Source organism: Pseudomonas sp. DF5 (assembly GCF_058148225.1).
Map to the genome: position 1 here is coordinate 169031 of NZ_JBYVYM010000008.1, position 41024 is coordinate 210054.

The 41024-nt window shown below is 59.4% G+C and carries 44 protein-coding genes (1 of these 44 cut by a window edge); 32 read left to right on the forward strand and 12 right to left on the reverse strand.

From position 1 onward, the window contains the following. Both purL and AC30D7_RS10160 read left to right on the forward strand, forming a co-directional pair. Window positions 1–1034 carry the final stretch of a phosphoribosylformylglycinamidine synthase gene (gene purL, locus AC30D7_RS10155; RefSeq protein ID WP_490133951.1) on the forward strand. The gene continues 2863 nt to the left of window position 1, outside the view, so 1034 of the gene's 3897 nt are visible here — the last part of the coding sequence; its start codon lies off the left edge, out of view; it ends in the stop codon at window positions 1032–1034. 19 nt (window positions 1035–1053) lie between these two features. Continuing rightward, window positions 1054–1365: a YqfO family protein gene (locus AC30D7_RS10160; RefSeq protein WP_018927084.1), complete on the forward strand. Its 312-nt coding sequence runs from the start codon at window positions 1054–1056 to the stop codon at window positions 1363–1365. A 518-nt stretch (window positions 1366–1883) separates the two neighbouring features. Here the strand turns inward: AC30D7_RS10160 and AC30D7_RS10165 are convergent. Further along, on the reverse strand, window positions 1884–2087 hold the full coding sequence (locus tag AC30D7_RS10165) for an EF-hand domain-containing protein (RefSeq protein ID WP_490133952.1): 204 nt from the start codon (window positions 2085–2087) through the stop codon (window positions 1884–1886). Between the two features lie 359 nt (window positions 2088–2446). Here AC30D7_RS10165 and AC30D7_RS10170 point away from each other — a divergent pair, with 359 nt between their 5' ends. After that, entirely contained in the window at window positions 2447–2845 is a 399-nt protein-coding gene (locus AC30D7_RS10170; RefSeq protein ID WP_490133953.1) for a DUF6124 family protein, read from the forward strand. Between the two features lie 187 nt (window positions 2846–3032). On the opposite strand, the gene nagE is transcribed toward AC30D7_RS10170, so the two are convergent. From nagE to AC30D7_RS10205, 7 genes are all read right to left on the reverse strand, one after another. Continuing rightward, window positions 3033–4748, reverse strand: coding sequence for an N-acetylglucosamine-specific PTS transporter subunit IIBC (nagE, locus tag AC30D7_RS10175; RefSeq protein WP_490133954.1), 1716 nt, complete (start codon window positions 4746–4748; stop codon window positions 3033–3035). Between the two features lie 32 nt (window positions 4749–4780). Next, a complete protein-coding gene (ptsP, locus tag AC30D7_RS10180) occupies window positions 4781–7297 on the reverse strand; it encodes a phosphoenolpyruvate--protein phosphotransferase (RefSeq protein WP_490133955.1) in 2517 nt (838 codons plus the stop codon). 34 nt (window positions 7298–7331) lie between these two features. After that, window positions 7332–8354 carry an SIS domain-containing protein gene (locus tag AC30D7_RS10185; RefSeq protein ID WP_490133956.1) on the reverse strand — a complete coding sequence of 341 codons (1023 nt, stop codon included), beginning with the start codon at window positions 8352–8354 and terminating at the stop codon, window positions 7332–7334. After that, a complete protein-coding gene (gene nagA, locus AC30D7_RS10190) occupies window positions 8335–9441 on the reverse strand; it encodes an N-acetylglucosamine-6-phosphate deacetylase (protein ID WP_490133957.1) in 1107 nt (368 codons plus the stop codon). The genes AC30D7_RS10185 and nagA overlap by 20 nt, the downstream gene beginning before the upstream one ends. Before the next feature lie 15 nt (window positions 9442–9456). After that, the gene (locus AC30D7_RS10195) at window positions 9457–10188 is read right to left on the reverse strand and encodes a GntR family transcriptional regulator (protein ID WP_019581070.1); all 732 of its coding nucleotides are present in this window, start codon (window positions 10186–10188) and stop codon (window positions 9457–9459) included. Between the two features lie 487 nt (window positions 10189–10675). Continuing rightward, a complete protein-coding gene (locus AC30D7_RS10200) occupies window positions 10676–11179 on the reverse strand; it encodes a L,D-transpeptidase family protein (protein ID WP_204125632.1) in 504 nt (167 codons plus the stop codon). 66 nt (window positions 11180–11245) lie between these two features. Beyond that, window positions 11246–11797 (reverse strand): NUDIX hydrolase, encoded by a 552-nt coding sequence (locus AC30D7_RS10205; RefSeq protein ID WP_204125631.1) that lies wholly within the window; start codon window positions 11795–11797, stop codon window positions 11246–11248. Between the two features lie 146 nt (window positions 11798–11943). On the opposite strand from AC30D7_RS10205, the gene AC30D7_RS10210 reads away from it, so the two are divergent. The 5 genes from AC30D7_RS10210 (at window position 11944) to purT (ending at window position 15307) form a co-directional block, all read left to right on the forward strand. Then, a complete protein-coding gene (locus AC30D7_RS10210) occupies window positions 11944–12543 on the forward strand; it encodes a CoA pyrophosphatase (protein ID WP_018927081.1) in 600 nt (199 codons plus the stop codon). Window positions 12544–12611: 68 nt separating this feature from the next. Beyond that, entirely contained in the window at window positions 12612–13136 is a 525-nt protein-coding gene (locus AC30D7_RS10215; protein ID WP_007954617.1) for a gamma carbonic anhydrase family protein, read from the forward strand. Beyond that, entirely contained in the window at window positions 13133–13348 is a 216-nt protein-coding gene (locus AC30D7_RS10220; protein ID WP_490133958.1) for a DUF1289 domain-containing protein, read from the forward strand. The genes AC30D7_RS10215 and AC30D7_RS10220 overlap by 4 nt, the downstream gene beginning before the upstream one ends. A gap of 219 nt (window positions 13349–13567) precedes the next feature. Then, window positions 13568–14035 carry a preQ0 transporter gene (locus AC30D7_RS10225; protein WP_490133959.1) on the forward strand — a complete coding sequence of 156 codons (468 nt, stop codon included), beginning with the start codon at window positions 13568–13570 and terminating at the stop codon, window positions 14033–14035. Window positions 14036–14125: 90 nt separating this feature from the next. Further along, window positions 14126–15307: a formate-dependent phosphoribosylglycinamide formyltransferase gene (gene purT / locus AC30D7_RS10230; protein ID WP_019581066.1), complete on the forward strand. Its 1182-nt coding sequence runs from the start codon at window positions 14126–14128 to the stop codon at window positions 15305–15307. Window positions 15308–15419: 112 nt separating this feature from the next. Here purT and AC30D7_RS10235 read toward each other — a convergent pair whose 3' ends face one another. The 3 genes from AC30D7_RS10235 to AC30D7_RS10245 all read right to left on the reverse strand — a co-directional run bounded on the left by AC30D7_RS10235 (window position 15420) and on the right by AC30D7_RS10245 (window position 19046). Beyond that, window positions 15420–16736 (reverse strand): MFS transporter, encoded by a 1317-nt coding sequence (locus AC30D7_RS10235; RefSeq protein WP_019581065.1) that lies wholly within the window; start codon window positions 16734–16736, stop codon window positions 15420–15422. Between the two features lie 252 nt (window positions 16737–16988). Beyond that, window positions 16989–18221 (reverse strand): transporter associated domain-containing protein, encoded by a 1233-nt coding sequence (locus AC30D7_RS10240; RefSeq protein ID WP_305410065.1) that lies wholly within the window; start codon window positions 18219–18221, stop codon window positions 16989–16991. A gap of 12 nt (window positions 18222–18233) precedes the next feature. Further along, complete coding sequence (locus AC30D7_RS10245) at window positions 18234–19046, reverse strand: cytochrome C assembly family protein (RefSeq protein WP_490133960.1); 813 nt, start codon at window positions 19044–19046, stop codon at window positions 18234–18236. A gap of 210 nt (window positions 19047–19256) precedes the next feature. Here AC30D7_RS10245 and ffh point away from each other — a divergent pair, with 210 nt between their 5' ends. The 5 genes from ffh to rplS all read left to right on the forward strand — a co-directional run bounded on the left by ffh (window position 19257) and on the right by rplS (window position 22828). Further along, a complete protein-coding gene (gene ffh / locus AC30D7_RS10250) occupies window positions 19257–20633 on the forward strand; it encodes a signal recognition particle protein (RefSeq protein ID WP_007941401.1) in 1377 nt (458 codons plus the stop codon). A gap of 250 nt (window positions 20634–20883) precedes the next feature. Then, window positions 20884–21135, forward strand: a complete 252-nt coding sequence (gene rpsP, locus AC30D7_RS10255) for a 30S ribosomal protein S16 (RefSeq protein WP_003198088.1) — start codon at window positions 20884–20886, stop codon at window positions 21133–21135. Window positions 21136–21140: 5 nt separating this feature from the next. After that, window positions 21141–21677 carry a ribosome maturation factor RimM gene (gene rimM / locus AC30D7_RS10260; RefSeq protein WP_019581061.1) on the forward strand — a complete coding sequence of 179 codons (537 nt, stop codon included), beginning with the start codon at window positions 21141–21143 and terminating at the stop codon, window positions 21675–21677. Beyond that, window positions 21659–22432 carry a tRNA (guanosine(37)-N1)-methyltransferase TrmD gene (gene trmD / locus AC30D7_RS10265; protein WP_172901170.1) on the forward strand — a complete coding sequence of 258 codons (774 nt, stop codon included), beginning with the start codon at window positions 21659–21661 and terminating at the stop codon, window positions 22430–22432. The genes rimM and trmD overlap by 19 nt, the downstream gene beginning before the upstream one ends. Window positions 22433–22477: 45 nt before the next feature. Then, window positions 22478–22828: a 50S ribosomal protein L19 gene (gene rplS / locus AC30D7_RS10270; RefSeq protein ID WP_003175895.1), complete on the forward strand. Its 351-nt coding sequence runs from the start codon at window positions 22478–22480 to the stop codon at window positions 22826–22828. 398 nt (window positions 22829–23226) lie between these two features. On the opposite strand, the gene suhB is transcribed toward rplS, so the two are convergent. After that, a complete protein-coding gene (gene suhB, locus AC30D7_RS10275; protein ID WP_007941397.1) occupies window positions 23227–24045 on the reverse strand; it encodes a type III secretion system regulator SuhB in 819 nt (272 codons plus the stop codon). A gap of 146 nt (window positions 24046–24191) precedes the next feature. Here suhB and trmJ point away from each other — a divergent pair, with 146 nt between their 5' ends. The 19 genes from trmJ to der all read left to right on the forward strand — a co-directional run bounded on the left by trmJ (window position 24192) and on the right by der (window position 40875). Then, on the forward strand, window positions 24192–24962 hold the full coding sequence (gene trmJ / locus AC30D7_RS10280; RefSeq protein ID WP_018927071.1) for a tRNA (cytosine(32)/uridine(32)-2'-O)-methyltransferase TrmJ: 771 nt from the start codon (window positions 24192–24194) through the stop codon (window positions 24960–24962). A gap of 2 nt (window positions 24963–24964) precedes the next feature. Beyond that, window positions 24965–25741: a serine O-acetyltransferase gene (cysE, locus tag AC30D7_RS10285; RefSeq protein ID WP_490133961.1), complete on the forward strand. Its 777-nt coding sequence runs from the start codon at window positions 24965–24967 to the stop codon at window positions 25739–25741. A 184-nt stretch (window positions 25742–25925) separates the two neighbouring features. Beyond that, window positions 25926–26417 carry a Fe-S cluster assembly transcriptional regulator IscR gene (gene iscR / locus AC30D7_RS10290; protein ID WP_003227911.1) on the forward strand — a complete coding sequence of 164 codons (492 nt, stop codon included), beginning with the start codon at window positions 25926–25928 and terminating at the stop codon, window positions 26415–26417. A 50-nt stretch (window positions 26418–26467) separates the two neighbouring features. Beyond that, entirely contained in the window at window positions 26468–27682 is a 1215-nt protein-coding gene (locus tag AC30D7_RS10295; RefSeq protein ID WP_490133962.1) for an IscS subfamily cysteine desulfurase, read from the forward strand. Window positions 27683–27767: 85 nt separating this feature from the next. Continuing rightward, complete coding sequence (iscU, locus tag AC30D7_RS10300; RefSeq protein WP_003443374.1) at window positions 27768–28154, forward strand: Fe-S cluster assembly scaffold IscU; 387 nt, start codon at window positions 27768–27770, stop codon at window positions 28152–28154. A 34-nt stretch (window positions 28155–28188) separates the two neighbouring features. Further along, window positions 28189–28512, forward strand: coding sequence for an iron-sulfur cluster assembly protein IscA (iscA, locus tag AC30D7_RS10305; protein WP_007903589.1), 324 nt, complete (start codon window positions 28189–28191; stop codon window positions 28510–28512). Between the two features lie 8 nt (window positions 28513–28520). Beyond that, the gene (gene hscB, locus AC30D7_RS10310) at window positions 28521–29042 is read left to right on the forward strand and encodes a co-chaperone HscB (RefSeq protein WP_490133971.1); all 522 of its coding nucleotides are present in this window, start codon (window positions 28521–28523) and stop codon (window positions 29040–29042) included. A gap of 51 nt (window positions 29043–29093) precedes the next feature. After that, window positions 29094–30956: a Fe-S protein assembly chaperone HscA gene (gene hscA / locus AC30D7_RS10315; RefSeq protein ID WP_490133963.1), complete on the forward strand. Its 1863-nt coding sequence runs from the start codon at window positions 29094–29096 to the stop codon at window positions 30954–30956. Between the two features lie 3 nt (window positions 30957–30959). Then, a complete protein-coding gene (gene fdx, locus AC30D7_RS10320) occupies window positions 30960–31301 on the forward strand; it encodes an ISC system 2Fe-2S type ferredoxin (protein ID WP_018927066.1) in 342 nt (113 codons plus the stop codon). Window positions 31302–31315: 14 nt separating this feature from the next. After that, window positions 31316–31516 carry a Fe-S cluster assembly protein IscX gene (gene iscX, locus AC30D7_RS10325; protein ID WP_490133964.1) on the forward strand — a complete coding sequence of 67 codons (201 nt, stop codon included), beginning with the start codon at window positions 31316–31318 and terminating at the stop codon, window positions 31514–31516. Between the two features lie 92 nt (window positions 31517–31608). Beyond that, a complete protein-coding gene (gene ndk, locus AC30D7_RS10330) occupies window positions 31609–32034 on the forward strand; it encodes a nucleoside-diphosphate kinase (protein ID WP_305425344.1) in 426 nt (141 codons plus the stop codon). A gap of 28 nt (window positions 32035–32062) precedes the next feature. Continuing rightward, window positions 32063–33211, forward strand: a complete 1149-nt coding sequence (gene rlmN / locus AC30D7_RS10335; RefSeq protein ID WP_007941385.1) for a dual-specificity RNA methyltransferase RlmN — start codon at window positions 32063–32065, stop codon at window positions 33209–33211. 12 nt (window positions 33212–33223) lie between these two features. After that, window positions 33224–33982 (forward strand): type IV pilus biogenesis/stability protein PilW, encoded by a 759-nt coding sequence (gene pilW / locus AC30D7_RS10340; RefSeq protein WP_305410062.1) that lies wholly within the window; start codon window positions 33224–33226, stop codon window positions 33980–33982. Continuing rightward, window positions 33982–35001 carry a RodZ domain-containing protein gene (locus tag AC30D7_RS10345; RefSeq protein ID WP_490133965.1) on the forward strand — a complete coding sequence of 340 codons (1020 nt, stop codon included), beginning with the start codon at window positions 33982–33984 and terminating at the stop codon, window positions 34999–35001. Before pilW ends, AC30D7_RS10345 begins: the two co-directional genes overlap by 1 nt. A gap of 3 nt (window positions 35002–35004) precedes the next feature. After that, window positions 35005–36114, forward strand: a complete 1110-nt coding sequence (gene ispG / locus AC30D7_RS10350) for a flavodoxin-dependent (E)-4-hydroxy-3-methylbut-2-enyl-diphosphate synthase (RefSeq protein ID WP_003185136.1) — start codon at window positions 35005–35007, stop codon at window positions 36112–36114. A gap of 37 nt (window positions 36115–36151) precedes the next feature. Next, complete coding sequence (hisS, locus tag AC30D7_RS10355; protein WP_490133966.1) at window positions 36152–37441, forward strand: histidine--tRNA ligase; 1290 nt, start codon at window positions 36152–36154, stop codon at window positions 37439–37441. A 40-nt stretch (window positions 37442–37481) separates the two neighbouring features. Next, window positions 37482–38123: a tetratricopeptide repeat protein gene (locus AC30D7_RS10360; RefSeq protein WP_018927061.1), complete on the forward strand. Its 642-nt coding sequence runs from the start codon at window positions 37482–37484 to the stop codon at window positions 38121–38123. Then, complete coding sequence (bamB, locus tag AC30D7_RS10365) at window positions 38116–39267, forward strand: outer membrane protein assembly factor BamB (RefSeq protein WP_019581056.1); 1152 nt, start codon at window positions 38116–38118, stop codon at window positions 39265–39267. Before AC30D7_RS10360 ends, bamB begins: the two co-directional genes overlap by 8 nt. A gap of 135 nt (window positions 39268–39402) precedes the next feature. Next, a complete protein-coding gene (gene der, locus AC30D7_RS10370; RefSeq protein WP_018927059.1) occupies window positions 39403–40875 on the forward strand; it encodes a ribosome biogenesis GTPase Der in 1473 nt (490 codons plus the stop codon). The last annotated feature ends 149 nt before the right edge of the window (window positions 40876–41024 follow it).

The window sequence follows — 41024 nt, forward strand, 5'->3', positions numbered from 1 at the left end:
TATCGGTGATCGGTCAGCCGATGAACAACGGCGAGATCAGCATCACGTTCAACGGCGATACCGTGTTCGAAGGGCAGCGTCGTCTGCTGCAACGTCAGTGGGCTGAAACCAGCTACCAGATCCAGCGTCTGCGTGATAACGCTGATTGCGCCGAGCAAGAGTTCGACGTGCTGCTGGAAGAAGACAACCCGGGCCTGAGCGTCAAGCTCAGCTACGACGTTAACCAGGATGTCGCCGCGCCTTACATCAAGAAAGGCATTCGCCCACAGGTTGCCGTGCTGCGTGAGCAGGGCGTCAACGGTCAGGTGGAAATGGCGGCCGCGTTCGACCGTGCCGGTTTCAACGCGATCGACGTGCACATGAGCGACATTCTGGCCGGCCGTGTCGACCTGAACGACTTCAAGGGCATGGTTGCTTGCGGCGGTTTCTCCTACGGCGACGTACTGGGTGCCGGTGAAGGCTGGGCCAAGTCCGCGCTGTTCAACAGCCGCGCTCGCGATGCCTTCCAGGGCTTCTTCGAACGTACCGACAGCTTCACCCTCGGCGTGTGCAACGGTTGCCAGATGATGTCCAACCTGCACGAGCTGATCCCGGGCAGCGAGTTCTGGCCGCACTTCGTGCGCAACCGTTCCGAGCAGTTCGAAGCCCGCGTGGCCATGGTTCAGATCCAGGAATCGAACTCGATCTTCCTGCAGGGCATGGCCGGTTCGCGCATGCCGATCGCCATCGCCCACGGTGAAGGCCATGCCGAATTCGCCAGCGAAGAAGCCTTGCTGCAAGCCGATCTGTCGGGTTGCGTGGCGATGCGTTTCGTCGACAACCACGGCAAGGTCACCGAGAAATACCCGGCAAACCCGAACGGCTCGCCGCGCGGTATCACCGGTTTGACCAGCCGCGACGGTCGCGTGACCATCATGATGCCGCACCCGGAGCGTGTGTTCCGCGCGGTGCAGAACTCGTGGCGTTCGGAAGACTGGAACGAAGACGCACCTTGGATGCGTATGTTCCGTAACGCTCGCGTCTGGGTGAACTAAGAGCGGGGAGCTGATTGCCGTGTACAAGCTCTGCTTTTTTGTTCCGGCCAGTCATGTCGAAGTGGTCAAAAGCGCTGTATTCGCCGCCGGTGGCGGGCGGATCGGGGCTTATGACCACTGTGCATGGCAAGTGTTTGGCCTGGGTCAGTTTCGTCCACTGGAGGGCAGTCAGCCGTTCATTGGCGAAGCGGGCCAGGTCGAGCAGGTTGAGGAGTGGAAGGTTGAGCTGGTGGTCAGCGATGAGTTGATTCGGGCGGTGGTGGTGGCTCTGAAAGAGAGTCATCCCTATGAGACGCCGGCTTATGAGGTATGGCGGTTGGAGGATTTCTGATCTTCCTGGCCGCTGAAATGAGAAACCCGCTGAAGTGATTTCAGCGGGTTTTTTATTGGCTGCGATTTAGGGCGTGGCGGCCTTAGGGCCGACCAGGTTCTTGTTGATTGAGTACATATCCATTGCTGCGGTAACGGCGGCTTATGGTTTCGCCCTTGCGGCGACTCCCTTTGGCAAACGCCCCAAAGGAAGCAAAGGTCTTCGCCCCAAGCGTCCGGCCCCTCGCTGAGGCTCGGCGTTCCTTCGCTCCGGTATCCATCTGGGGGCATCGCCCTACGGTCTGCTTCGCTACGACCTACATGCGATGGGTTCGACTGCGTCGAACGGCGCTGCGCGCCAATCCCCAGATGAACACCTGCGCTCAGCCTCCCGAAGGGGCGGGTGGGTCAAGATCAAAAGCGGCAGGCGAGCTAACGCTCGGCCTGTAGTTTGGTGGGTGTACGCCGCTCCACTGTGGGAGCGGGCTTGCCCGCGATGGCGGTCTTACAGGCAATGATGTTTATTGATCTGTAAAAACTTCAGAACCTTCCAAGAAATTCATCAAGGCTGATTTCATTGTCATCGTTGCGGTTCACAACGTCCAACAACTGTTTGAGGTGTTCCGGCGAAAGATAACTGAAAGCCTCTTTAAATTCATCAACGGTGACAAGGCCATCTTTATTGAGGTCTTTTCCTTCAAAAGCCTTCTTGGCGCGCAGCTGCGCCGCTGTCAGTTCGCTCATACCGATTTCCTCCTTAAAAGTTACTGCTTGATGGGATCAACGTAGTGATGAGTATTGTGATGGTCAACTGTCATATATGACAGTTGACAGTGCTGCGAATCAAGCGGTTGCGCCGTTCAACGGTGGGAGTGTGTTTGCTCGCGATGGCAACTTGATAGGCGTGGCGTTTAACGGCCAATCATCTATACGGAACCTTCCCACAAGATTTTCAGGTTGTCCGTCGGAAGTGTGCTTTCTAACCTCCCCGTGTCGCTGCCAATTCAGCGACCGGGACTGCAAGCCCGAAGAATTGTTAGGCGCTTATAGGCGCCGCATCAATAAGTGATGTCGGTCGCTCCAACTGTTTTAGGAGCTCCACCATGATCAAAGACAATCCCGATCTCCCAGAAACCGACGTAGAAGATGTGGAAACAAACATGGAAAACGAATCCGTTTCCCCCTACACCTGCCTCAATTCCAAAACACTCCACGATGCCGCAATCCGTGCACTCGATCACTATCTCGCGCCACCTTCCCAGAAGAAGGTCAAAGCCGAGCAGCGTCCAAGTACGATCTTCGTCGTCGCGCCCAACGTAGATTCAGAAACCCTACTGGCCCATGCCTGTGAAACCCTGGCTTCGGCGAATGTCATGGCCAGTGAGTTGGCGTTCGATCTCACCGGCCCAGCGTGCAATCTGGCCTTGGGCATTCAGCAGATGATTTCGTTGGCGGAGTTGTCGGTGAACCGGGTGCTGGATCAGGTCGATCCGCAGGGGTAGCACAATGAAAAAGCCCGCTGGACCAGTGACGGTCAGCGGGCTTTGAGATTTTCATTGGGAGTGCGGGCCTCTTCGCGGGCAAGCCTCGCTCCTACAGGGGAATGGTGTCGGACATCGACGTGCAAACAACACATACCTCGTAGGAGCGAGGCTTGCCCGCGAAGACTGACTGTCCCGCGCCTATGATCTAAACCCTGGCACTCACCTCACTGCGATTAACCAACGCTTCCAACGCACCACTCAAACTTGGCGCCTTTTCACCAATCAACAGATGCCAAATCCCACCGTCCAACTGGCTGACACCCTGGCAACCAAGCGCTTTCAACTGGCCTTCCGACAACCCCGTGCCATCCGCCAGCTGCAACCGAATCCGGGTCATGGCGATGCAATCCATCTGCAGCACATTCTCGCCGCCACCCAACGCCTTCAGCCATTGCTGTGCTTCAGCGTTCGCTACGGCAGCAGGTTTTGGCTCATCAACCACAGTGGCAGGGGAGGCGATAACCGCACGGCCCAAAGCCGGCATCGCCAATCGAATCTCATCGGCAATGCTGTCTGCCATCGGCCCGACCACCACCTGCAAACTGCCGCCCTTGCCCGGGCGCACTACAGCCATTGCACCCAACGCTTTCAAGTCCGCATCCGAGGCTTTGTTGCGATCAACCATGTCCAACCGCAGTCGCGTGGTGCAAGCGCCGACCGTGATCAAATTCTCCGCACCGCCCAGCGCCTTGATATATGCCCCGGCGCGTTCATTCTCGGTGACCACAACTTTGTCGCCAGCCTGTACATCCTCACGCCCCGGCGTCTTGAGGTTGAAGCGGCGGATACAGAAATCAAACACCACGTAGTAGATCACTGCATACGCAAGACCCACGGGAAGCACGCGCCAGCCGTTGGTGGATTCACCCCAGCCCAGAATCATGTCGATGAAACCGCCGGAAAAGGTAAACCCCAGGTGAATGTTCAGCAGGTTGGTGACGGCCATCGACAGTCCCGTTAGCAGCGCATGAAGCAAAAACAGTAGCGGTGCGAGGAACATGAAGGCGAATTCGATCGGCTCGGTGACGCCGGTCAAAAACGAGGTCAGGGCCATGGACAGGAAGATCCCGCCCATGACTTTGCGCCGTTCCGGCAGGGCGTTGCGGTACATCGCCAGGCACGCGGCGGGCAGGCCGAAGATCATCATCGGGAACATGCCGGTCATGAACTGGCCGCCTTTCGGGTCGCCGGCAAAGTAACGTGACAGGTCGCCGGTCACCAGTGCGCCCGTGGTCGGGTCGGTGAAGTTGCCGAACACGAACCACGCCATGTTGTTGAGGATGTGGTGCAGGCCGGTGACGATCAGCAAGCGGTTGAACACGCCGAAGATGAACGCACCAAAGCTGCCGCTCTCCATCATCAAGGTGCCGAAGCCGTTGATGCCATGCTGGATCGGCGGCCAGATGAAACCGAAGATGACGCCCAGGCCGACGGCAGCGAACCCGGTGACTATCGGCACGAAACGCCGACCGCCGAAGAACGCCAGGTATTCCGGCAGCTTGATGTCTTTGAAGCGGTTGTACAGCGCGCCGGCCATCAAGCCGCTGACGATCCCGGCCAGCATGCCCATGTTGATGCTCGAGTCGAGCACCTTGAGGGTGGAGATCATCACCAGATAACCAATCACCCCGGCCAGGCCTGCGGTGCCGTTGTTGTCCTTGGCAAAACCGACCGCGATGCCGATGGCGAAGATCAGCGCCAGGTTGGCGAAAATCACCTGGCCGGCGTCGTGGATGATCGCGATGTCCAGCAGGTCGGTGTCGCCCAGACGCAGCAGTAACCCGGCAATCGGCAGGATCGCGATCGGCAGCATCAGCGCGCGACCGAGGCGCTGCAGGCCTTCGATGAAGTATTGGTACATGGCGGATCTCCCTGGATTCTTATCGTTGTTGTTCAGCTCAGAGGCCATTGCTGGTGACAGGCGTGACGCACCGCGCCGGCGCTGCTCAGCTTGAGCAGGTCCTGGCTGATGCGTCGGCATTCGGTGGCGTCGAGGTGACGCACGCGGTCCTTGATTTCACCGATTTGCACCGGGCTGACCGACAACTCGCTGACGCCCAGGCCAATCAGTACCGGCGTGGCCAACGGATCGGAGGCGAGGGCGCCGCAGACCCCGACCCACCGGTTATGCACCGCTGCACCGGCGCAGGTCTGGGCGATCAGCCGCAGCAGCGCCGGGTGCATCGCATCGACGCGGGAGGCGAGGCCGGCGTGGTCGCGGTCCATGGCCAGGGTGTATTGCGACAAGTCGTTGGTGCCGATGGACAGGAAGTCCGCGTGCTCGGCCAGTTGCTCGGCCAGCAGTGCGGCGGCCGGAACCTCGATCATCACGCCCAATTCCGGGCGCTCACTCACATTGAGTTCAATGCACAACGCGTCGAGACGCTGGCGGATGTGCAGCAACTCATCGACTTCGGTGACCATCGGTAACAGGATCCGGCAACGCGACAGCGGGCTGACCTGCAGCAGGGCGCGCAGTTGCTGATCCAGCAGTTCCGGGCGCACCTGAGCCAGACGAATGCCGCGCAAACCAAGCACCGGGTTCGCTTCGACAGGGAGCGGTAAATAGTCGAGCTGTTTATCACCACCGACATCGATGGTGCGGATGATCACCGACTTGTCGCCCATGGCGTCGAGCACGGCTTGATAGGCAACGTGCTGCTCCTGTTCGTCCGGTGCGGTTTGGCGGTCGACGAAGAGGAATTCGGTACGCAGCAGACCGACGCCATCGGCACCGTTGGCCAGGGCATCAGCTGCCTCGGCACTGGAAGCGACATTGGCGGCGACTTCGATTGGCAAACCATCAAGTGTCAGTGCCGGGACGTGAGCCTGAGACTGTTGAAGCGCGCGACGTTGCTGATGATCGAGTTGCGCCTGATGCACCTCGGCCAGGCGCTCGGCAGTCGGCATCAGTTCGAGGCGACCGCCGTCGGCATCCAGCACCACCGCTTGACCTTGCTCCTGATCGAGCAGCGTCGAGCCCAGTGCAACCATGCACGGCAAGCCTTTGCCGCGAGCGAGAATCGCCACATGGGACGTCGCGCCACCTTCGGCCATGCACAACCCGGCCACCCCTTGCTGGCTCAGTTGCAGCAAATCGGACGGCGTCAGTTCATGGGCCGCGACGATGGCGCCGGCCGGCACGTCGTAATGCCAGGCTTCGCCGAGCAGGGCTCGCAGCACCCGTTGCTTGAGGTCGCGCAGGTCGTTGGCGCGTTCGGCCAGCAACGGGCTGCCGAGTTGCAGCAGCACCTCGCATTGCACGTCGATGGATTGACTCCAGGCGTGAGTCGCGGCGATGCCTTGGTCGATGGATTGATGAGCCGCATCGAGCAGCGCCGGGTCTTCGAGCAATGCCAGGTGCGCGGCGAAGATCGCTTCTTCATCGGTGTTCTTGTGCTTCTTCGCTTGGGCCCGTGTGCCGTCGATTTCGCTGCGTACTTGAGTCAGCGCGGTGTCCAACGCGTAACGTTGTTGCTTCGGCTCATGATTACCAGCATCTACTGGAAGACTGATCGAGTTCAGACGAAACAACGGCCCGCCCACCAGGCCTGGAGCTGCGCACACACCGTGCAGCACACCCGCTTCGGCGGGGCGATTGCGTTGGGCTATTGGCGTTGGTGCGGCAGCGTGGTTGTCTTCGGCCAGGGCTGTGGATAACGCGGCCAACAGGGCTTGCAGCGCCGCTTCGGCATCCGGCCCCTGGCAACTGACCCGGATTTCATCCCGCTCACCGACAGCCAGCCCCATCAGGCCGATCAAACTGTCGCAGGCCGCCGATTTACCGGCGAAGTGCAGCCAGGATTTGCTCTTGAACTGTTGGGCGGTTTGGCGGATCAGCGCCGCAGGCCGGGCGTGCAAGCCACCGCGATGGGCGACATGAACATGCCCTTGAACCTCGATGCCGAGCACTTCAATGTCGATCTGCGCGCCGTTCGTTACTTTCGGCACGATGTGCAGCAGCGGATCGCCCACCTTCACTGATTTCAGCGTAATCGGACGTGCTTGGAAGTCCTGACTGTTGGTCAGAATCATCAGGCTGACCAGGCTTTTGCACTGCTGCGCGACCTGGTCCAGGTCATAGCGCAGCAGCGGCTGGCCATTGCTGACCCGCGCACCTTCCTTGACCAGCATCGAGAAACCGACACCCTGCAACTCGACCGTATCAAGGCCCAGATGAAGCAGTAACTCGGCGCCGTTATCGGCGCGCAAGGTGATGGCGTGACCGGTGCGGGCGATGTGGATCACGACCGCTTCACAGGGCGAGTACAGAGTGTCGTTCAATGGATCGATGGCGATCCCGTCGCCCATGGCGCCACTGGCGAACACCGGGTCCGGGACTTTGGCGAGTGTGAGCACCGGGCCGCTGAGCGGGGCGCTGAGGGTCAGCTCTTTATTGTTGTTGTGCATGGCTCGGTCTCATCAGGAAAGCTACAAATCGGACTCAGTGCGTGCGCGTCACTTTGCTCAAGTGACGCGGCTGGTCCGGGTCCATGCCACGGGCGACGGCCAGACCGGCGGCCATGACGTAGAAACTCTGGATCGCCAGAATCGGGTCCAGGGCCGGGTGTTCGGCGCGGGTCAGGGTCAGGTCGCGTTCGGCGACGTCATCTGGCGCGGCCAGCAGCACGCGGGCGCCGCGTTGACGCATGTCGGCGGCCAGGCTCAGCAACCCGGCCTGCTCGGCACCGCGCGGGGCGAAGATCAGCAGGTGGTAGTTCTCGTCGATCAACGCCATCGGGCCGTGCCGGACTTCGGCGCTGCTGAAGGCTTCGGCCTGGATCGCCGAGGTTTCCTTGAACTTGAGTGCCGCTTCCTGGGCGATGGCGAAGCCGGCGCCACGGCCGATCACCATCAAGCGCTGGCAATCGCGCAACGCATCGATGGCCAGGCTCCAGTCCTGTTGCGCCGCTTCGCGCAAACCATCCGGCAGGGCAAGGCCGGCTTCCAGCAATTCCACGTCTTCTTTCCAATGGGCGATCAGGCGGGCGCTGACGGTGAGGGTGGCGATAAAGCTCTTGGTCGCGGCGACGCTGCTTTCGGTGCCGGCGCACAGCGGCAGGTTGAATTCGCAGGCCGCTTCCAAAGGCGAGTTCTCGGCGTTGACCATGGAAATGCTCAGCGCGCCGCGCTTGCGCAGCAAACGCAGGCTGTTCACCAAATCCGGGCTCTGCCCCGATTGCGAGAAAGCGAACGCGACCTGGCCGCTGACCTTCAACGGCGCCTGTTGCATGGTCACCACCGACATGGGCAACGACGCCACCGGAATGCCCAATTGCTGCATGGTCAGGTAGGCGAAATAGCTCGCCGCGTGGTCGGAACTGCCGCGAGCCACGGTCATTGCCACTTGTGGCGGCTGACGGCGCAGGCGCGCGGCAATCTCGATCATCTGCGGGTCGAGTTGTTGCAATTGGGCTTGCACGGCCTCGAACGAGGACAGCGCCTCTTCAAGCATTTTTGAAGTCAATGTCTTCTCCTTCGACCATGACGGCGGTCAGTGTGAGTGAGCGATCCAGCCGCACGCAGTCGGCCCAGGCGCCGGGTTGCAGGCGCCCGCGTTCTTGAAGGCCGAGGTAGTCGGCGGGGAATTGCGAAAGACGTTGCGAAGCTTCGCTGATCGGCAGACCGATCTTCACCAGGTTGCGCAGAGCCTGATCCATGGTCAGGGTGCTGCCGGCCAGCGTGCCGTCGGGCAGGCGCACACCGCCCAGGCATTTGGTCACGGTGTGGCTGCCGAGTTTGTATTCGCCGTCGGGCATGCCGGCGGCAGCGGTGGAATCGGTGACGCAATACAGGCACGGGATCGAGCGCAAGGCCACGCGGATCGCACCGGGGTGTACGTGGAGCAAGTCCGGAATCAGCTCGGCGTACTTGGCGTGGGCCAGCGCGGCGCCGACGATGCCGGGCTCGCGGTGATGCAGCGGGCTCATGGCGTTGTAGAGGTGGGTGAAACTGCTGGCGCCGGCGGCCAACGCGGCGACGCCTTCCTCGTAACTGCCCAGCGTGTGGCCGATTTGCATGCGCACGCCGCGAGCGCTGAGGGCGCGGATCAAACCGTCGTGGCCGGCGATTTCCGGGGCGATGGTGATCACTCGGATCGGCGCCAGCGCCAGGTATTCCTCGACTTCGGCCATCAACGCGGTGTGGGCGAAATTCGGTTGGGCGCCGAGTTTTCCGGGGTTGATGTAGGGGCCTTCCAGATGCACGCCGAGTACCCGGGCGCTGCCTTTGGGTCGCTGCTCGCAGAACTCGCCGACGGCTTTGAGCACGCTGGAAATCTCTTCGCTCGGCGCGGTCATGGTGGTCGCCAGCAGTGAGGTGGTGCCGAAGCGCACGTGGGTTCTGGTGATGGTTTCGAAGGCTGGCGCGCCTTCCATGATGTCTTTGCCACCCCCGCCGTGAACATGCAGGTCGATGAAGCCCGGGAGCAGATACGGCAGGTCGTTGTCCGCCGGATCGCAAGGTTCGCCTTCGATGGACACGACCTTGCCGTGCTCATGGGTCAGCCGGCCACGAACCCAGCCGTGGGCGGTGAGGATGTTGTCTTCGGACATGATCGGCTCTCTGATTTAGCGGCGCAGCTCTGCGACAAAGTCGTAGTAGTCATTGCGGCAATAGGTGTCGGTGACTTCGATCGGCGTGTTGTCTTCCAGGTAACCGACCCGGGTCATCAGCAGCATGGCGGTGCCGGGGGCGATGCCCACCAGTGCGGCGAATTCGTCGGACGCGTTGATCGCCTGAATGTGTTGCAGGGCGCGGACCACTGGTTTGCCGATGCCGTCGAGGTATTCGTAGAGGGAATCGCCCACCGCTTGCGGCTTGGGAATGATCGAGGCGGGCAGGGTGCTCATTTCGATCGCCATCACTGTGTCGTCGGCTTTGCGCAAGCGTTTGAGTCGCGCGACCTTGTCATTGGGCGAGAGGCCGAGGCGGATCAGTTCTTCGTGGGTCGGCGGGGTGATTTCTCGTTCCAGCCATTGCGAGCCGGGGACGAAACCCTTGAGCCGAAGCATTTCGCTGAAGCCCGAGAGGCGCGACAAAGGCTGTTCCAGGCGCGGGGTGATGAACGTGCCGGAGCCTTGGTTACGGCGGATCAGGCCTTGCTCGAACAGCACTTCCAGCGCTTTGCGTGCGGTGACGCGGGAGATGCCCAGTATTTCGCTGAGGTTGCGTTCCGACGGCATGGCCTGCTCGGCTTTCCACTGGCCGGCGTGGATCGCCGCTTCCAGATTGCGCGCCAGTTGCAGGTACAGCGGCGTGGGCTGGGTGTCGTCAGGGCGTAGTGCCTGTAGATCGTTCATGTGCGTTGGTCCGATGCGGATATTGGAGTGTTGTCGCCCGGTAATGCGGCGAAACTAATACCACTTAAATACCATGTCAATGCCGATACTTTTCGGTAGGCGCAGAAAAACAGGCCATGTCTGATGGTGTTAAGGAGGATGGATTCAAAGTGGTATTAGAGGTTGGGGTTTTGAAAGCAAAGATCGCAGCCTGCGGCAGTTCCTGCTGGGAGAATTGGTATCTACCCGGCAGGCGCTGCCGAAGGCTGCGATGTTTTTTATTTATTTTTTTGAAGCCGACAGAAGGTAGCGGCCGGAACACAAGCGGAAGGTAACGCGATGCTTTTGTGGCGAGGGAGCTTGCTCCCGCTGGGCCGGGCTGGCGCTCCAGCGCGAAGCGGCCCTCGAATCAGTAAATGCGGTTTGAGATAGATCGTTGGGGCTGCTTCGCAGCCCAGCGGGAGCAAGCTCCCTCGCCACAGGCAAGCCCCTTTGCCACAAGGGGAGGTTACGGGCGGATTTCGATCATCGTGCCGTCCGGTACCAGACCCCAGACTTCGCGCATGTCCATGTTGCGCATGGCGATGCAGCCGTCGGTCCAGTCCAGAGTATGGAACAGGTTTTCCGGGTTCTCTTCGGTGTCCGGGGTACCGTGGATCATGATCATGCCGCCAGGCTCGACGCCTTCGCGCCGGGCGCGGGCGGAGTCGCTGATGTTGGGGTAGGAGATGTGCATCGCCAGGTTGAAACGGTCGCTGGTCTTGCGCCAGTCCAGCCAGTAAAGGCCTTCGGGGGTGCGTTTATCACCTTCCATCAGTTTTGGGCCAATGGGGCGTTTGCCCAATGAAATGCGATAGGTCTTGAACGGCTTGCCGTCGTTGATCAACTGCAACTGGTGGGCAGACTTGAGGACCAGAACTTTTTCGATGACTTTGCCGTCCGGGGCGGTCGCGACGGAAGCCTGGGAGACTGCAACGAACGATAAGCAAAACAGGGCAAGCAACCAGCGCATTGAAACGATATCCCTAAGAGGTGTCGCGACTATTTTATTTATAGATGGTTTTTTATTAACAAGTGCTCAGATGATGGCAGGCTGAGCGAGCGGCGGGATCGACTCTGAGCGCACGGGGTAGACCTCGGCCCGCCGGTCAGCGAAGTAGCATTCTAATGTACGGCCTACCGTGCGGAAAGCCAGTTCGCCCCAAGGAATGTCGGCTTCTTCGAACAGCTGCACTTCCAGGCTCTCGGGACCTGCGGAAAAATCCAGATCCACCAGCTCAGCGCGAAAGAATACATGCACCTGACTGATGTGCGGCACATCGATCAGCGTATAGATGCTCAGGTTGCGTACCCGGGCGCAAGCTTCTTCGGCGGTCTCGCGAATGGCGGCCTGTTCGATGGTCTCACCGTTTTCCATGAAACCGGCGGGCAAGGTCCAGTAACCGAGCCTTGGCTCGATGGCGCGACGACACAGCAATACCTTCGAACCCCAGACCGGCACGCAACCGGCGACGATATTGGGGTTCTGGTAATGAATGGTATGACAGCTGTCGCAGACAAAACGCAGGCGCGAATCGCCTTCGGGAATGCGCTGGGTCACCGGGTTGCCGCATTGACTGCAAAATTTCATGCTTGGGTTCCTGAATGCTGCGCCTATCTTGGCGTGCAGCGGTGTCGGTCGGCAAGTTGTCGTTTCGCGACATGAGGCTGTTCGGGGGTTGGGCGGCCGGTGCGATTGGTGCATGATGCAGGGTAAGGCACAGATCGAGAAGACTCATGCTGGACGAGCTACTGCACCGGGTAAGCAATCACACACCGCGAACGCTGGAAACCGACCGACGTTTCCCCGAAGCCGCGGTATTGGTGCCCATCACGCGCAGTGACGAACCGGAACTGGTCCTGACCCTTCGCGCGAGCGGGCTCTCGACCCATGGCGGTGAAGTCGCTTTTCCCGGCGGTCGACGCGACCCTGAAGACCCTGATCTGATCTTTACCGCTCTGCGTGAGGCCGAAGAGGAAATCGGCCTGCCGCCGGGGCTGGTCGAAGTGATCGGCCCACTGAGCCCGCTGATCTCCCTGCACGGCATCAAGGTCACGCCCTATGTCGGCGTGATTCCGGATTTCGTCGAATACCTGGCCAACGATGCCGAGATCGCCGCAGTGTTCAGCGTGCCTCTGGAATTCTTCCGCAAGGACCCGCGCGAGCACACCCACCGCATCGACTATCAAGGCCACAGTTGGTACGTGCCGAGCTATCGTTATGGCGAGTACAAAATTTGGGGGTTGACGGCGATCATGATCGTCGAGTTGATCAACCTGCTCTATGACGCGAAAATCAGCCTGCATCAACCGCCCAAGAGTTTTATCAACACCTGAAGCCATCGCTCGTATGGCGTGAATCCCGCTTTTCGCTAGTGAGCCAGCCTGGCCTTGAGGACAACACGATGAAATACCGCCTGGGCGACGCCCGCGTCGAGACCCATCCGCAGAGCTGGGTCGCACCCAATGCCGTGCTGGTGGGCAAGGTCAAACTGGAAGAGGGCGCCAACGTCTGGTTCAACGCCGTGTTGCGTGGCGACAACGAATTGATCCTGATCGGCAAGAACAGCAACGTGCAGGACGGCACCGTGATGCACACCGACATGGGCTATCCGCTGACCATCGGTACCGGCGTGACCATCGGTCACAACGCGATGCTCCACGGCTGCACGGTGGGCGATTACAGCCTGATCGGCATCAATGCGGTAATCCTCAACGGCGCGAAAATCGGCAAGAACTGCATCATCGGCGCCAACTCGCTGATCGGTGAAGGCAAGGAAATTCCGGACGGTTCGCTGGTCATGGGCTCGCCGGGCAAGGTGGTGCGAGAGCTGACCGAGCCGCAGAAGAAAATGCTCGAAGCCAGCGCCGCGCACTATGTGCACAACTCGCAGCGTTATGCCCGCGATCTGGTCGAGCAGGAAGAATGAGCACTACTGAAAGACCGGTCCCATCGCCGTGCGTGAGCATTTGTGCGCTGGATGAGGATGACATTTGCACCGGGTGTCAGCGTACGGTGGAAGAGATCACCCGCTGGAGCCGGATGGACAATGAGGAACGGCGCAAAGTGTTGGGGTTGTGTCATGAGCGGGCGAAATCGAGTGGGCTGATCTGGATGTTGGGCAAAAAAAACGACCTGTAGCAGCTGCCGAGCCTGCGAGGCTGCGTTCGGCTGCGAAGCAGTCGTGAAATCAGGCGATCGGTTCTCTCAGGCAAACCATGCACTCTGGATCTACGACTGCTGCGCAGCCGAACGCAGCCTCGCAGGCTCGGCAGCTGCTACAAGGCTGCGATCTTTTGATTTAAGCCTTTGAGTGACTAAAGTACCCTGTGCACAAAATTGACAGGTATCCCCCGTCCCATGCTCTTTCTGATCGCCTATATCAGCAGCGTCGTGCTGATCAATTACGCCTTTTCCACCGCCCCGCACCTGGACATCATCTGGTCGGCCTGGGGTGGCCTGGTGTTCGTGCTGCGCGATATGGTGCAAACCCGCTTCGGCCATGGCGCGATCGCGGCGATGCTGGTGGCGCTGATGTTGTCCTACATCACCTCCGATCCCTCAATTGCCCTCGCCAGCGCCACGGCGTTCGCCGTGTCCGAGTGCATCGACTGGCTGGTGTTCAGCCTCACCAAGCGCCCGTTGCACGATCGCCTGTGGATAAGTTCGGCCCTGAGCATCCCGCTGGACACCTTCATCTTCTTCGGCATGATTGATGCGCTCACACCGGGCGTGATCTTCACTGCGCTGGGTTCGAAGTTCGCGGGCGTCACCGTGGTCTGGTTGGCCATGGCATGGCGCCTGCGCAAACAGGCTGTCGTCAGCTGAAGCCAAACCCTCAGGTTCATGTAAAATGCCGCGCTTTCTCCCCATGGGAAGCGCGCTTCCCTCGATGATCCGCTCCTTTGAGGACCTGAGATGACCCGTATCGGAACTCCATTGTCGCCAACCGCGACCCGCGTATTGATGTGTGGCTGTGGTGAGTTGGGCAAGGAAGTGGTGATCGAGCTGCAACGCCTGGGCGTTGAAGTGATTGCCGTGGATCGCTACGCCAATGCGCCGGCCATGCAAGTCGCCCATCGCAGCCATGTGATCAATATGCTCGACGGCGCCGCCCTGCGTGCGGTGATCGAAGCCGAGAAACCGCACTTCATCGTGCCGGAAATCGAAGCCATCGCCACCGCGACCCTGGTGGAGCTGGAGTCCGAAGGTTTCACCGTGATCCCCACCGCGCGTGCTGCACAGCTGACCATGAACCGCGAAGGCATCCGTCGCCTGGCCGCTGAAGAGCTGGACCTGCCGACATCGCCGTACCACTTCGCTGACACCTTCGAGGATTACCGCAAGGCAGTCGAAGACCTGGGTTTCCCGTGCGTGGTCAAACCGGTCATGAGTTCCTCGGGCAAGGGCCAGAGCCTGCTGCGCAGCGTCGATGACGTGCAGAAGGCCTGGGATTATGCCCAAGAGGGTGGTCGCGCCGGTAAAGGCCGCGTGATCATCGAAGGCTTCATCGACTTCGACTACGAAATCACTCTGCTGACCGTGCGTCACGTCGGCGGCACTACGTTCTGTGCGCCTGTTGGTCACCGTCAGGAGAAAGGCGACTACCAGGAATCCTGGCAGCCACAAGCCATGAGCCCGGTTGCTTTGGCCGAATCCGAGCGCGTTGCCAAAGCGGTCACCGAAGCCTTGGGCGGTCGTGGCCTGTTTGGCGTCGAGTTGTTCATCAAGGGTGATCAGGTGTGGTTCAGCGAAGTCTCGCCGCGTCCGCATGACACCGGTCTGGTAACCCTGATTTCCCAGGACCTGTCGCAGTTCGCACTGCACGCACGGGCGATCCTGGGCCTGCCGATTCCACTGATCCGTCAGTTCGGGCCATCGGCGTCGGCGGTGATTCTGGTGGAAGGGCAGTCGACTCAGACCGCTTTCGCCAACCTGGGTGCAGCGTTGAGCGAGCCGGATACTGCGTTGCGTCTGTTCGGCAAGCCTGAAGTCAATGGCCAGCGGCGGATGGGGGTGGCGTTGGCTCGCGACGAATCCATCGAGGCCGCTCGTGCCAAGGCGACCCGCGCGTCCCAAGCTGTCGTTGTAGAGCTGTAACCGCATCGCGGCATTCGCGGGCAAGCCTCGCTCCTACAGGGATCACGTCAAGACGCAAGTGCGTTCGACAAATGACCCGTAGGAGCGAGGCTTGCCCGCGAAGCTTTTGGCTTCAGGCGACCCGATTCAAATCGTTATTGCGTGTCTCCTTCAGGCACAGCACCGCTATCAGGCTCAGCACCGCCGCCCCCGACACATACCCGCCGACATAGCTCAAACCACCCATCGCCACCAGTTTCTGCGCAAAGAACGGCGCCGCCGAGGCTCCGACAATACCGCCCAGGTTGTACGCGGCCGATGCGCCGGTATAACGCACGTGGGTCGGAAACAGTTCTGGCAGCAGCGCGCCCATCGGTGCGAACGTCACGCCCATCAGAAACAGTTCTATGCACAGGAACAACGCCACACCCCAGGTCGAGCCATGGGTCAGCAGCGGTTCCATCAAGAATCCGGACAGAATCGCCAGCACGCCGCCGATGATCAGCACCGGTTTACGCCCGAAACGATCACTGGCCCAGGCCGACAGTGGTGTCGCGGCGGCCATGAACAGCACCGCGAAACACAGCAGCGCGAGGAAGGTTTCCCGGGTGTAGCCGAGCGTCGACACGCCGTAACTCAGCGAAAACACTGTCGAGATGTAAAACAGTGCATAGCACACCACCATCGACCCGGCGCCCAGCAGCATCGGTGCCCAGTATTGGCTGAACAGCTCGACCAACGGAATCTTCACCCGCTCCTGGCGAGCCACGGCGTTGGCGAACACCGGGGTTTCGTGGAGCTTGAGGCGCACGTACAAGCCCACCATCACCAGTGCGGCACTGAGCAGGAATGGAATCCGCCAGCCCCATGAACGGAACTGCTCATCGTTCAGGCTCATGGCCAGGGTCAGGAACAGGCCGTTGGCCGCCAGAAACCCGATCGATGGGCCGAGTTGCGGAAACATGCCGAACCAGGCGCGCTTGCCTTTGGGCGCGTTCTCCGTGGCCAGCAATGCGGCGCCACCCCATTCACCGCCCAGCCCCAGGCCTTGGCCGAAGCGCAGCACGCAAAGCAGGATCGGCGCCCAGGCGCCAATGCTGTCGTAACCCGGCAGTACGCCGATCAGCGTGGTGCACACGCCCATCAGCAGTAGCGAAGCAACCAGTGTCGATTTTCGCCCGATACGGTCACCGAAATGGCCGAATAGCGCCGAACCCAGCGGCCGCGCAAGGAAAGCGATGCCGAAGGTGAGGAATGCCGACAGCATCTGCGCGGTGCCGGAGGTTTGCGGAAAGAACACCGGGCCGATCACCAATGCTGCGGCGGTGGCATAGACGTAGAAGTCGTAGAACTCGATGGCCGTGCCGATGAAACTCGCGGTAGCCACGCGGGTGGCGGAGTTCGTTGGTTGGGCAGGCGCGGTGTCGCTGAACGTTGTGCTGGTCGTCATGTCGTTATCCCTGACAGTCATGTGCCCCAGTGGAGCGAATTATTATGGTCGAATACCCAGGGATGTGGGTTGAGACACGGTCGCTGTTCAAGGTAGGAACAGTCGCCGCAGTGATACGGATGTTGTCGAAGATCTGGCCGGAACCTGCTGCATGCGGGGTAAGCATGTGGTTCGGTGGGAGGCTTGGGTAAGCCGGCTCGATTATAGGAAGGTGGCTAACTATCGAACAAGAGGGGCGGTTGTTTTAACCCGTTAACGGATAAGCGCAGGCGCTGAGCTGGTATGCCAGATCAGCACGCGCGTGACGCGATTTTCTTCAGTCTCGAGAATCTCCAGCCGGTATCGGCCGATCTTCAGGCACACCGCACTGTCTGGAATCGTCTCCAGCGCCTCGGTCACCAACCCGTTGAGGGTTTTCGGACCATCGCTGGGCAGGTGCCAGCCAAGGCTCTTGTTCAGCTCGCGGATGGACGCTGCGCCATCAATCACCAGTCGGCCATCGGCCTGCGGGTGAATGTGCGGGTTATCCAGGCTGTGTTGGCTTTCGAATTCGCCGACGATTTCTTCGAGAATGTCTTCCAGGGTCACGATGCCCAGTACTTCCCCGTACTCGTCGACCACCATGCCCAAGCGCCGCTGCTGCTTGTGGAAATTCAGCAATTGCAGTTGCAACGGTGTGCTTTCCGGCACGAAGTACGGTTCGTGACTGGCCGCCAGCAGCGCTTCAACGGTCAGGCTTGAGTCCGGCAGCAAATGACGGATCTGTCGGGTGTTGAGCACCGCTTCAACCTGGTTGATGTCGCTGTGGAATACCGGCAGGCGGGTGCGTCTGTTGTGACGCAGTTGCTCGATAATTTCCTCGAGAGGGTCGTCCAGGTTGATCCCGTCGACGTCGCTGCGTGGCACCAGAATATCGTTGACCGTGATGTTATCCAGTGCGTGGATACCTGACAGTGGGCGATAGGCCGCGTGTTCGTGATCGTCGTGTCGATCTGCCGGTGCCTCGTCTTCGCTTTGCTGCACCACGTTGATTTTGCGGGCGAATGGCCGCATCAGCAGTTGGCTGATGCCATTGAGTAGCCATGCGGCGGGATAGACGATTTTCAATGGTATGCCGAGCAGTGTGTTGCCCAAGGCCAGGACGGCATCCGGATAGCGTGCGGCGAGGGCGCGTGGCAGGTAGTCGGCGAACACCAGCAACACTGCGCCGGCACCGAGGCAGGCAATCCAGGGGCCGTTTTGCGCCCAGGTGAAAATCGCCAGCAAGGTGCTGATGACCACCACCAGCGCGCGGCATAAGGTGTTGCAGAGGATCAGGCTGTTGAGCGGGAAGCTCAGCTTGGCCACGGGTTTGTCGCTGGAGCGCGAGGCCGTGCGCTGGGCCAGTAATTGCTGTTGCGCAACTTCGATGGCGGTAAACAGCCCCGACCATAAAATCAGCAGGGCCAGCACCGCGAGCATCGGTCCTATGGGCAAGTCGTCCATTAATGCCGCCCGTCAGATGTGCAGAATGTATTCGCGGACCAGCTTGCTGCCGAAATACGCCAGCATCAGCAGGCAGAAACCGGCAAGGGTCCAGCGGATGGCTTTGTGTCCGCGCCAGCCGAGACGGTTGCGCCCCCAGAGCAGCACGCTGAACACGATCCAGGCCAGGCACGCCAGCAGGGTTTTATGCACCAGGTGCTGGGCGAACAGGTTCTCGACGAACAGCCAGCCGGAAATCAGCGACAACGACAGCAGGCTCCAGCCGGCCCAGAGGAAACCGAACAGCAGGCTTTCCATGGTTTGCAGCGGCGGGAAGTTCTTGATCAGCCCGGACGGGTGCTTGTGCTTGAGCTGGTGGTCTTGAACCAGCAGCAACAAGGCCTGGAACACAGCGATGGTGAACATGCCATAAGCGAGGATCGACAAGAGGATATGGGCGAGAATGCCGGGTTCTTCGTCAATGACCTGCACCGTGCCGGCGGGGGCGAACTGTGCCAGCAGTGCGGTAGCGGCGCCCAGCGGGAACAGCAATACAAGCAGGTTTTCCACTGGAATCCGAGAACAGGCCAGCAAGGTCAGGGCGATGACCGCTGCGGCAATCAGGCTGGCGGCGCTGAAAAAGTCCAGGGCCAGGCCGACCGGAGTCAGCAGATAACTGATCAGGCTGGCGCTGTGGGCCAGCACGGCCAGTACGCCGAGCGTGACCAGCAGGCGTTTGTTCGCCTTGGCGCCGGTGGCCAGTCGAGTGCCTTGATAGATGGTCGCAGCGGCATATAAGCAGGCGGCGGCGAGAGTGGTAAGCAAGCTGGGTGACAAGGGGAGCATAAATCCTGTTAGGCAGGCCCGAAAGGCGTTGAGTTTGGCATAGAACCCATACGGCACGAAAGACTATACAAGCTGACGGCGAGGTGTCCGCCAGACGCAGTCTTCGCTATAATCCGCGACCTGCCCACGCCGCAGGCTCGCCGAGCACATGTTGATTCCGGTCTGGGCCGCCATTATCCCGGTCTACACAGGGCCTGAAAGGATCGCGCAATGTTTGAAAACTTAACCGACCGTCTCTCGCAGACGCTGCGCCATGTCACCGGCAAGGCCAAGCTGACCGAAGACAACATCAAAGACACCCTGCGTGAAGTGCGCATGGCGTTGCTCGAAGCCGACGTCGCCTTGCCGGTGGTCAAAGACTTCGTCAATTCGGTCAAGGAGCGCGCTGTCGGCACCGAGGTGTCGCGCAGCCTGACGCCGGGCCAGGCCTTCGTGAAGATCGTCCAGGCCGAACTCGAAAGCCTGATGGGCGCGGCCAACGAAGATTTGAACCTGAGCGCCGTTCCACCGGCCGTGGTTCTGATGGCCGGTTTGCAGGGTGCGGGTAAAACCACCACCGCCGGCAAACTGGCGCGCTTCCTTAAAGAGCGCAAGAAGAAGTCGGTCATGGTCGTGTCCGCGGACGTTTACCGTCCGGCGGCGATCAAGCAGCTGGAAACCCTGGCCAACGACATTGGCGTGACGTTCTTCCCGTCCGACCTGAGCCAGAAGCCGGTCGACATCGCGCAAGCGGCTATTAAAGAAGCCAAGCTGAAATTCATCGACGTGGTCATCGTCGACACCGCCGGTCGTTTGCACATCGACGAAGAGATGATGGGCGAGATCAAGGCGCTGCACGCTGCGATCAATCCGGTCGAAACCCTGTTCGTGGTCGATGCCATGACCGGCCAGGACGCTGCCAACACGGCCAAGGCCTTCGGTGATGCATTGCCGCTGACCGGTGTGATCCTGACCAAGGTCGACGGCGATGCCCGTGGCGGTGCCGCACTGTCGGTACGTGCCATTACCGGCAAGCCGATCAAGTTCATCGGCATGGGCGAGAAGAGCGAAGCGCTCGAGCCGTTCCACCCTGAGCGTATCGCATCGCGCATCCTCGGCATGGGCGACGTGCTCAGCCTGATCGAACAGGCCGAAGCGACCCTCGACAAGGACAAGGCCGACAAACTGGCCAAGAAGCTGAAGAAGGGCAAGGGCTTCGACCTCGAAGACTTTCGCGATCAGCTGCAACAGATGAAGAACATGGGCGGTCTCGGCGGCCTCATGGACAAACTGCCGAATATCGGTGGTGTGAACCTGGCGCAGATGGGCAATGCCCAGGGCGCGGCAGAGAAGCAATTCAAGCAGATGGAAGCCATCATCAATTCCATGACCCCGGCCGAGCGCCGCGACCCTGAGCTGATCAGTGGTTCGCGCAAGCGCCGGATCGCCATGGGTTCCGGCACCCAGGTGCAGGACATCGGTCGCTTGATCAAGCAGCACAAGCAGATGCAGAAGATGATGAAGAAATTCTCCGCGAAAGGCGGAATGGCCAAAATGATGCGCGGCATGGGCGGTATGTTGCCCGGCGGCGGCATGCCCAAGATGTAAAGAATTCGCGCAGGAGCTTGCTCCTGCGCCGACCCACACGGACGTGGGATCTCCAGCAAACCCGCACTTGGCGGGAGCTGACTGGCCATCTTCAACGATGGCTCTATAGCAAATCTGGATGGCACGCCGATAGGCGCCGGAAAAAGACATTTGCAAAAGTCCGGATATTCCTTAGAATATGCGGCCTTTCGGGCACCTATGCCCGCTGTGCATTTAGATTTGCAGCACCGACTACAGGAACGATGTTCACATGCTAACAATCCGTCTTGCCCTTGGCGGCTCCAAAAAGCGCCCGTTTTATCACTTGACCGTAACCGACAGCCGCAACCCGCGTGACGGTTCGCACAAGGAACAGGTTGGTTTCTTCAACCCTGTTGCTCGTGGTCAAGAAGTTCGTCTGTCCGTGAACCAAGAGCGCGTAGCCTACTGGCTGAGCGTTGGTGCACAGCCTTCTGAGCGCGTTGCTCAGTTGTTGAAGGAATCTGCTAAGGCTGCGGCCTGAGCAATATGAACGCGACGCCAGCTGTTGCTGATGATTTGATCGTTATCGGCAAGATTTATTCTGTTCACGGCGTTCGCGGCGAAGTGAAGGTGTATTCCTTTACTGATCCGATTAAAAACCTGTTGGACTACAAAACCTGGACGCTCAGGCGCGAAGGCAACGTAAAACAGGTCGAGCTGGTCAGCGGACGCGGGAACGACAAGTTCCTGGTCGCAAAGCTCAAGGGTCTTGATGATCGTGAAGAAGCTCGTCTTCTGGCTGGTTATGAGATCTGCGTGCCGCGCAACCTGTTCCCTGAATTGACCGATGGCGAGTACTACTGGTACCAGCTGGAAGGTCTGAAGGTCATCGATACTCACGGGCAATTGTTCGGGAAAATCGATCATCTTCTGGAAACCGGCGCCAATGATGTAATGGTGGTCAAGCCTTGCGCTGGCAGCCTGGATGATCGTGAACGCCTGTTGCCGTATACCGAGCAATGCGTGTTGGCCGTCGATCTGGCAGCGGGCGAGATGAAGGTGGAATGGGATGCGGACTTCTAAACGTGGCTAACCTGCGCGTAGAAGTGATCAGTTTGTTTCCCGAGATGTTCTCCGCCATCAGCGAGTACGGCATCACCAGTCGGGCGGTGAAACAGGGGTTGTTGCAGCTTACCTGTTGGAATCCGCGAGACTACACGACGGATCGACATCACACTGTGGATGATCGCCCATTTGGCGGTGGTCCGGGCATGGTGATGAAGATCAAGCCCCTGGAAGATGCTCTGGTTCAGGCCAAGGCAGCAGCCGGGGAGGCGGCGAAGGTGATTTACCTGTCCCCCCAAGGCCGTCAACTGACTCAGTCGGCGGTGCGCGAGTTGGCGAATCTGGATGCATTGATCTTGATTGCCGGCCGCTATGAAGGCATTGACGAGCGTTTTATTGATGCTCATGTCGATGAAGAGTGGTCGATTGGCGACTATGTACTGTCTGGCGGCGAGCTGCCGGCGATGGTCCTGATCGATGCGGTTACACGACTGCTGCCTGGAGCTTTAGGGCATGCGGACTCCGCTGAGGAAGATTCCTTTACGGATGGTTTGCTGGATTGCCCGCACTACACCCGACCGGAGGTGTATGCGGATCAGCGTGTTCCCGACGTATTGCTAAGTGGCAATCACGCGCACATCCGGCGTTGGCGTTTACAGCAGTCCCTTGGTCGGACCTATGAACGACGCGCCGATCTTCTGGAAAGCCGCTCGCTTTCTGGAGAAGAGAAGAAGCTGCTCGAGGAATACATCCGCGAGCGGGACGATAGTTAACAACGTATCGATGGTAGATCCGACGATTTACCTTAGGAGCACAGCATGACTAACAAAATCATCCTTGCACTCGAAGCAGAGCAGATGACTAAAGAGATCCCTACCTTTGCCCCGGGCGACACCATTGTCGTTCAGGTGAAAGTGAAGGAAGGTGATCGTTCGCGTCTGCAAGCGTTCGAAGGCGTAGTTATCGCCAAGCGTAACCGCGGCGTAAACAGTGCTTTCACCGTTCGTAAAATCTCCAACGGTGTTGGCGTAGAGCGTACTTTCCAGACCTACAGCCCGCAAATCGACAGCATGGCTGTCAAGCGTCGCGGTGATGTACGTAAGGCCAAGCTGTACTACCTGCGTGACCTGTCCGGTAAAGCAGCTCGCATCAAGGAAAAACTGGCTTAAGTCCAGCTTCCGATGCCGAAAAGCTGGCCTGCTCAGGTTGGCTTTTCAAGAAAATGCCCCGTATCGAAAGATGCGGGGCATTTTTCGTTATGGCTGCATATATAAAAAACTGCGGCGCTCTTTCTGTAGCTGCTGCCGAAGGCTGCGTCTGGCCGTAGCAGCTGTCGAGCTCCGGCGAGGCTGCGTCCGGCTGCGAAGCAGTCGTGAATCCGGCTAATGCGGTCTGTCTGGCGTGCCGTAATCTCTGATTATGCGACTGCTGCGTCCGAACGCAGGCTTCGCCAGCTGCTACGGATTGCGTTACGGCTTAACTTGGTCGTATTAGTCGCACAAAAGAAAACGCCCCGAACCAGTCGGGGCGTTTGCTTTAAGTGCTGCGGCTTTTTGAGCTTGGGAGCTTAGCGCTTCAGTGAAGCTGGCAGGTGCGGCTGGATCGCTGTCAGTACTGCCTTGAAGCACTTGGTGTTGCCGGCAACGACGTGACCTTTCTCCAGGAAGTCGTGACCGCCGGTGAAGTCGCTCACCAAGCCGCCGGCTTCCTGGATCAGCAGGGCGCCTGCAGCCATGTCCCACTCGGACAGGCCTGACTCCCAGAAGGCGTCGAAGCGGCCGGCGGCCACGTAGGCCAGGTCGAGGCTTGCCGAGCCGGCGCGGCGGATGCCGGCGGTCTGGCCAACCAGGGCGCGGAACATGCCCAGGTAGTTGTCGAGGTTGTCCATCTGGTCGTCACGGAACGGGAAGCCGGTACCCAGCAGGGCGCCGTCCAGGCTGGTACGGCCGCTAACGCGCAGGCGACGACCGTTCAGTTGAGCGCCGCGACCACGGCTGGCGGTGAATTCTTCCTGGCGAACCGGGTCCAGAACAACAGCGTGTTCCAGGCGGCCGCGGTATTTGCAGGCGATGCTGACAGCGAAGTGAGGAATGCCGCGCAGGAAGTTGGTGGTGCCGTCCAGTGGGTCGATGATCCACAGGTATTCTTCGCCTTCGATGCCGGTGCCGGCGTGCAGGCCGGTTTCTTCACCCATGATCGAGTGATTCGGGTAGGCCTTGCGCAGTGCGTCGATGATTTTCTGTTCGGCGGCGCGATCCACCTCGGATACGTAATCCTTGGCGTCTTTTTCGTCGACCTTGATGGTATCCAGGCGCTCGATGGAGCGGAAGATCAATTCACTGGCGCTGCGGGCGGCGCGCAGCGCGATATTCAGCATGGGCTGCATGGATGTGTCACCTAAGGTTGTTAAAGAAAGCCGGGCATTCTATCAGAAAGTTTCTACAGGAGAAGGTCGACGTTCGCTTTCATGGCTTAACGGTAGGAGGAGCTGTAAGATTCGGCTCCCCCATTCAATGTTCGAGAGCGCCTCCCTTGCTGCAAAACATTCGTGTCGTCCTGGTCAATACCAGTCATCCCGGAAATATCGGCGGTGCTGCGCGTGCCATGAAGAACATGGGCCTGTCGCGACTGGTGCTGGTCGAGCCGCGGTTGTTCCCGCACCACGAGGCCGATGCGCGTGCGTCCGGCGCCGGGGACATCCTTGAAAACGCGCAAGTCGTCGCCACCTTGGAAGATGCCTTGGTCGGCTGCAATCTGGTGCTGGGTACCAGTGCCCGTGATCGTCGCATCCCCTGGCCGTTACTCGATCCCCGTGAGTGCGGTGCAAGGGTGGTCGAGGAAGCGGGGCAGGGTGCCGAGATCGCATTGGTGTTTGGCCGTGAAGATTCCGGCCTGACCAACGAAGAGCTGCAGCGATGTCATTATCACGTGCACATTCCATCAGACCCCGAATTCAGTTCGCTGAACCTCGGGGCGGCGGTGCAGGTGTTGAGCTATGAAGTGCGCATGTCCTGGCTGGCGGCCCAAGGTCAGCCGAGCAAGGTCGAGAAGGAAGAAGTGGCGTCCACCAAGAGTGGTGAGCTGGCGACCATGGATGAGCTGGAGCGATTCTATGAGCACCTGGAGCAAACCCTGGTGGCCATCGAATTCCTTGACCCGGAAAAACCACGGCACTTGATGGCGCGCCTGCGCCGGTTGTACGGACGCAGCTCGGTCAGCCGGGCGGAAATGAATATATTGCGTGGCATCCTCACGGAAACCCAGAAAGCGGCCCGTGGCGAGCTTCTAAAGCGGAAGGATTAATGATGTTCGAGCGTTTGCGTGAAGATATCCAAAGTGTTTTTCATCGTGACCCGGCGGCGCGTAATGCTTTTGAAGTCCTGACCTGCTATCCGGGCATGCATGCCATCTGGATCCATCGTCTGTCGTCGCTGCTGTGGCGCGCAGAGCTGAAATGGCTGGCGCGGCTGGTGTCGAACTTCGGTCGCTGGTTGACCGGGATCGAGATTCATCCGGGGGCCAAGGTCGGTCGTCGCTTCTTTATCGACCATGGTATGGGTATCGTTATTGGCGAGACTGCCGAGATCGGCAACGACGTCACCCTTTATCAGGGTGTGACCCTCGGTGGCACCAGCTGGAACAAGGGCAAGCGTCACCCGACCCTGGAAGACGGCGTGGTGGTTGGCGCCGGCGCCAAGGTGCTCGGTCCATTCACTGTCGGCGCCGGAGCCAAGGTGGGTTCCAATGCCGTGGTCACCAAGGCGGTTCCGCCGGGTGCGACGGTGGTGGGGATTCCGGGGCGGATTATCGTCAAGTCCGACGATGAGCAGGATGCCAAGCGCAAGGCCATGGCCGAGAAGATCGGTTTCGATGCCTACGGAGTCGGCGAAGACATGCCGGACCCGGTGGCGCGGGCGATCGGTCAGTTGCTCGATCACTTGCAGGCGGTCGATGGGCGTCTGGAGGGTATGTGCGGCGCGTTGAAGGATCTGGGCAGTAATTACTGTGCCAAGGATCTGCCTGAGCTGCGCGAAGAAGACTTTGCTTGTGTGAAGGGCAAGGACGAAAGCAAGGCCGGCTGATTCATTGCAGGGTCGCATTCAGGCATTTGCACCGCGCTGTGTGGTGTGCCATTGCGCTGCAGACCCTGCTATGATGCGCGCGCTCTTTTGCGGGTAAACCTGAGTAAAGCACTAGGTCTTATAGTTGACTTAAATACTCGGGAATTGCATACTCGCCCCATTCCGAACTCCGTGGTAATTGTCCATGCGACTGACTACAAAAGGCCGATACGCCGTGACCGCCATGCTTGACCTGGCGTTGCACGCGCAGCACGGGCCGGTGTCCCTGGCCGATATCTCCGAGCGCCAAGGCATCTCCCTGTCCTACCTCGAGCAGCTTTTCGCCAAATTGCGCCGTAGCAATCTGGTATCCAGTGTTCGCGGTCCGGGCGGCGGTTACCAACTGTCCCGCGACATGCAGGGCATCCAGGTCGCCCAGGTGATCGATGCGGTAAACGAATCGGTCGATGCAACCAAATGCCAGGGGCAGGGTGATTGCCATTCAGGCGACACCTGTCTGACCCACCACTTGTGGTGCGATCTGAGCCTGCAGATTCACGAATTTCTGAGCGGTATCAGCTTGGCTGACCTTGTAACTCGCCGTGAGGTGCAAGAAGTAGCCCAGCGTCAGGACCAGCGCCGTTGCAACAGCAAGGCGCCACGCCTGGACAAGATTGAAGCGTCCGCCGTCGAATGACAGCCAAAGAGCTAGCGGCACGCCAGCCAGCCTGATTTAGGAGATAGTCCATGAAATTGCCGATTTACCTTGATTACTCTGCGACCACCCCGGTTGATCCGCGTGTCGCGCAAAAGATGAGTGAATGCCTGCTGGTCGACGGAAACTTCGGTAACCCGGCGTCCCGTTCCCACGTGTTCGGCTGGAAAGCCGAAGAGTCCGTCGAGAACGCTCGTCGTCAGGTCGCTGACCTGGTTAACGCCGACCCGCGTGAAATCGTCTGGACCTCCGGTGCCACCGAGTCCGACAACCTGGCAATCAAGGGTGCGGCGCATTTCTACGCCACCAAAGGCAAACACCTGATCACTACCAAGATTGAGCACAAGGCTGTCCTCGACACCATGCGCCAACTGGAGCGTGAAGGTTTCGAAGTGACCTATCTCGATCCTCGTGAAGATGGCCTGGTTACTCCGGAAATGGTTGAAGCTGCCCTGCGTGACGACACCATTCTGGTATCGGTCATGCACGTGAACAACGAAATCGGCACCATCAACGACATCGCTGCCATCGGTGAGCTGACCCGCTCCCGCGGCATCCTGTTCCATGTCGACGCCGCTCAGTCCACTGGCAAAGTCGAGATCGACTTGCAGAAGCTGAAAGTCGACCTGATGTCGTTCTCTGCCCACAAAACCTACGGTCCTAAAGGCATCGGCGCGCTGTACGTCAGCCGCAAGCCGCGTGTTCGCATTGAAGCGACCATGCACGGTGGCGGTCACGAGCGTGGCATGCGTTCCGGCACCCTGGCGACTCACCAGATCGTTGGCATGGGCGAAGCGTTCCGTGTGGCCAAGGAAGACATGGCTGCCGAGAATGCACGCATCAAAGCGTTGAGCGACCGTTTCTTCAAGCAGGTCGAAGACCTGGAAGAGCTGTACGTCAACGGCAGCATGACCGCTCGCGTACCGCACAACCTGAACCTGAGCTTCAACTACGTCGAAGGCGAGTCGCTGATCATGGCGCTCAAGGATCTGGCGGTTTCGTCCGGTTCGGCCTGCACCTCGGCATCGCTTGAGCCTTCGTACGTGCTGCGCGCCCTGGGCCGCAACGACGAACTGGCACACAGCTCGATTCGCTTTACCTTCGGCCGTTTCACTACCGAAGAAGAAATCGACTACGCCGCGCAGAAGGTTTGCGAGGCTGTCACCAAGCTGCGCGCTCTGTCGCCGCTGTGGGACATGTACAAAGACGGCGTCGACATTTCGAAAATCGAGTGGGCGGCACACTGATATTCAAGTCGCCGCAACCGGGCCCTGCGAATCCACGATTGGCAGGGTTTCAAGAGCGACTCCTGATGAGTGAGGATTAAGAATCATGGCTTACAGCGAAAAGGTCATCGACCACTACGAGAACCCGCGCAACGTTGGCAAGATGGACGCGGAAGACCCGGATGTCGGCACCGGCATGGTCGGCGCACCAGCGTGCGGCGACGTAATGCGTCTGCAAATCAAGGTCAACGAACAAGGCATCATCGAAGACGCCAAGTTCAAGACCTACGGTTGCGGTTCGGCTATCGCCTCCAGCTCCCTGGCAACCGAGTGGATGAAAGGCAAGACTCTGGATGAAGCAGAGACCATCAAGAACACTCAACTGGCCGAAGAACTGGCACTGCCGCCAGTAAAAATTCACTGCTCCGTACTCGCTGAAGACGCTATCAAAGCGGCCGTTCGCGATTACAAGCAGAAGAAAGGCTTGATCTGACTTTCAAGATTTGGCGACGAGTAAGGAGTCACCGATGGCTATCAGCATGACAGAAGCGGCTGCTCAACACGTGCGACGCTCCCTCAACGGGCGCGGCAAAGGTGAGGGGATTCGCCTGGGTGTCCGTACCACAGGCTGTTCCGGCCTTGCCTACGTGCTGGAGTTTGTCGACGAGGTGGTTGCAGAGGATCAAGTGTTCGAAAGTCACGGCGAGAAAGTGATCATCGACCCGAAAAGCCTGGCCTACCTGGACGGCACCGAGCTTGATTTCGTCAAGGAAGGGTTGAACGAAGGCTTCAAGTTCAACAACCCCAACGTACGCGGTGAGTGTGGCTGCGGCGAAAGCTTCAACATCTGAGGCTGCTCGTGGGTACTCCTTGTCATTTCGCTTTATTTGAGCTGCAACCGAGTTTCAATCTGGATCTCGATCAGCTGGCTACGCGCTACCGAGAGTTGGCGCGCAGCGTTCATCCGGACCGTTTTGCGGATGCTTCCGAGCGCGAGCAGCGGCTGGCGCTAGAGCAATCCGCGAGCCTCAACGAGGCCTACCAGACGCTCAAAAGCCCTCCCAAACGCGCGCGATACTTGCTCGCGTTGAGTGGTGGCGAGTTGCCGCTGGAGGTCACGGTGCATGATCCGGAATTTCTTCTGCAGCAGATGGAATTGCGTGAAGAGCTCGAGGATCTGCAGGACAGCGCCGACATGGCGGGTATCGCCACGTTCAAGCGCCGCCTCAAGGCCGCTCAGGATGAACTGAACCAAAGCTTCGCAGCTTGCTGGAATGATGCGGCGCAACGCGAACGGGCCGAACGCCTGATGCGGCGCATGCAGTTCCTCGACAAGCTCACCTACGAAGTGCGCCAATTAGAAGAGCGCCTCGACGATTAACCCAGTGCCGCTCCGGTCGCACGCCTGATATACAGATAAGTCCTGATCACGATGGCCCTACTGCAGATCGCCGAACCCGGCCAAAGTCCTCAACCGCACCAGCGTCGTCTGGCTGTGGGGATCGACTTGGGCACTACCAATTCGCTGGTCGCTGCATTGCGCAGTGGTCTTTCCGAGCCTCTGGCTGACGCGCAAGGGCGGGTTATCCTGCCGTCTGCCGTGCGCTATCACGCCGATCGCGTCGAAGTCGGCGATTCGGCCAAGCTGGCTGCCGCTACCGATCCTCTGAACACTGTGCTGTCGGTCAAGCGCTTGATGGGACGTGGTTTGTCCGACGTCAAGCAATTGGGCGATCAGCTGCCGTACCGTTTTGTCGACGGCGAGTCGCACATGCCGTTCATCGACACGGTGCAAGGTCCGAAAAGCCCGGTCGAAGTCTCCGCCGATATCCTCAAGGTGCTGCGTCAGCGCGCCGAAGCGACCTTGGGTGGCGAACTGGTCGGGGCAGTGATCACCGTTCCAGCCTATTTCGATGATGCTCAGCGTCAAGCCACCAAGGATGCTGCAAAACTGGCCGGCCTGAACGTGCTGCGCTTGCTCAATGAACCGACCGCTGCTGCGGTGGCTTACGGTCTGGATCAACAGGCTGAAGGCCTGGTTGCCATTTACGACCTGGGCGGCGGCACCTTTGATATTTCGATTCTGCGTCTGACCGGCGGTGTGTTCGAAGTGCTGGCTACCGGCGGCGACAGCGCGTTGGGTGGCGATGACTTCGATCACGCCATTGCTGGCTGGATCATCGAGAGCGCCGGTCTGTCGGCCGACCTCGATCCGGGCGAGCAACGCAATCTGTTGCAAGCCGCGTGTGCGGCCAAAGAAGCTCTGACCAGCGTCTCGTCCGTCGAAGTCGCGTATGGCGACTGGAAGGCGGGGCTGACCCGTGAAGCGTTCAATGCGCTGATCGAGCCGATGGTTGCTCGCAGCCTGAAAGCCTGTCGTCGTGCGGTGCGTGATTCTGGCGTTGAGCTGGAAGACGTTCATGCGGTGGTCATGGTCGGCGGCTCGACTCGCGTACCGCGCGTTCGCGAAGCCGTTGCGCAAGCCTTCGGTCGTGAACCGCTGACCGAAATCGACCCGGACCAAGTCGTGGCCATCGGTGCCGCGATCCAGGCCGATACTCTGGCTGGCAATAAGCGTGACGGCGGCGAACTGCTGTTGCTCGACGTGATTCCGTTGTCCCTGGGGCTGGAAACCATGGGCGGACTGATGGAGAAGGTGATTCCACGCAACACCACCATCCCTGTCGCCCGGGCTCAGGACTTCACCACTTATAAAGACGGCCAGTCGGCCATGGCGATCCACGTGTTGCAGGGCGAGCGTGAGTTGATTAGCGACTGCCGCTCCCTGGCCCGTTTCGAATTGCGCGGTATTCCAGCGATGGTCGCTGGCGCGGCGAAGATTCGCGTGACCTTCCAGGTCGACGCCGACGGTCTGCTCAGTGTCTCGGCCCGCGAATTGGGTTCGGGTGTCGAAGCCAGCATTCAGGTCAAACCGTCCTATGGCCTGACCGACGGCGAAATCGCCAAAATGCTCAAGGATTCGTTCCAGCACGCCAATGACGATAAGGTCGCCCGCGTATTGCGTGAACAGCAGGTCGATGCACAGCGCCTGATCGAGGCAGTGCAGGGCGCTCTGGATGTCGACGGCGAACGCTTGCTCGACGCCGAAGAGCGCATGGTCATCGAATTGCAGATGCAGGAACTGACCGAATTGATGAAAGGCACCGATGGTTACGCCATTGAGCAGCAGACCAAGCGTCTGTCGCAGGTGACTGATGCCTTTGCTGCCCGCCGCCTGGACTCGACGGTGAAAGCCGCTCTGGCGGGGCGCAATCTGAATGAAATCGAGGAATAATTGATGCCGCAGGTCATTTTTCTGCCACACGAGAAGTTCTGCCCGGAAGGCATGGTTGTGGAGGCTGAGCCCGGCATATCCATTCTCGAACTGGCCCATGAACACCATATCGAGATGGAAAGCGCTTGTGGCGGCGTCTGCGCGTGCACCACTTGTCACTGCATCATTCGTGAGGGTTTCGACTCGCTGGAAGAGGCTGATGAGTTGGAGGAGGACTATCTTGATAAGGCCTGGGGGCTGGAAGCCCAGTCGCGTCTGGCCTGTCAGGCAAAAGTCGGGACTGAAGACCTGACCGTCGAAATTCCGAAATACTCGCTCAACCATGCCGCCGAAGCGCCGCACTGATTCAAGGAGCTTTCATGAGCCTGAAATGGGTTGATGTGCTGGAAATCGCGATCCAGCTGGCTGAGTCAAAGCCGGATGTAGACCCGCGTTACGTGAACTTCGTCGATCTGCACCGGTGGGTGCTGGCATTGCCGGAGTTCAGTGATGATCCGGCCCGCGGTGGCGAGAAGGTGCTTGAAGCCATTCAGGCCGCCTGGATCGAAGAAGCAGACTGAGTCTGCACCGTACGCAGTTAGGCAATACCAAAGAACCCGCGTATAATTCGCGGGTTTAATTTTTCGCAAATTACCGTTTCTGGAGTTACACCATGGCTGTTCAACGTACTTTCTCCATCATCAAGCCTGACGCCGTTGCTAAAAACGTGATCGGCAAGATCGTTTCCCGTTTCGAAGACGCTGGCCTGCGCGTTGTAGCTTCGAAAATGAAGCAACTGTCCAAAGCCGAAGCTGAAGGCTTCTACGCTGAGCACAGCGCTCGTGGCTTCTTCAACGACCTGGTTGCTTTCATGATTTCCGGTCCGGTTGTCGTTCAGGTTCTGGAAGGCGAAAACGCTATCGCTCTGAACCGTGAGCTGATGGGCGCTACCAACCCTAAAGAAGCTGCTGCCGGCACCATCCGCGCTGACTTCGCTGATTCCATCGACGCCAACGCTGTACACGGTTCGGACTCCGAAGCCGCTGCTGCTCGCGAAATCTCGTACTTCTTCGCAGCTACTGAAGTAACCACTCGCTAAGCATTGGCTTAAGAGTGAAGGTGAATCCATGACTACATCGACTGTAAAAACCAACCTGCTGGGTCTGACTCAACAGGAAATGGAAAAATTCTTCGACTCAATCGGGGAGAAGCGTTTCCGTGCCGGTCAGGTAATGAAATGGATTCACCACTTTGGTGTCGATGATTTCGACGCCATGACGAACGTCAGCAAGGCATTGCGCGAAAAGCTCAAGGCTGTTGCTGAAATTCGTGGTCCGGAAGTGGTCAGCGAGGACATCTCCAGCGACGGCACCCGTAAGTGGGTGGTGCGCGTGGCGTCCGGCAGCTGCGTCGAGACCGTTTACATTCCCCAGGGCAAACGCGGCACCTTGTGCGTTTCGTCCCAGGCAGGCTGTGCCCTGGACTGCAGTTTCTGCTCCACCGGCAAGCAAGGTTTCAATAGCAACCTCACCGCAGCCGAAGTCATCGGCCAGGTGTGGATTGCCAACAAATCCTTTGGCAGCGTCCCGGCAACCGTCGACCGTGCCATCACCAACGTGGTGATGATGGGCATGGGTGAGCCGCTGCTGAACTTCGACAACGTCGTGGCCGCCATGCATCTGATGATGGATGACCTGGGCTATGGCATCTCCAAGCGCCGCGTAACCCTGTCGACTTCGGGTGTGGTGCCAATGATCGATGAGCTGTCCAAGCACATCGATGTTTCCCTGGCGTTGTCCCTGCACGCACCGAATGACGCATTGCGTAACCAATTGGTGCCGATCAACAAGAAGTATCCGCTTAAGATGCTGCTGGAATCGTGTCAGCGCTACATGTCGTCCCTGGGCGAAAAGCGCGTACTGACCATCGAGTACACCTTGCTCAAGGACATCAACGACAAGGTCGAACACGCGGTCGAAATGATCGAGTTGCTCAAGAATGTTCCGTGCAAGATCAACCTGATTCCGTTCAACCCGTTCCCGCACTCCGGTTACGAGCGTCCGAGCAACAATGCGATTCGCCGTTTCCAGGATCAGCTTCACCATGCAGGCTTCAACGTCACCGTGCGTACCACCCGCGGTGAAGACATCGATGCCGCGTGTGGCCAGTTGGTAGGGCAGGTGCTGGATCGCACCCGTCGCAGCGAACGTTATATCGCCGTGCGTGAGTTGAGCGCCGACAACGATATGCCGCAAAACGCTGCGAACAATAATTAAGAGAGGATCTCTATGTCCCTGCGCTTCGCGCTGCTTGTGCTGTTGGCCAGCCTGTGTGCTGGTTGTGTCCTGTCGGGCGATTTCAACCCGATGAAGACCAGCAAGGGCCGTGACGAAGCGCGTGCCGCCTACGTGCAGTTGGGTCTGGGATACTTGCAGCAGGGCATGACCGAGCGCGCCAAAGTGCCGTTGAAAAAGGCGTTGGAGCTGGATGACTCGGATGCTGACGCCAACGCGGCTCTGGGGCTGGTGTTCCAGGCCGAGATGGAGCCGGAACTGGCCGATCAGCATTTTCGCAAGGCGCTCTCTTCTCGTCCCGCCGATGCGCGAATCCTGAACAACTACGGCAGTTTTCTGTTCGAAGAAAAACGTTACAAAGAGGCGTACGAGCGCTTTGAACAGGCCGCCGCCGATACCCTGTATCCTGAGCGTTCGCGGGTTTTCGAGAACCTCGGCATGACCGCTTCAAAGCTGGGTCAGCGAGACCTGGCCCGCCAGCAACTGGAAAAGGCCCTGCGTTTGAACCGCCAACAGCCACGTGCCTTGCTGGAAATGGCTGAGTTGTCATTCGAAGACAGGCATTATGTGCCCGCGCGTGACTATTACGATCGTTTTAGCCTGCTCACCGAGCAAAATGCACGTAGTCTATTGCTCGGCGTTCGGCTGGCAAAAGTGTTTGAAGATCGCGACAAGGCCGCCAGTTTTGGCCTGCAATTAAAACGACTCTATCCCGGTACGCCGGAATATCAGCAATACCTGTCGGAGCAATGATGAAAGCGGCGCATCCCGAAGTTGTAGCAGCGAATCGCGTTAACCCCGGTGAGACTTTGCGCCAGGCCCGCGAAAGCAATGGCTGGTCGCTGGCCGAAGTGGCCCTCAAGCTCAACCTCACCGTCAATTCCCTGAGTAATCTGGAAGCCGGCGCTTTTGACAAGCTGCCTGGCCACACCTTTGCTCGTGGCTATATTCGCGCGTACGCCAAATTGCTGGGCATGGACCAGGCTGTTCTGGTTCAGCAGTTCGACCAATCCACCGGCACCGACTCCCAGGGCAGCAACGTCCATAGCCTGGGGCGTATTGAAGAACCTGTTCGGGTTTCCCACACTATTTTGCGAATTGTCAGCCTGCTGTTGCTGATCGCCGTGATTGGCGGTGGCTTCGTCTGGTGGCAGGATCAAACCTCATTGCGCACCAAAGACCTGGTCAGCCTGGCTCCGGAACACGTCGAAGTCGAAGGCGCCGATGGCACCACCCAGATCCATCCGCTGGACGAGCCGGAAGATCAGGCGGTTGCGCAAGGTGAGTCTGAAGGTGAAACGCCTCTGGCGTTGCCGCAGGCTGAGGAGCCTGCCAACGCCGAAGCAAGTGCGCCGGCGCCAACACCCGCTCTAGCAGCCCCGGTAGCAACACCTGCGGCTCCGGCCCACAATACTGCTCCGGTTGTCGCGACACCGGCAGCGCCAGTTGTTGCCGCTGTACCGGCAGCGGTTGCGACGGCTCCGATTGCGCCGGCCGTTGCAGCTGCTCTTCCAGCAGCTCCGGTTGCAGGCCAGGGCCAGGTACAACTGCAATTCACCGCCGATTGCTGGACTCAAGTGACCGATGGCACCGGCAAGGTGCTGTTGAGTGGTCTCAAGCGTAAAGGCGATAGTGTTTCCGTCAGCGGCAAGCCGCCCTTTGCCGTGCGTCTGGGCTTCGCCCGTGGCGCGCAGGTCAGCTACAACGGGCAGGTGGTTGATGTCGCTCCGTTCACCAGTGGCGAGACTGCTCGCCTGAAGTTGGGTCAATAAGTCATGCACGGCGAATCTCCAATCAAGCGTCGCGAATCCCGGAAAATCTGGGTCGGTAACGTGCCTGTTGGCGGCGATGCGCCCATCGCTGTGCAGAGCATGACCAACAGCGACACCAATGACGTGGCCGCTACCGTGGCCCAGATCAATCGTCTGGAAGCTGCTGGCGTCGATATCGTTCGGGTTTCGGTGCCGGACATGGACGCCGCCGAAGCTTTCGGCAAGATCAAACAGCTGGTCAAAGTGCCGTTGGTGGCCGACATCCACTTCGACTACAGGATCGCTCTGCGCGTAGCCGAACTGGGCGTCGATTGCCTGCGCATCAACCCGGGCAACATCGGTCGTGAAGACCGCGTACGTGCGGTGGTCGATGCCGCCCGTGATCGCGGGATTCCAATCCGTATCGGCGTGAACGCCGGTTCCCTGGAAAAAGACCTGCAAAAGAAATATGGCGAGCCGACTCCGGCCGCGCTGGTCGAGTCCGCCCTGCGTCACGTCGAACACCTCGAACGCCTGAATTTCCAGGACTTCAAGGTCAGCGTAAAAGCCTCCGACGTGTTCATGGCCGTTGAAGCCTACCGCTTGCTGGCCAAGGAAATCGTCCAGCCGTTGCACCTGGGCATCACCGAAGCCGGTGGTTTGCGTTCAGGCACAGTGAAATCCGCCGTGGGCCTCGGTATGCTGCTCGCCGAAGGGATTGGCGATACTATTCGCATCTCGTTGGCGGCCGACCCGGTCGAGGAAGTGAAAGTCGGCTACGACATTCTCAAATCCCTGCACCTGCGTTCCCGTGGCATCAACTTCATCGCCTGCCCGAGTTGCTCGCGGCAGAACTTCGATGTGGTCAAAACCATGAACGAGCTGGAAGGGCGCCTCGAAGACTTGCTGGTGCCGCTGGATGTCGCGGTAATCGGTTGCGTGGTCAACGGGCCGGGCGAAGCCAAGGAAGCCCATATCGGCTTGACCGGCGGCACGCCAAACCTGATTTACATCGACGGCAAGCCGTCGCAGAAACTGACGAATGACAATCTGGTGGATGAGCTTGAACGCTTGATCCGCCAGAAAGCGGCCGAAAAGGTCGAAGCCGACGCGGCTGTAATCGCTCGCGGCTGAGCCTGACTAAAGAGCCGAACGAATTTAAGGATTTAAAGTGAGCAAGTCTCTGCAAGCCATTCGTGGCATGAACGACATCCTGCCCGAACAGACTCCCCTGTGGCGTCATTTCGAGGGCACCGTTTCGCGTTTGCTGGATAACTACGGTTACAAGCAGATCCGCATGCCGATCGTCGAGTTCACCGAGCTGTTCAAGCGCTCCATCGGTGAAGTGACCGACATCGTCGAAAAAGAGATGTACACCTTCGAAGACCGCAACGGCGATTCCCTGACCCTGCGCCCTGAAGGCACAGCGGCCTGCGTGCGTGCGGTGCTCGAACACGGTATTACCGGCGGCGGCCAGGTGCAGAAGCTCTGGTACATCGGCCCGATGTTCCGCCACGAACGTCCGCAGAAAGGCCGTTATCGCCAGTTCCACCAGATTGGTTGTGAAGTCTTCAACCTCGACGGTCCGGACATCGACGCCGAGCTGATCGTGCTGACCTGGCGCCTGTGGGGCGAGCTGGGTATCCGCGATGCGGTCAAGCTCGAACTCAACAGCCTGGGCACTGCCGAATCCCGTGGTCTTTATCGCGAAGCACTGGTCGAGTACCTGACCGCTCGCCTGGATCAACTGGACGAAGACAGCCAGCGCCGTCTGAAGACCAACCCGCTGCGGGTCCTGGATACCAAGAACGCCGACACTCAAGCGGTGCTGGCCGACGCGCCGAAAATGGCCGACTACCTCGACGAAGAATCCCGCGTGCACTTCGAGGGCCTCAAGGCTCGTCTGGACGCCGCCGGCATTCCTTATGTGATCAACCCGAAGCTGGTTCGCGGGCTGGATTACTACAGCAAGACCGTATTCGAATGGGTCACCGACCAATTGGGCGCCCAGGGCACGGTATGTGCCGGTGGTCGTTACGACGGTCTGGTGGAGCAGATGGGCGGCAAGCCGACCCCGGGCGTCGGTTTCGCCATGGGCATCGAGCGTCTGGTGCTGCTGCTGGAAACCCTGGAGCAGATCCCCGAAGAGATCTCCCGTCAGGTCGACGTCTATCTCTGCGCCTTCGGTGAAGCCGCCGAGCTGGCCGGTCTGACCCTGAGCGAGCGTGTTCGTGATCAACTGCCCAACCTGCGCCTGCAAGTCAATGCCGGGGGCGGCAGCTTCAAAAGCCAGTTCAAGAAAGCCGACAAGAGCGGTGCGCTGTACGCATTGATCCTCGGTGACGACGAAATGGCCCAGCAAGTGGTAGGTTTCAAACCCCTGCGTGGCCAGGGCGAACAACAAAGCATTGCCTGGGATGCGCTTGCTGCACACCTGGCCACCTGCGTCGTGCAGGGTTGAAGCTGTCAAACAGCCGATTTAGCGATTAAGGAGTATTGGGGTGTCGAGTACCGAAGACGAACATGTGGCGGAGTTGAAGGAGTGGTGGACACGCAACGGCAAGCCCCTGGTTACTGGCGGTCTGTTGGCGTTGGTCATCGTGTTCGGCTGGCAGGCCTTTCAGAAGTATCAGAGCAATCAGTCGCAAGGCGCCTCGATTCTCTACCAGCAATTGCTGGAAACCACGCTGACGCCTGACGGCAAGCCTGATGCTGCACGTGTTTCGGATCTGGCCGGCAAGCTCAACAGCGAGTTCGGCGGCACTGCCTACGCGCAATACGGCAGCCTGTTCGTGGCGAAAGTCGCGGTCGACAGCGGCAAGCTGGACGACGCTGCCAGCGAACTGAAAGCCATTGTCGACAAACCGGCCAACCCGGCACTCGGTGAAATCGCCCGTCAGCGCCTGGCGCAGGTGCTGGCCGCGCAGAACAAGGTCGATGAAGCCCTGAAACTGCTCGAAGGCGATGCCGATAAGGCCTTCCTGGCCACTCGCGAAGAACTCAAGGGTGACCTGCTGGTGCAACTGGGTCGTACCGACGAAGCGAACGCTGCGTATCAAAAAGCCAAGGCGGCACTGTCGGATGAAGCAGCGGTCGGTGGCCTACAAATCAAGCTGGACGACCTGGCCAAAGGGGATGCGTGACGTGATCCGTTGGAAACATGCAGCATTGCTGGCTCTGGCCATTCTGGCCGCGGGTTGCAGCAGCAACAGCAAAAAAGAGTTGCCACCGGCCGAGCTGACCGACTTCAAAGAAGAAGTGGTTCTGCACAAGCAGTGGAGTCGTTCGATCGGTAACGGTCAGGGCGAAACCTACAACATGCTGGTTCCGGCGATCGATGGCGATACCATCTATGCCGCCGACGTCACCGGTGTGGTGATGGCGATGGATCGCAGCAATGGCGACGTCAAGTGGAAGAAAGATCTCGAGCTGCCTGTCTCCGGCGCCGTTGGCGTGGGTTACGGTCTGGTCATGATCGGCACGCTCAAGGGTGAAATCGTTGCCCTGGATGCCAGCAGCGGTGAAGAGAAATGGCGCGCTCGCGTGACCAGCGAAGTTCTCGCACCACCGGCCACCAACGGTGACGTTGTTGTGGTTCAGACCCAGGATGACCGTCTGATCGGTCTGGATGCCTCCACCGGCAACCAGCGCTGGTTGTACGACAGCACGCCAGCGGTCCTGACCCTGCGCGGCACCAGCGCACCGATCGTCACCAACCGCCTCGCGGTGGCTGGCCTGTCGACCGGTAAAGTGGTTGCTCTTGATGTGTCCAACGGCGTGCCGGTTTGGGAACAGCGTGTAGCGATTCCACAAGGTCGTTCGGAGCTGGAGCGTGTGGTCGATATCGACGGTGGCTTGCTGCTGTCCGGCGGTACACTGTATGTCGCCAGCTACCAGGGGCGCGTCGCGGCACTGGACCTGGAAAGCGGTCGTCAGCTCTGGCAGCGTGATGCTTCCAGTTATGCCGGCGTCGCCCAGGGTTTTGGCAGCGTCTACGTGAGCCTGTCTTCGGGCACTGTTGAAGGCGTCGACGAGCGTTCCACCACTGCGTTGTGGAGCAACGATTCGCTGGCCCGCCGTCAACTGTCGGCTCCGGAAGTGTTCTCCAGCTACGTTGCAGTCGGTGACCTGGAAGGTTACCTGCACCTGCTGAGTCAGGTGGACGGTCGTTTCGTCGGCCGCGAGCGCATCGACAGCGACGGCCTGCGTGCCCGTCCGCTGGTGGTGGGTGACACGATTTATGTGTATGGCAACAGCGGCAAACTGGAAGCCCTGACCATCAAGTAAAGACTATGCTTGGGGTTTAACCCCCAAGCGGCCTTGTTCTGCAAGGCTCGCAGCGCTTTCAAGCGCTGCCCCGAGCACCAGCCGCTGCCTCGCAGCGGCTTTTGTATTTTCTGAAATAACGAAGTGGAGAGCCGCATGGTTCCCGTAATCGCCCTGGTGGGCCGACCGAACGTCGGCAAGTCCACCTTGTTCAACCGCCTGACCAGGACTCGCGACGCCATTGTCGGCGACTTGTCCGGTCTGACCCGTGATCGCCAATACGGTGAGGCCAAGTGGCAAGGGCGTTCCTACATTCTGGTCGACACTGGTGGTATCTCCGGTGACGAGCACGGTATGGACGAAAAAATGGCCGAGCAGTCGCTGCTGGCCATTGAAGAAGCGGATGTCGTTCTGTTCCTGGTAGATGCCAAGGCCGGTTTTACCGCCGCCGACCAGATGATCGCCGAGCACTTGCGCAAGCGTAATAAGCGTTCCTATGTGGTCGCCAACAAGGTCGACAACATCGACCCTGAAATGGCCCGCGCCGAATTCGCCCCGTTGGGCATGGGCCACGCGATCCCGATCGCCGGTGCCCATGGTCGTGGCATCACCCAGATGCTGGAAATCGCCCTGAGCGACTTCCCGAAAGACGAAGAAGAACCGCAAGAAGGCGAAGAGGAAGAGATCGTTGCCGAAGGTGAGGAAGCCAAGCGCATTCCTGGCCCAAGCGAAAAAGACGGTATCAAGATCGCCATCATTGGCCGTCCGAACGTCGGCAAGTCGACTCTGGTCAATCGCATGCTCGGTGAAGACCGGGTGATCGTGTATGACCAGCCCGGTACTACCCGCGACAGTATCTACATCCCGTTCGAGCGTAACGACGAGAAGTACACGCTGATCGACACCGCCGGTGTGCGCAAGCGCGGCAAGATCCACGAAGAAGTCGAAAAGTTCTCCGTGGTCAAAACCCTGCAGGCGATCAAAGACGCCAACGTGGTGATCTTCGTGATGGACGCCCGCGAAGGCGTGGTGGACCACGACCTCAACCTGCTGGGCTTTGCCCTTGAAGCCGGTCGTGCGCTGGTGATCGCGATCAACAAGTGGGACGGCATGACGCCGAGCGAGCGCGATTTCGTGAAGGTCGAGCTGCAACGTCGACTGTTCTTTGTCGACTTCGCCGACATCCACTTCATCTCGGCCCTGCACGGCACTGGCGTAGGTAATCTCTACGCGTCGGTACAGAACTCGTTCAAGTCCGCGGTCACCCGCTGGCCGACCAACCGCCTGACCCAGATTCTGGAAGATGCGGTCGGCGAGCACGCGCCACCGATGGTCAACAACCGCCGGATCAAGCTGCGTTATGCCCACTTGGGTGGTGCGAACCCGCCGATCATCGTGATCCACGGTAACCAGATCGAGAAGGTGCCGAAGTCTTACGTCCGTTACCTGGAAAACACTTACCGTCGTGTGCTCAAGCTGGTCGGTACGCCGATCCGCATCGAGTTCAAGGGCGGCGAGAACCCGTACGAAGGCAACAAGAACTCGCTCACCGACCGTCAGGTCAACAAGAAGCGTCGTTTGATGTCGCACCATAAGAAGGCTGACAAGAAGCGCCGCGACAAGCGCTGATTCACGACTGCCCGGCTCCTGTGGGAGCGGGCTTGCCCGCGAAGAACGATAATGCGTTCTACCTGACACACCACGGTGTGACCATCGCGGGCAAGCCACGCTCCCACAGGATCGGGTTACAGAAAGGGCGCTTTATGCGCCTTTTTTTA

Excerpts from the sequence above, each read along its gene's own strand:
- nagE (WP_490133954.1), bottom strand. The coding sequence starts at position 4,748 with ATGTACCAATACTTCATCGAAGGCCTGCAGCGCCTCGGTCGCGCGCTG.
- AC30D7_RS10170 (WP_490133953.1), top strand. The coding sequence starts at position 2,447 with ATGATCAAAGACAATCCCGATCTCCCAGAAACCGACGTAGAAGATGTG.
- AC30D7_RS10240 (WP_305410065.1), bottom strand. The coding sequence starts at position 18,221 with ATGGACGACTTGCCCATAGGACCGATGCTCGCGGTGCTGGCCCTGCTG.
- AC30D7_RS10245 (WP_490133960.1), bottom strand. The coding sequence starts at position 19,046 with ATGCTCCCCTTGTCACCCAGCTTGCTTACCACTCTCGCCGCCGCCTGC.
- trmD (WP_172901170.1), top strand. The coding sequence starts at position 21,659 with ATGGGATGCGGACTTCTAAACGTGGCTAACCTGCGCGTAGAAGTGATC.
- rlmN (WP_007941385.1), top strand. The coding sequence starts at position 32,063 with ATGACTACATCGACTGTAAAAACCAACCTGCTGGGTCTGACTCAACAG.
- suhB (WP_007941397.1), bottom strand. The coding sequence starts at position 24,045 with ATGCAGCCCATGCTGAATATCGCGCTGCGCGCCGCCCGCAGCGCCAGT.
- iscX (WP_490133964.1), top strand. The coding sequence starts at position 31,316 with ATGAGCCTGAAATGGGTTGATGTGCTGGAAATCGCGATCCAGCTGGCT.
- ptsP (WP_490133955.1), bottom strand. The coding sequence starts at position 7,297 with ATGCACAACAACAATAAAGAGCTGACCCTCAGCGCCCCGCTCAGCGGC.
- cysE (WP_490133961.1), top strand. The coding sequence starts at position 24,965 with ATGTTCGAGCGTTTGCGTGAAGATATCCAAAGTGTTTTTCATCGTGAC.
- fdx (WP_018927066.1), top strand. The coding sequence starts at position 30,960 with ATGCCGCAGGTCATTTTTCTGCCACACGAGAAGTTCTGCCCGGAAGGC.
- purT (WP_019581066.1), top strand. The coding sequence starts at position 14,126 with ATGACCCGTATCGGAACTCCATTGTCGCCAACCGCGACCCGCGTATTG.
- AC30D7_RS10200 (WP_204125632.1), bottom strand. The coding sequence starts at position 11,179 with ATGCGCTGGTTGCTTGCCCTGTTTTGCTTATCGTTCGTTGCAGTCTCC.
- AC30D7_RS10295 (WP_490133962.1), top strand. The coding sequence starts at position 26,468 with ATGAAATTGCCGATTTACCTTGATTACTCTGCGACCACCCCGGTTGAT.
- AC30D7_RS10235 (WP_019581065.1), bottom strand. The coding sequence starts at position 16,736 with ATGACGACCAGCACAACGTTCAGCGACACCGCGCCTGCCCAACCAACG.
- nagA (WP_490133957.1), bottom strand. The coding sequence starts at position 9,441 with ATGTCCGAAGACAACATCCTCACCGCCCACGGCTGGGTTCGTGGCCGG.
- ffh (WP_007941401.1), top strand. The coding sequence starts at position 19,257 with ATGTTTGAAAACTTAACCGACCGTCTCTCGCAGACGCTGCGCCATGTC.
- AC30D7_RS10225 (WP_490133959.1), top strand. The coding sequence starts at position 13,568 with ATGCTCTTTCTGATCGCCTATATCAGCAGCGTCGTGCTGATCAATTAC.
- rimM (WP_019581061.1), top strand. The coding sequence starts at position 21,141 with ATGAACGCGACGCCAGCTGTTGCTGATGATTTGATCGTTATCGGCAAG.
- AC30D7_RS10195 (WP_019581070.1), bottom strand. The coding sequence starts at position 10,188 with ATGAACGATCTACAGGCACTACGCCCTGACGACACCCAGCCCACGCCG.
- AC30D7_RS10205 (WP_204125631.1), bottom strand. The coding sequence starts at position 11,797 with ATGAAATTTTGCAGTCAATGCGGCAACCCGGTGACCCAGCGCATTCCC.
- AC30D7_RS10220 (WP_490133958.1), top strand. The coding sequence starts at position 13,133 with ATGAGCACTACTGAAAGACCGGTCCCATCGCCGTGCGTGAGCATTTGT.
- ndk (WP_305425344.1), top strand. The coding sequence starts at position 31,609 with ATGGCTGTTCAACGTACTTTCTCCATCATCAAGCCTGACGCCGTTGCT.
- ispG (WP_003185136.1), top strand. The coding sequence starts at position 35,005 with ATGCACGGCGAATCTCCAATCAAGCGTCGCGAATCCCGGAAAATCTGG.
- AC30D7_RS10345 (WP_490133965.1), top strand. The coding sequence starts at position 33,982 with ATGAAAGCGGCGCATCCCGAAGTTGTAGCAGCGAATCGCGTTAACCCC.
- rplS (WP_003175895.1), top strand. The coding sequence starts at position 22,478 with ATGACTAACAAAATCATCCTTGCACTCGAAGCAGAGCAGATGACTAAA.
- rpsP (WP_003198088.1), top strand. The coding sequence starts at position 20,884 with ATGCTAACAATCCGTCTTGCCCTTGGCGGCTCCAAAAAGCGCCCGTTT.
- der (WP_018927059.1), top strand. The coding sequence starts at position 39,403 with ATGGTTCCCGTAATCGCCCTGGTGGGCCGACCGAACGTCGGCAAGTCC.
- hscA (WP_490133963.1), top strand. The coding sequence starts at position 29,094 with ATGGCCCTACTGCAGATCGCCGAACCCGGCCAAAGTCCTCAACCGCAC.
- AC30D7_RS10210 (WP_018927081.1), top strand. The coding sequence starts at position 11,944 with ATGCTGGACGAGCTACTGCACCGGGTAAGCAATCACACACCGCGAACG.
- bamB (WP_019581056.1), top strand. The coding sequence starts at position 38,116 with ATGCGTGACGTGATCCGTTGGAAACATGCAGCATTGCTGGCTCTGGCC.
- AC30D7_RS10215 (WP_007954617.1), top strand. The coding sequence starts at position 12,612 with ATGAAATACCGCCTGGGCGACGCCCGCGTCGAGACCCATCCGCAGAGC.
- iscU (WP_003443374.1), top strand. The coding sequence starts at position 27,768 with ATGGCTTACAGCGAAAAGGTCATCGACCACTACGAGAACCCGCGCAAC.
- iscA (WP_007903589.1), top strand. The coding sequence starts at position 28,189 with ATGGCTATCAGCATGACAGAAGCGGCTGCTCAACACGTGCGACGCTCC.
- iscR (WP_003227911.1), top strand. The coding sequence starts at position 25,926 with ATGCGACTGACTACAAAAGGCCGATACGCCGTGACCGCCATGCTTGAC.
- AC30D7_RS10165 (WP_490133952.1), bottom strand. The coding sequence starts at position 2,087 with ATGAGCGAACTGACAGCGGCGCAGCTGCGCGCCAAGAAGGCTTTTGAA.
- pilW (WP_305410062.1), top strand. The coding sequence starts at position 33,224 with ATGTCCCTGCGCTTCGCGCTGCTTGTGCTGTTGGCCAGCCTGTGTGCT.